The sequence below is a fragment of the Inquilinus sp. 2KB_23 genome, from assembly GCF_052115705.1.
Taxonomy (GTDB): Bacteria; Pseudomonadota; Alphaproteobacteria; order DSM-16000; family Inquilinaceae; genus Inquilinus; species Inquilinus ginsengisoli_A.
In genome coordinates, this window is the sequence record NZ_JBFRHF010000005.1 from 163,893 (window position 1) to 218,147 (window position 54,255).

General features: G+C 70.1%; 54 protein-coding genes (2 of these 54 running past the window's edge). 19 read left to right on the forward strand and 35 right to left on the reverse strand.

From position 1 onward, the window contains the following. From AB4112_RS08570 to rnd, 4 genes are all read right to left on the reverse strand, one after another. Positions 1-1,799 carry the 5' portion of a hypothetical protein gene (locus tag AB4112_RS08570; protein WP_441718552.1) on the reverse strand. The gene continues 2,047 nt to the left of window position 1, outside the view, so 1,799 of the gene's 3,846 nt are visible here — the first part of the coding sequence; it begins with the start codon at positions 1,797-1,799; its stop codon lies beyond the left edge, outside the window. Between the two features lie 188 nt (positions 1,800-1,987). Beyond that, positions 1,988-2,626, reverse strand: coding sequence for a glutathione S-transferase family protein (locus AB4112_RS08575; RefSeq protein ID WP_441718555.1), 639 nt, complete (start codon positions 2,624-2,626; stop codon positions 1,988-1,990). After that, the gene (locus AB4112_RS08580) at positions 2,623-3,597 is read right to left on the reverse strand and encodes a M23 family metallopeptidase (protein ID WP_441718557.1); all 975 of its coding nucleotides are present in this window, start codon (positions 3,595-3,597) and stop codon (positions 2,623-2,625) included. The genes AB4112_RS08575 and AB4112_RS08580 overlap by 4 nt, the downstream gene beginning before the upstream one ends. An 11-nt stretch (positions 3,598-3,608) precedes the next feature. Further along, positions 3,609-4,757, reverse strand: coding sequence for a ribonuclease D (rnd, locus tag AB4112_RS08585; RefSeq protein ID WP_309791579.1), 1,149 nt, complete (start codon positions 4,755-4,757; stop codon positions 3,609-3,611). Positions 4,758-4,937: 180 nt separating this feature from the next. Between rnd and AB4112_RS08590 the strand changes: the two genes are divergently transcribed. Further along, the gene (locus AB4112_RS08590) at positions 4,938-5,321 is read left to right on the forward strand and encodes a hypothetical protein (RefSeq protein ID WP_309791581.1); all 384 of its coding nucleotides are present in this window, start codon (positions 4,938-4,940) and stop codon (positions 5,319-5,321) included. A gap of 377 nt (positions 5,322-5,698) precedes the next feature. Here the strand turns inward: AB4112_RS08590 and AB4112_RS08595 are convergent, their stop codons facing one another. The 4 genes from AB4112_RS08595 to nadA all read right to left on the reverse strand — a co-directional run bounded on the left by AB4112_RS08595 (position 5,699) and on the right by nadA (position 10,467). After that, positions 5,699-6,868 carry an enolase C-terminal domain-like protein gene (locus tag AB4112_RS08595; RefSeq protein WP_441718562.1) on the reverse strand — a complete coding sequence of 390 codons (1,170 nt, stop codon included), beginning with the start codon at positions 6,866-6,868 and terminating at the stop codon, positions 5,699-5,701. Between the two features lie 67 nt (positions 6,869-6,935). After that, entirely contained in the window at positions 6,936-7,787 is an 852-nt protein-coding gene (nadC, locus tag AB4112_RS08600; RefSeq protein WP_441718564.1) for a carboxylating nicotinate-nucleotide diphosphorylase, read from the reverse strand. 11 nt (positions 7,788-7,798) lie between these two features. Then, entirely contained in the window at positions 7,799-9,463 is a 1,665-nt protein-coding gene (locus AB4112_RS08605; protein ID WP_441718567.1) for an L-aspartate oxidase, read from the reverse strand. Positions 9,464-9,468: 5 nt separating this feature from the next. Then, positions 9,469-10,467 carry a quinolinate synthase NadA gene (gene nadA, locus AB4112_RS08610; protein ID WP_441718569.1) on the reverse strand — a complete coding sequence of 333 codons (999 nt, stop codon included), beginning with the start codon at positions 10,465-10,467 and terminating at the stop codon, positions 9,469-9,471. Between the two features lie 224 nt (positions 10,468-10,691). Here nadA and AB4112_RS08615 point away from each other — a divergent pair, with 224 nt between their 5' ends. From AB4112_RS08615 to AB4112_RS08640, 6 genes are all read left to right on the forward strand, one after another. Then, the gene (locus AB4112_RS08615) at positions 10,692-11,642 is read left to right on the forward strand and encodes an aldo/keto reductase (RefSeq protein ID WP_441718572.1); all 951 of its coding nucleotides are present in this window, start codon (positions 10,692-10,694) and stop codon (positions 11,640-11,642) included. Between the two features lie 197 nt (positions 11,643-11,839). After that, positions 11,840-12,403: an amino acid ABC transporter substrate-binding protein gene (locus AB4112_RS08620; protein ID WP_441718575.1), complete on the forward strand. Its 564-nt coding sequence runs from the start codon at positions 11,840-11,842 to the stop codon at positions 12,401-12,403. Continuing rightward, a complete protein-coding gene (locus AB4112_RS08625) occupies positions 12,403-12,747 on the forward strand; it encodes a hypothetical protein (RefSeq protein ID WP_441718579.1) in 345 nt (114 codons plus the stop codon). The genes AB4112_RS08620 and AB4112_RS08625 overlap by 1 nt, the downstream gene beginning before the upstream one ends. Positions 12,748-12,772: 25 nt before the next feature. After that, positions 12,773-13,507, forward strand: a complete 735-nt coding sequence (locus tag AB4112_RS08630) for an amino acid ABC transporter permease (protein ID WP_441718582.1) — start codon at positions 12,773-12,775, stop codon at positions 13,505-13,507. A 10-nt stretch (positions 13,508-13,517) separates the two neighbouring features. Further along, positions 13,518-14,216, forward strand: a complete 699-nt coding sequence (locus tag AB4112_RS08635; RefSeq protein ID WP_441718585.1) for an amino acid ABC transporter permease — start codon at positions 13,518-13,520, stop codon at positions 14,214-14,216. A gap of 10 nt (positions 14,217-14,226) precedes the next feature. Further along, complete coding sequence (locus AB4112_RS08640; RefSeq protein ID WP_441718588.1) at positions 14,227-14,955, forward strand: amino acid ABC transporter ATP-binding protein; 729 nt, start codon at positions 14,227-14,229, stop codon at positions 14,953-14,955. 13 nt (positions 14,956-14,968) lie between these two features. Here AB4112_RS08640 and AB4112_RS08645 read toward each other — a convergent pair whose 3' ends face one another. From AB4112_RS08645 to AB4112_RS08655, 3 genes are read right to left on the reverse strand one after another with little or no spacing between them, the layout of a single operon-like run. Further along, positions 14,969-15,412, reverse strand: a complete 444-nt coding sequence (locus AB4112_RS08645; RefSeq protein ID WP_441718591.1) for a GNAT family N-acetyltransferase — start codon at positions 15,410-15,412, stop codon at positions 14,969-14,971. After that, the gene (locus tag AB4112_RS08650; RefSeq protein ID WP_441718594.1) at positions 15,409-16,365 is read right to left on the reverse strand and encodes an NUDIX hydrolase; all 957 of its coding nucleotides are present in this window, start codon (positions 16,363-16,365) and stop codon (positions 15,409-15,411) included. Before AB4112_RS08650 ends, AB4112_RS08645 begins: the two co-directional genes overlap by 4 nt. Before the next feature lie 45 nt (positions 16,366-16,410). Next, positions 16,411-17,934, reverse strand: coding sequence for an alpha/beta hydrolase (locus tag AB4112_RS08655; RefSeq protein WP_441718597.1), 1,524 nt, complete (start codon positions 17,932-17,934; stop codon positions 16,411-16,413). Positions 17,935-18,072: 138 nt separating this feature from the next. Between AB4112_RS08655 and aspS the strand changes: the two genes are divergently transcribed. From aspS to AB4112_RS08670, 3 genes are all read left to right on the forward strand, one after another. Beyond that, positions 18,073-19,872, forward strand: a complete 1,800-nt coding sequence (aspS, locus tag AB4112_RS08660; protein WP_441718600.1) for an aspartate--tRNA ligase — start codon at positions 18,073-18,075, stop codon at positions 19,870-19,872. Positions 19,873-20,144: 272 nt separating this feature from the next. Next, entirely contained in the window at positions 20,145-21,668 is a 1,524-nt protein-coding gene (locus AB4112_RS08665; RefSeq protein ID WP_441718603.1) for an ABC transporter substrate-binding protein, read from the forward strand. Positions 21,669-21,736: 68 nt separating this feature from the next. Continuing rightward, on the forward strand, positions 21,737-22,552 hold the full coding sequence (locus AB4112_RS08670) for an EipB family protein (protein WP_441718605.1): 816 nt from the start codon (positions 21,737-21,739) through the stop codon (positions 22,550-22,552). Positions 22,553-22,715: 163 nt separating this feature from the next. Here the strand turns inward: AB4112_RS08670 and AB4112_RS08675 are convergent, their stop codons facing one another. From AB4112_RS08675 to AB4112_RS08685, 3 genes are all read right to left on the reverse strand, one after another. Next, complete coding sequence (locus AB4112_RS08675) at positions 22,716-23,423, reverse strand: superoxide dismutase (protein ID WP_441718608.1); 708 nt, start codon at positions 23,421-23,423, stop codon at positions 22,716-22,718. Between the two features lie 143 nt (positions 23,424-23,566). Next, a complete protein-coding gene (locus AB4112_RS08680) occupies positions 23,567-24,643 on the reverse strand; it encodes a tartrate dehydrogenase (protein WP_441718611.1) in 1,077 nt (358 codons plus the stop codon). 42 nt (positions 24,644-24,685) lie between these two features. Beyond that, the gene (locus AB4112_RS08685) at positions 24,686-25,984 is read right to left on the reverse strand and encodes a DNA polymerase IV (protein WP_309791609.1); all 1,299 of its coding nucleotides are present in this window, start codon (positions 25,982-25,984) and stop codon (positions 24,686-24,688) included. A 214-nt stretch (positions 25,985-26,198) separates the two neighbouring features. Here AB4112_RS08685 and AB4112_RS08690 point away from each other — a divergent pair, with 214 nt between their 5' ends. Further along, positions 26,199-26,567, forward strand: a complete 369-nt coding sequence (locus AB4112_RS08690) for a response regulator (protein ID WP_309791610.1) — start codon at positions 26,199-26,201, stop codon at positions 26,565-26,567. A 74-nt stretch (positions 26,568-26,641) separates the two neighbouring features. Here AB4112_RS08690 and rpmG read toward each other — a convergent pair whose 3' ends face one another. From rpmG to AB4112_RS08725, 7 genes are all read right to left on the reverse strand, one after another. Next, positions 26,642-26,809 carry a 50S ribosomal protein L33 gene (gene rpmG, locus AB4112_RS08695; RefSeq protein ID WP_309791611.1) on the reverse strand — a complete coding sequence of 56 codons (168 nt, stop codon included), beginning with the start codon at positions 26,807-26,809 and terminating at the stop codon, positions 26,642-26,644. A gap of 123 nt (positions 26,810-26,932) precedes the next feature. Then, entirely contained in the window at positions 26,933-28,459 is a 1,527-nt protein-coding gene (locus AB4112_RS08700) for a S41 family peptidase (protein WP_441718614.1), read from the reverse strand. Positions 28,460-28,612: 153 nt separating this feature from the next. After that, positions 28,613-30,955 carry a ribonuclease R gene (rnr, locus tag AB4112_RS08705; RefSeq protein WP_441718617.1) on the reverse strand — a complete coding sequence of 781 codons (2,343 nt, stop codon included), beginning with the start codon at positions 30,953-30,955 and terminating at the stop codon, positions 28,613-28,615. Between the two features lie 274 nt (positions 30,956-31,229). Next, positions 31,230-33,923, reverse strand: coding sequence for a type I DNA topoisomerase (gene topA / locus AB4112_RS08710; RefSeq protein WP_441718620.1), 2,694 nt, complete (start codon positions 33,921-33,923; stop codon positions 31,230-31,232). Between the two features lie 81 nt (positions 33,924-34,004). Continuing rightward, positions 34,005-35,132 (reverse strand): DNA-processing protein DprA, encoded by a 1,128-nt coding sequence (dprA, locus tag AB4112_RS08715; protein WP_441718623.1) that lies wholly within the window; start codon positions 35,130-35,132, stop codon positions 34,005-34,007. A 530-nt stretch (positions 35,133-35,662) separates the two neighbouring features. Then, complete coding sequence (gene plsY / locus AB4112_RS08720) at positions 35,663-36,313, reverse strand: glycerol-3-phosphate 1-O-acyltransferase PlsY (protein ID WP_441718626.1); 651 nt, start codon at positions 36,311-36,313, stop codon at positions 35,663-35,665. Positions 36,314-36,420: 107 nt separating this feature from the next. Then, entirely contained in the window at positions 36,421-36,882 is a 462-nt protein-coding gene (locus AB4112_RS08725) for a cupin domain-containing protein (RefSeq protein WP_441718628.1), read from the reverse strand. 167 nt (positions 36,883-37,049) lie between these two features. Here AB4112_RS08725 and AB4112_RS08730 point away from each other — a divergent pair, with 167 nt between their 5' ends. Next, positions 37,050-37,817, forward strand: coding sequence for an alpha/beta fold hydrolase (locus tag AB4112_RS08730; RefSeq protein ID WP_441718631.1), 768 nt, complete (start codon positions 37,050-37,052; stop codon positions 37,815-37,817). A 15-nt stretch (positions 37,818-37,832) separates the two neighbouring features. Here the strand turns inward: AB4112_RS08730 and AB4112_RS08735 are convergent, their stop codons facing one another. Further along, positions 37,833-39,068, reverse strand: coding sequence for an MFS transporter (locus tag AB4112_RS08735; protein ID WP_441718634.1), 1,236 nt, complete (start codon positions 39,066-39,068; stop codon positions 37,833-37,835). 323 nt (positions 39,069-39,391) lie between these two features. Here AB4112_RS08735 and AB4112_RS08740 point away from each other — a divergent pair, with 323 nt between their 5' ends. Next, entirely contained in the window at positions 39,392-40,642 is a 1,251-nt protein-coding gene (locus AB4112_RS08740; RefSeq protein ID WP_441718637.1) for an MFS transporter, read from the forward strand. A 6-nt stretch (positions 40,643-40,648) separates the two neighbouring features. On the opposite strand, the gene AB4112_RS08745 is transcribed toward AB4112_RS08740, so the two are convergent. The 8 genes from AB4112_RS08745 to AB4112_RS08780 form a co-directional block, all read right to left on the reverse strand. After that, on the reverse strand, positions 40,649-40,840 hold the full coding sequence (locus AB4112_RS08745; protein ID WP_441718639.1) for a DUF6726 family protein: 192 nt from the start codon (positions 40,838-40,840) through the stop codon (positions 40,649-40,651). A gap of 160 nt (positions 40,841-41,000) precedes the next feature. After that, positions 41,001-41,174: a hypothetical protein gene (locus tag AB4112_RS08750; RefSeq protein WP_441718642.1), complete on the reverse strand. Its 174-nt coding sequence runs from the start codon at positions 41,172-41,174 to the stop codon at positions 41,001-41,003. Next, on the reverse strand, positions 41,168-41,320 hold the full coding sequence (locus tag AB4112_RS08755; RefSeq protein ID WP_441718645.1) for a hypothetical protein: 153 nt from the start codon (positions 41,318-41,320) through the stop codon (positions 41,168-41,170). Before AB4112_RS08755 ends, AB4112_RS08750 begins: the two co-directional genes overlap by 7 nt. Further along, positions 41,317-41,475 (reverse strand): hypothetical protein, encoded by a 159-nt coding sequence (locus AB4112_RS08760; RefSeq protein WP_441718648.1) that lies wholly within the window; start codon positions 41,473-41,475, stop codon positions 41,317-41,319. Before AB4112_RS08760 ends, AB4112_RS08755 begins: the two co-directional genes overlap by 4 nt. Positions 41,476-41,508: 33 nt before the next feature. Continuing rightward, positions 41,509-42,303 (reverse strand): MipA/OmpV family protein, encoded by a 795-nt coding sequence (locus AB4112_RS08765; RefSeq protein ID WP_441718651.1) that lies wholly within the window; start codon positions 42,301-42,303, stop codon positions 41,509-41,511. Between the two features lie 155 nt (positions 42,304-42,458). Further along, positions 42,459-42,695, reverse strand: a complete 237-nt coding sequence (locus AB4112_RS08770) for a helix-turn-helix domain-containing protein (RefSeq protein ID WP_309791630.1) — start codon at positions 42,693-42,695, stop codon at positions 42,459-42,461. Positions 42,696-42,701: 6 nt separating this feature from the next. Beyond that, entirely contained in the window at positions 42,702-43,229 is a 528-nt protein-coding gene (locus AB4112_RS08775) for a DUF2975 domain-containing protein (protein ID WP_441718654.1), read from the reverse strand. 149 nt (positions 43,230-43,378) lie between these two features. Beyond that, the gene (locus tag AB4112_RS08780) at positions 43,379-44,176 is read right to left on the reverse strand and encodes a dienelactone hydrolase family protein (RefSeq protein WP_441718657.1); all 798 of its coding nucleotides are present in this window, start codon (positions 44,174-44,176) and stop codon (positions 43,379-43,381) included. A gap of 361 nt (positions 44,177-44,537) precedes the next feature. Here AB4112_RS08780 and AB4112_RS08785 point away from each other — a divergent pair, with 361 nt between their 5' ends. Next, the gene (locus AB4112_RS08785) at positions 44,538-44,759 is read left to right on the forward strand and encodes a hypothetical protein (RefSeq protein WP_309791633.1); all 222 of its coding nucleotides are present in this window, start codon (positions 44,538-44,540) and stop codon (positions 44,757-44,759) included. An 86-nt stretch (positions 44,760-44,845) separates the two neighbouring features. Here AB4112_RS08785 and AB4112_RS08790 read toward each other — a convergent pair whose 3' ends face one another. After that, complete coding sequence (locus AB4112_RS08790; RefSeq protein ID WP_441718660.1) at positions 44,846-45,388, reverse strand: hypothetical protein; 543 nt, start codon at positions 45,386-45,388, stop codon at positions 44,846-44,848. Positions 45,389-45,517: 129 nt separating this feature from the next. Further along, positions 45,518-46,705 carry a CaiB/BaiF CoA transferase family protein gene (locus AB4112_RS08795; protein ID WP_441718663.1) on the reverse strand — a complete coding sequence of 396 codons (1,188 nt, stop codon included), beginning with the start codon at positions 46,703-46,705 and terminating at the stop codon, positions 45,518-45,520. A gap of 224 nt (positions 46,706-46,929) precedes the next feature. On the opposite strand from AB4112_RS08795, the gene AB4112_RS08800 reads away from it, so the two are divergent. Then, entirely contained in the window at positions 46,930-48,504 is a 1,575-nt protein-coding gene (locus AB4112_RS08800) for a peptide ABC transporter substrate-binding protein (RefSeq protein ID WP_441718666.1), read from the forward strand. 86 nt (positions 48,505-48,590) lie between these two features. Here AB4112_RS08800 and AB4112_RS08805 read toward each other — a convergent pair whose 3' ends face one another. Continuing rightward, a complete protein-coding gene (locus AB4112_RS08805) occupies positions 48,591-49,079 on the reverse strand; it encodes a RidA family protein (protein WP_309791637.1) in 489 nt (162 codons plus the stop codon). Positions 49,080-49,265: 186 nt separating this feature from the next. Here AB4112_RS08805 and AB4112_RS08810 point away from each other — a divergent pair, with 186 nt between their 5' ends. Beyond that, positions 49,266-49,994, forward strand: coding sequence for a TetR/AcrR family transcriptional regulator (locus AB4112_RS08810; protein ID WP_309791638.1), 729 nt, complete (start codon positions 49,266-49,268; stop codon positions 49,992-49,994). Here the strand turns inward: AB4112_RS08810 and AB4112_RS08815 are convergent. After that, on the reverse strand, positions 49,978-50,916 hold the full coding sequence (locus tag AB4112_RS08815; protein ID WP_309791640.1) for a GNAT family N-acetyltransferase: 939 nt from the start codon (positions 50,914-50,916) through the stop codon (positions 49,978-49,980). The two genes, AB4112_RS08810 and AB4112_RS08815, sit on opposite strands and share 17 nt — an antisense overlap. A gap of 255 nt (positions 50,917-51,171) precedes the next feature. Between AB4112_RS08815 and AB4112_RS08820 the strand changes: the two genes are divergently transcribed. Continuing rightward, positions 51,172-52,209 (forward strand): SPFH domain-containing protein, encoded by a 1,038-nt coding sequence (locus AB4112_RS08820; RefSeq protein ID WP_309791642.1) that lies wholly within the window; start codon positions 51,172-51,174, stop codon positions 52,207-52,209. 65 nt (positions 52,210-52,274) lie between these two features. On the opposite strand, the gene AB4112_RS08825 is transcribed toward AB4112_RS08820, so the two are convergent. Next, positions 52,275-52,487 carry a DUF1127 domain-containing protein gene (locus tag AB4112_RS08825; protein ID WP_309791643.1) on the reverse strand — a complete coding sequence of 71 codons (213 nt, stop codon included), beginning with the start codon at positions 52,485-52,487 and terminating at the stop codon, positions 52,275-52,277. Positions 52,488-52,620: 133 nt separating this feature from the next. Between AB4112_RS08825 and AB4112_RS08830 the strand changes: the two genes are divergently transcribed. Then, on the forward strand, positions 52,621-53,958 hold the full coding sequence (locus AB4112_RS08830; protein WP_309791644.1) for an aminotransferase-like domain-containing protein: 1,338 nt from the start codon (positions 52,621-52,623) through the stop codon (positions 53,956-53,958). Positions 53,959-54,015: 57 nt separating this feature from the next. Beyond that, positions 54,016-54,255, forward strand: partial view of a lysozyme inhibitor LprI family protein gene (locus AB4112_RS08835; RefSeq protein ID WP_441718673.1) — the 5' portion only. Its footprint extends 156 nt past the window's final position; only the first 240 of its 396 coding nucleotides appear in the window; it begins with the start codon at positions 54,016-54,018; its stop codon lies off the right edge, out of view.

The following is a 54,255-nucleotide window of genomic DNA, read 5'->3' on the forward strand; positions in this document are numbered from 1 at the left end:
AGGTAGTCGTTGCCGAGGCCGCCGCCGAGGCGGTCGTTGCCTTCGTTGCCGGAGAGGTCGTCGTCGCCGGCCCCGCCCGAGGCGATGTCGTTGCCGGTCCCGCCGCTGAGGCTGCTCCGTCCGTCGCCGCCGATGAGGGTGTCGTTGCCGTCCTCGCCATAGGCGCCCTCGGTGTAGCCGGACGGATTCGCCACGCCGGTGTCGAGCGTATCGTCGCCATCGCCGCCATAGAGGTAGTCGGTGCCGTCGCCGCCGTTCAGCTGGTCGCCGCCGGCCCCGCCCGACAGGGTGTCGTCGCCGGCGCCGCCATTCAGCCGGTCCGCGCCGGCATTGCCGCCGAGGCGATCGTTGCCGCTGCCGCCGGTGACCGTGTCGATGCCGGATCCGCCGGCGAATTCGAAGGTCTCGATGCCGGTGATCGTGGTGCCGTCGCTGGCGGTCGCCACCGCGCCGGGCGCGCCGAGCGCGAGGGTGAAGGCGGTCGTCAGGTTGGACCGGTCGAGCGACAGCCAATCGATGCCGCCGCCGCCGTCGATCGCCTCCGTCCCGGCACCGAGGACGGCGCCGAGGCCGGAGGAGATGGAGTCGTCCCCGAGCCCGCCCTTGATGTCGTCCGCGCCGGCGTCGCCATAGATCCGGTCGTTGCCGGTGCCACCGTCGATCCGGTCGATCCCATCGCCGCCATAGAGGTAGTCGCCGCCGGCGCCGCCGGAGAGGCTGTCATTGCCGGTGCCGCCATCCAGCGTGTCGTCGTCATCGCCGCCGGAAAGGGTGTCGTCGCCGGATCCGCCGTTGAGGCTGGCGGAGGCGATCCCGCCGATGAGTGTGTCGTTGCCGCCCTCGCCATAGGCATATTCGGCGTAGGTGCTGAACGTGTTGGCCCCGGTCGACAGGGTGTCATTGCCTTCACCGCCGTAGAGGGTGTCGACCCCGTCGCCACCATTCAGCACGTCGTTGCCGTTGTTGCCGCGGAGGGTGTCGCCCCCGGCGCCACCGGTGATCGTGTCCGTCCCGGCGCCGCCATAGACCGACAGGGTCTCGACGCCGCGGATGGTGGTGCCGTCGCTCGCCGTGCTGGTAGTGCCCGGCGAACCCAGCGTCAGGGTGAAGGCGACGGACAGGGCGCTGCGGTCGAGTTCGGCCCAGTCCTTCGCGCCGGCGCCGCCGTCGATCGCGTCGACGCCCGTGCCCGAATAGATCTCGTCGTCGCCGTCGCCGCCATTCAGCGTGTCGTTGCCGTCCTGGCCATTGAGCACGTCGTTGTCGCCGCCGGCGGAGAGGGTGTCGTTGCCGCTGCCGCCGTCGAGGGATTGCGGTCCGGCGCCGCCGGTGAGGATGTCGTTCCCGCCTTCGCCATAGGCATATTCCCGGTCATAGATCGAGCCGGACCCGTTCCCGGTGTCGAGCTGGTCGTTGCCGGTGCCGCCATACAGGGTGTCGCGGCCGTTGCCGCCGATCAGGATGTCGTCGTTGGACCCGCCGCGGATCGTGTCGTTGCCCGCGCCGCCGGTGATGCGGTCGGCACCCGAACCGCCATAGACGTCGATCTGCTCGACATTGAACAGCGTCGTGCCGTCGGATGCGGTGGTGGTCGTCGTCGGGGCGTCCAGCGTCAGGATCAGGGCGGTTCCCAGGTTGGAGCGGTCGAGATAGGCCGTGTCGACCCCGTCGCCGCCGTCGAAGCTGTCGACGCCCTGCTGCCCGTACAGGTAGTCGTCGCCGCCCAGTCCCTGAAAACTGTCGTTCGAATTGCTGCCGAACAGGGACTCACCGAACGCCGTACCGATCAAAACGGTCACAATAAAACTCCCCGGACATGTATTATTTGTAAAAATTCTAGCCTTTATGGTCTCGACGACGATCGTATGCAGATCTATTGAATCGCTTCTTAAGCAAAGATAGCGCAAATTTTATGCAAAGCGGAGTCGGATCGCCGATGAGACGCTATTGGGCACGGTGAGGCCCAATTGGGTGCAGCGGCTGCAGGCTACTCCGGGCCGAGCACCGTCGCCGACGGCCGGGCGGCGAGGCGGTCCCACCAGGCTTCGAGCCGGTTGCGGCCGGCCATCAGGGCGCGGCCTTCCGGCGCCATCTTGAAATAGTCGAGGATCGGCGCGGCATGCAGGTCGGCGAGGCTGATCGCGTCGCCCAGCAGCCAGGGACCGTCGCCGAGGAATCCGGCCAGCACGTCGAGGCACAGTTCGGCCCGGGGCAGGGCGTTGGCGATCAGCGATTCGTCGGCCGGCGATCCGGTCGCCGGCTTCGACACCCGCTCGACATAGATGTCCCAGACCAGCGGGCGATAGGCATAGGCGTCGAGGATGCCGATGATCTGGGTCAGCCGGGCGCGGCCGCGGGCATCGGCCGGCTGCAGCGCGGGCCCGTCGAAGGCCTCGTCGACATAGCGGGTGATCGCCGCGGTCTCGTACAGGGCGAAGCCGTCATGCTCGAAGGCCGGGATGCGGCCGAAGGGGTGGCGCGGCAGATGGTCGGGCGGCGGCCCGCCGGGCGCGAAGATGTCGACCTCGACCAGGTCGAAGGCGACACCCTTCTCCTGCAGCACCATCAGCGCGGTGCGGACATAGGCGCTGTAGCGGGCGCCATACAGGATCGGCCGCGGGCTCACGGCACCACCAGGGTGCGCTCGGCCTCCGCCACCACGGCGCCGTTGCGCTCCAGCCGGTAGCGGCCGGTGTAGGTCCCCGGCTTCCAGCCCTGCGTCGCCGGGGGGCGCTTGCCGCTGAAGGCGAACCAGATGATCTTCGAGGCCGGCAGCGCCTTCTGGTCCTGATACGCCAGGGCGCCGTCGGGGCCGGCGATGGTGATGATCTGCACGTCGCCGGCCTGGACGCCGAAGCTCTCGGCCCAGAACACCAGCGGCGCCAGCCGCGAGCCCGTGATGTCGGAGTAGCGGCCGAGCCGGGCGGAATTGGCGTCGGCCGGGCCGGTGGCGAAGCCGGCGATCAGCGTCCCGGTGGCGATGTAGGGCACGTCGGCCGTCCACAGCGAATGCCGGGTGACGTTGCAGCCAGCGCCGGTCGGCTCGTCGGTGAAGGGGTCGATGCGCTGCTCGCCCTTCAGGATGCCGAAATGCAGGTGCGGGAACTCGGTGTCGCCGGACAGGCCGACCTGGCCCAGCGGCTGGCCGGCCTTCACCACATCGCCGGCGCGCACCTTCAGGCTGCCGCGCTTCATGTGGCCGTACAGCGTCTGCCAGCCATTGCCATGGTCGATGATCACGCCGTTGCCGGCCTCGCGCCCCTCGATCGCGGCCTTGCCGCGGTCGTCGACCGACACGTCCGGCTCGCCGTCGCGCACCCGCAGCACGGTGCCGTCGGCCGCCGCCACCACGGCGACGCCCCGCTGCATGGTGGCCAGGTCGGGCAGGCGGATGTCGGTGCCGTCATGGCCGTCATAGGTCAGCGGGCCGCAATGGAAATCGGCCCGGCCGGGGCCCGGATCGGCATCGACGTAGTTCTGGACGAAGCAGTCCTTGCCGACGGTGCAGGCGACCGGCCAGGAAAAGCGCGGCTCGTCCTGCGCCTGGGCGGCAGCGGGCGCGGCGAGAAGGAGAAGCCCGAACAGAGCACGCCGCATCGTCGCCACCCCTAGAGCGTGACCACCCGGATGCGCCGGCCCTGCACCGCCAGCGCGATGGCGCCGCGCTTCAGCGCCAGCGCATGGTCGCCGAACATGGCGCGGCGCCAGCCGTGCAGCGCCGGCACGTCGGCGTCGTCATCCATGGCGATGGCCTCGAGGTCGTCGCTGCCGGCGACCAGCTTCTGGGCCACGCCCTCATCCTCGCACTTCATCTTCAGCAGCACGCGCATCAGCTCGACCAGCGGCGCGATGCCGGGCGGCGTCGGCGGGCGCTGGGCCAGCTTCGGCGCGTCCTCGGGCGGGGTGGCCAGGCCGCGCTCGACCGCCGCGATCAGCCCCTGGCCCTGCCAGCCCTCGGCCATGTTGCGGCTCATGCCGCGGACCCGGGCCATGCCCTCGATGTCGCGCGGGCTGTGCGCCGCGATCTCCAGCAGCGCCTCGTCCTTCAGGATGCGGCCGCGCGGGATGTCGCGCTTCTGCGCCTCGCGTTCGCGCCAGGCCGCGACCTCGTGCAGGATCGCCAGGAACTTGGCCGAGGCGTTGCGCGGCTTCAGCCGCAGCCAGGCTTGGTCCGGCTCGGTGTGGTAGGTCTCCGGCGCGCAGAGGATCGCCATCTCCTCGTCGAGCCAGGATTCGCGGCCCGACTTGCCCAGTTGCTGGCGCAGCGCCTCATAGGCCGGCCGCAGATGGATCACATCGGCCAGGGCGTATTCGATCTGGCGCTCGGTCAGCGGCCGGTGCGACCAGTCGGTGAAGCGCGAGGACTTGTCGATCCGGGCGTTGGCCAGCTTGCCGACCAGGTTCTCGTAGCTGACCGATTCGCCGAAGCCGCAGACCATCGCCGCGACCTGGGTGTCGAACAGCGGCTTCGGCACCTGGCCGGTCAGGTGCACGAAGATCTCCACATCCTGGCGGGCGGAGTGGAAGACCTTCAGCACCTTGGGGTTGTTCACGAGGGTGAACAGCGGCGCCAGGTCGATGCCGGGGGCCAGCGGGTCGATCGCCACGGCCTCGTCCAGCCCGGCGATCTGCACCAGGCACAGCTTCGGCCAGAAGGTGTGCTCGCGCATGAACTCGGTGTCGATGGCGATGTACTCGGCGGCCATCATCCGGTCGCAGAAGGCGGCGAGCTCGTCGGAGGAGGTGATCAGTGTCATCCCCAGCGTTGTAGCGGATGAACCCCCCTGTTGCCGAGAAGTTTGCGCCCGATGCGTCAAACGAAATGATCGCGGCCGGCGCGTTCGGCTACGCTGGTCCGGCAGTTGGGCGGTTCCGAACCAGGCCATGGTTTCGCTACGGCCATCCCGGACGGTGCGCGGAGGTGGAGGAGGACAGCCATGACACGACCCCTGGCCGCAGCCGCGTTCGCCGTGATGCTGACCCTGCTGCCGGCCGCCGCCGCGACCGCAGAGCAGGCGGCGCCGACCCTGCTGCGGGTCGGCGACACCGGCATCCGCTGCAAGCGGGCGCCATGCCCCTGGCGCGGCGTGGTGCCGGTGAATGACGCGGGTGGCGCCGGCGCGGCCGACCCGGCCTATGTCGGCGAGGCGCCGCCGGTGATCGCCGCCCCGCCGGAGCTGCTGGACCGGGCTCAGGCGGAGATCCGGCGCGCCTGGGCGACGGGCGGCTGCCTCATGGTGCTCGGCCGGTTCGAACGCCGGGGCGCTGCGGCGACGCCGATCTTGTCGGTCGAGCGAATCGAAGGGCCGTGCGATCAATAGTTGAAGTCTATTGAATTCTCATTATCGCTCGGTGACGAGCCCGCAGTGGGAAGGGATCTTGCTTTCAGCATTGCGGGTTATCGCAATTTTATCGCTTTTGATTGGTGTTGTCTTGGCTCTCAGGGCTTAGTCTTCGGGAACGGGAGACTTTTTCGCAGGTGCTGTCTTTCTTGTTTCGATGCTGAGCTCCGCCATCACGGCTGGGCGCTCGCCCGGATCCTGGAGGATTCAGAAAACCGGCGATCGACGCTGCACCGGATGCGGGAAGAATTGCTGCGGGAGTTCATGAAACCACACTAAAGGCGGCCTCACTGCGGACGGGAATACGTTGACGCCCTGATTCGAAAGGGAGCCCGACTCACGCTGACGGCCGGCCGCTAGCCTTCGGCGTCGAGCAGGGTGCCGAACAGGCGGTGCAGCCCGGCCCGCCCTTCGAAGCCGATGCCGGGCCGGTCGGGCAGGGCGACGGACCCGTCGGTCACCACGGCATCGTCGGTCAGCCCGCCGAAGGGCTGGAAGCACAGCGGGTTGACCTCGGCGCCGCCCAGCCCCAGCGCGGCGGCCACGTGCAGGGTGAACAGGTGCCCGCCATGCGGCCAGAACGCGTGCCGTGGCCATCCGTCCGCGACCATGTGCTCGGCGATCTGCAGATAGCCCGGCAGGCCGTAGCAATGCACCGGGTCGAACAGCAGGATGTCGCGGTCGCGCCGCAGCCCGCCATGCCGGGCCAGCAGCCGGGCCTCGGCCACCGAGAACAGGGCCTCCCCGGCGGCGATCGGGCCGGGATACGCCGCCGCCACCTCGGCCTGGACCGGGAAATCGAGCGGGTCGCAGACATCCTCGAACCACCACAGCCCGAGCGGGGCCAGGGCGGCCGCGGCGGCCAGGGCGGATGCGCGGTCGTAGGCATTCATCGCGTCGACCGCCAGATGGCTAGGTGCTGCCAGCTGCGCCGTCGCCGCCTCGATGCGTCTCAGGTCCTGCGCCAGCCCGGCGGCGCCGATCTTGATCTTGGCCCTGGTGTAGCCGAGATCGGCCAGCCGGCGCATCTCGTCCGACAGGTGGGCGATATCGTCACTGGGGTAGGGGTAGCCGCCGCCGGCATAGACCGGCACGCGGTCCGGCACGGCGTCGGCCCGGCCAAGGCGGTCCGCCAGGAAGCGGTGCAGCGGCAGCCCGGCGATCTTCGCGGCGGCGTCCCAGACCGCCATGTCGAGCGTGCCGACCGCGACGCAGCGCTCGCCATGGCCGCCGGGCTTCTCCCCGGCCATCATCGCCGCCCAGGCCCGGAACGGGTCGAGATTGGTGTTGGCCGCGTCGGCAAATTCGGTCGCGGCCAGCAGCCGGGGGGCGAAGCGCTCGCGGATCAGGCCGCCCTGGGCGTAGCGGCCGACCGAGGCGAAGCCGTACCCGACCACCGGCCGGTCGTCGCGCACCACGTCGGTGATCACCGCGACCATGCTGGTGGTTAGGCCGCCGGGGGGCACGGCCGGGTCGGCATAGCGCGAGATCGCGACCGAACGCTCCCGGATGTCGATGATCCGCATCGGCCCGCCTCTGTCCCAGCGTCGCCGCCAGCCTAGCAACCGGCGGCGACGCTGTCGCCAGGGCCTCTCAGCCTTCCCAATCCAACCCGAGGTCGAGAATGGGGGCGCTGTGGGTGATCCAACCGGTGGAGATCAGGTCGACGCCGCTGGCCGCGATCGCCGGCACGGTCTCGACCGTGATTCGGCCGGAGGCTTCGGTCACCGCGCGGCCGGCGACCCGGCACACCGCCTCGCGCAGCTGGTCCGGCGTCATGTTGTCCAGCAGCACCGCGTCGATGCCCTCGGCCAGCGCCTCGTCGAGCTGGGCCAGGGTATCGACCTCGACCTCGATCTTGACGAGATGCCCGACCGCGGCGCGGGCCCGGGCGATCGCCGGCTGCACCCCGCCGGCCACGGCGACGTGGTTGTCCTTGATCAGCACCGCGTCATCCAGGCCGAAGCGGTGGTTGGCGCCGCCGCCGGCCCGCACCGCATGCTTCTCCAGCGCCCGCAGGCCGGGGGTGGTCTTGCGGGTGCAGACGATCCGCGCCTTGTGCGGCCGGGCCGCCGCAGCCAGCGTCGCCGTGGCGGTGGCGACGCCGGACAGGCGGCACAGCAGGTTCAGCGCCACCCGCTCCGCCGCCAGGATCGGCCGGGCCGGACCGCCGATCCGGATCACCGCGTCGCCCGGCCTGACCGGGCTGCCATCCGGCGTGAGGATGGCGACTGATATGGCGGTGTCGAGCAGGCGGAAGGCCAGGGCGGCGGCATCGGTGCCGGCCACCACGCCCGGCTGGCGCGCGGCGATCACGCCGGCCATGCGGGCATCGGCCGGGATCACCGCGACGCTGGTGATGTCGCCGGCGCGGCCAAGGTCTTCCAGCAGCGCGGCCCGCACGATCGGTTCGATCAGCAGGGTGGGGAGGGGGGCGAGATCCATGATCGGGGGCCTTAAAGGCTGGCGGCGCCGGACTGGGGCACGCCGTCGACGCCCTCCAGCACATCGGCGAGGGTGAGGAAGGAGGGGGCGGAGGCGGGGTCGGCGTCCGGCCGGTCGCGGCGGTACTGGGCGCCGCGGCTTTCCTGCCGGCGCAGCGCGGCCGCCGCGATCAGCAGCCCGACCAGGGCACGGTCGGCGGCGGGCGAGGAGCGGGACAGGGCCAGAGGGCGGAAGGCAGCAATCGCTTGGGTCAGACCGGCGCCGTCGCGGATCACGCCGACGTGACGGTCCATCAGGGCCCGCAGGGCGGGGACGGTTCCATCTTCCTTGTCCCCCCTCCCCTCGCGGGAGGGGGGTAGGGGGAGGGGGCTGCCGATCGAAGGGAACGGAGTCGGGAGAGCCAGAGCCGATGGGCCGGGTTGACTCGGCCGCAGGTCTTGCTGCGGGAACCCCCTCCCCCTAGCCCCCTCCCGCGAGGGGAGGGGGGACTCAAAGAGGGCTGGCCGCGCCGCCTCGCCACGAATGTCCTCGGCGATCCAGCCGGCGAAGGCCAGCGCCTCCAGCAGCGAGTTGCTGGCCAGGCGGTTGGCGCCGTGCAGCCCGGTTCCGGCCACCTCGCCGGCGGCCCACAGGCCGGGCACCGAGGTCCGGCCGTGGCCATCCACCGCGACGCCGCCCATGTGGTAATGCGCCGCCGGGCGGATCGGGATCGGCTGCCGAATGGGGTCGAGGCCGGCGGCGCGGCACAGCTCCCCGACCCGGGCGAAGCGCGCCAGCCGGTCGCCCAGGCCGCGGGCGTCGAGGAACACCGGCTCATCCGCCGCGACATGGCGCCAGATGGCCCGGGCGATAACGTCGCGCGGCGCCAAATCGCCCAGCGGATGCCCGGCCATCACCCGGCTGCCATCGGCCGTCACCAGGGTGGCGCCTTCGCCGCGCAGCGCCTCTGTCGCCAGCGGCATCGGATCGCGGCCGACCGCTATCGCTGTGGGGTGGAACTGGACGAATTCGAGGTCGCGCAGCACCGCGCCGACCCGGGCCGCCAGCGCCAGCCCGGCGCCGGTGGCGCCGAGCGGGTTGGTGGTGTGGGCATAGAGGCCGCCGACCCCGCCGGTGGCCAGCACCACCGCCCGGACCGGGATCGCGGCCGGCGCCCCGTCCGCCTGCACCCTCGCGCCGGTGATACCGAACTCGTCGCGCAGCAGGGCGGTGGCGCGGGCGTGGCGGATGGTGATCCAGGGTGCTGTCTCCGCCGCCCGGATCAGGGTGCGCAGCACCGCAGCACCGGTGCCGTCGCCGCCGACATGGACGATGCGGCGGCGGCCATGCGCGGCCTCGAGACCCAGGGCGAAGCCGCCGGTCTCGGTCCTGTCGAACGGCGTGCCGAGCCCGTCGAGCCAGGCGATGCAGCCGGGCGCCGCTTCGGTGACGCGCTTCGCCACCTCGGGGTCGCCCAGCCCGGCGGCCGCCGCCAGGGTGTCGGCGGCGTGCAGCGCCGGGTCGTCGTCGGGGCCGAGCGCCGCGGCGATGCCGCCCTGGGCCCAGCCGGTGGCGGCTTCGGCCCCGATCGGGGCGGCGGAGAGGAGCAGCACCGGCAGCGGCGCCAGCTTCAGCGCCGTGGCCAGGCCGGCGATGCCGGCGCCGATGACGACGATGCGGTCCTGCGGATGGGGCATGTCCATCACCGTACCGCCAGCATGCGTTCGACCGCCAGGCGCGCCCGGTCGGTGACGCCGGGGTCCAGCACCACCGCCTCGGTCATGGTCTCCAGCGCGCGGCGGATCTTCGGCAGGGTGATCCGCTTCATGTGCGGGCACAGGTTGCAGGGCCGGATGAAGTCGATCTCGGGGAACTGCACGGCGACGTTGTCGCTCATCGAGCATTCGGTCACCAGCACCACCCGGCCGGGCCGCTCGGTGGCGACGTAGTCGCTCATGGCCGCGGTCGACCCGGCGAAATCCGCCTCGGCCACCACCTCGGGCGGGCATTCCGGATGGACCAGCACGACCACGCCGGGGTGGGCGTCGCGCAACTGGCGGATGTCGCCCGGGGTGAACCGCTCATGCACTTCGCAGGCGCCCTGCCAGGCGATGATCCCGACCTTGGTCTGGGCCGCGACATTGGCGGCGAGATAGCCGTCCGGAATGAAGATGACGCGCGGCACGCCCAGGCTCTCCACCACCTTCACGGCGTTGCCCGAGGTGCAACAGATGTCGCTCTCGGCCTTCACCGCGGCCGAGGTGTTGACGTAGGTCACGACCGGCACCCCGGGATAGCGCTGCCGCAGCAGCCGCACATCCGAGGGCGTGATCGAGTCGGCCAGCGAGCAGCCGGCGGCGGAATCCGGGATCAGCACGGTCTTGGCCGGGTTCAGCAGCTTCGCGGTCTCGGCCATGAAGTGCACGCCGCACAACAGGATCACCGGGGCCTCGACCCGGGTCGCCTCGCGGGCCAGGGCCAGGCTGTCGCCGGTGATGTCGGCGACGCCGTGGAAGATCTCCGACGTCTGGTAGTTGTGGGCCAGGATCACGGCGTCGCGCTCGCGCTTCAGCCGCAGGATGGCGTCGATGTCGGGGGCGAAGCCCGGCCAGTCGAAGGCCGGGATGACGCCGGACAGCCGGCCATACAGCGGGGCCAGGCGCGCGGCGATGGCGGGGGTGTAGGCGAGGGAAGCGGTCATCGGTTCTACTCACTTGGAGAATTACGAAGACGGGCGCGGCCCCGAATCGGTGTCGCTTTAGTTACTCTAATTCTCAGAATAAGAAAATCAAGTGGCGACGAGACTCCTGTTGGCGAGAGCGGCCAGGGGTCTACATAGGACAGGGGCCGTCGCAGGCGTCCCCATGGAGTTTGGTGCGGGCGTCGAGCGGCGCCGCGCGGGCAAGCGATCGAAGGAGAGATCCCGTGGAATTGCGCAATCTCGGCCGGTCCGGCATCCGGGTCGGGCCGCTGGCCTTCGGCGGCAACGTGTTCGGCTGGACCGCGGACGAGGCGACCTCGTTCCGGCTGCTCGATGCCTTCGTCGATGCTGGGCTGAACCTGATCGACACCGCCGATTGCTATTCGTCCTGGGCGCCGGGCAACAAGGGCGGCGAATCCGAAACCATCATCGGCAACTGGCTGAAGCGCAGCGGCAAGCGCGACAAGGTGGTGGTCACCACCAAGGTCGGCTGGGAGATGCCGGGCCGGGTGCAGCGCAAGGACCTGTCGGGCGCCTGGATCCGCGAGGAGGTCGAGCATTCGCTGCGCCGGCTGCAGATCGACGTGATCGACCTGTACCAGTCGCATCACGACGACCTGGAGACGCCGCAGGAAGAGACGCTGGCGGCCCATGCCGAGCTGATCAAGGCCGGCAAGGTGCGGGCGATCGGCGCCTCGAACTTCTCGGCCGAGCGCTTCGCCTCCGCCTTGAAGCTGAGCGAGCAGGGCCTGCCGCGCTACGAGACGATGCAGCCGCGCTATAGCCTGATCGATCGTTCAGGCTATGAGGGCGCGTTGGAGGATCTGTGCCGGCGCGAGGAGATCGGCGTGATCACCTACTCCTCGCTCGGCTCCGGCTTCCTCAGCGGCAAATACCGCAGCGAGGCCGATCTGGCGAAGAGCGTCCGCGGCGGCGGCATGAAGGACCGCTTCAACGCCCGCAACCTCGGCGTCCTCGGCGCGCTGGACAAGGTGGCGGAGGCGCATGGCGTGCGCCCGGCCACGGTGGCGCTGGCCTGGCTGATCGCCCGGCCCGGCATCACCGCCCCGATCGCCAGCGCGACGACGCTGGAGCAGCTGGACGACCTTCTGGCGGCGACCCGGCTGACCCTGGCCGCCGACGAGATCCGGCTGCTGGACGAGGCCGGAAAGTAGAGACAGCCTCCCAAGTCGTCATTCCCCGCGAAAGCGGGAATCTCTTTCCGGTCGGTCCGCAGGAGATCCCCGCTTTCGCGGGGATGACGAAAAGGGAGCCTGGTGGGGATCTCTCCAACGGAACGCAACATTCGGTCGGCTCGCGGCCCGAACGATGCCATGCTTCCCCCAACGACCACGGTCAACCGGAGGAAGATATGCTCATCGGCAGGCTTGTCATCGCGCTCGGCGCCGCCGCGCTGCTGGCGCTTCCGGCCGGGGCGCAGGCGCTGGACGGCACCCTGAAGAAGATCCAGGAGACCGGCGAGATCACGCTCGGCGTCCGCGAATCATCGGTGCCCTTCTCCTACAACGACGAGAACCAGCAGCCGGTCGGCTATGCCATCGACATCTGCCTGAAGGTGGTCGATGCCATCAAGGCGGAGCTGAAGAGCGACCAGATCGCGGTCAAGATGCTCGCGGTGACCTCGGCGACGCGGATCCCGCTGATCGCCAACGGCACCATCGACCTTGAATGCGGCTCGACCACCAACAACCTCGACCGACAGAAGCAGGTCGCCTTCACCAACAGCCATTTCCTGACCGCCAGCCGCTTCGTCTCCAAGAAGGAGAACCACATCGCCACCATCGACGACCTCAAGGGCCGGACCGTGGTGTCGACCTCCGGCACCACCAACATCAAGCAGCTGACCGAGGTGAACGCCCAGCGCAGCCTCGGCGTCACCATCGTCCGGCCAAGGACCATGCCGAGGCCTTCCTGATGGTCGAGACCGACCGCGCCGCCGCCTTCGTCATGGACGACATCCTGCTGTCCAGCCTGGTCGCCAGCTCGAAGGACCCGGCCGCCTATGTGATTTCGGACGATGCGTTCTCGAAGCCGGAGCCCTACGGCATCATGCTGCGGCGCGACGATCCGGCCTTCAAGGCGGTGGTCGACAAGGCGACGGCCGCCCTCTACCAGAGCCCGGAGATCCTGGCGATCTACGACAAGTGGTTCGCCAAGCCGATCCCGCCCAAGGGGCTGACCCTGGCGGTGCCGCTCAATCCGGTGCTGAAGAAGGCGTTCGAGCACCCGAACGACAGCGGCGACCCGGCTGCCTACTGAACCGGCGCCGCGGGGGCCGGGCCGCATGGCCTACCACTGGAACTGGGGCATCCTGTGGGAGCTCTCGCCCGACGGGCAGGGCACCTATTTCGACATGCTGCTGGCCGGGCTGGCCTGGACCGTGATCACCGCGATCGGCGCCTGGGCCATCGCGGTGATCCTCGGCTCGGTGGTCGGGGCGCTGCGCAGCCTGCCGTCGAGATGGTTGCCGCGCCTGGGCACCGCCTATGTCGAGATCTTCCGCAACGTGCCGCTGCTGGTGCAGCTGTTCCTGTGGTTCTTCGTGCTGCCGGAGCTGCTGCCGAGGTCCTGGGGGCTGTGGCTGAAGCAGTTGCCGGACGCGCCGCTGTGGACCGCGATCTTCGGCATCGGCTTCTACATGTCGGCGCGGGTGGCAGAGCAGGTGCGCGCCGGCATCGCCGCCCTGCCGCCGGGCCAGCGCATGGCGGGCACCGCGCTGGGCCTGACCCTGCCGCAGACCTACCGCTACGTGCTGCTGCCGATGGCCTACCGCATCATCCTGCCGCCGCTGACCTCGGAGTTCCTGAACACGATCAAGAACACTTCGGTGGCGCTGACCATCGGGCTGATCGAGCTGACCGCCCAGGCTCGCGCCATGCAGGAATTCTCGTTCCAGGTGTTCGAGGCGTTCTCGGTGGCGACGCTACTGTACCTCCTGGTCAACGCCGTGGTGGTCTTCGCCATGCGCTGGCTGGAAGGGCGCGTCGCCGTGCCCGGCTACATCGTCTCGGGCCGGTAGGGGCGGGCCGATGTTCGAGAGCTTCGACTTCGGGGTGATCTGGCGGTCGCTGCCCTATCTGTTCCGCGAGGGCATGGTCTTCACCCTGACCCTGACCGGCCTCGCCACCGCCAGCGGCGTCGTGCTCGGCACCCTGCTGGCGATGTTGCGCCTGTCCGGCTTCACGCCCCTGGCCAGGATCGCCGCCGGCTACGTCAACCTGATGCGGTCGCTGCCGCTGGTGCTGGTGCTGTTCTGGTTCTACTTCCTGATGCCCTATGTCGGACAGTGGGTCACCGGCTCCGCGCGCCCGATGGCGGTCGGCGCGTCGCTGTCGGCGATCGTCACCTTCACCCTGTTCGAGGCGGCCTATTTCGCCGAGATCATGCGCGCCGGCATCCAGTCGATCCCGAAAGGCCAGGTCGCGGCCGCGCAGGCGCTGGGCATGACCTATTGGCAGGTGATGGGCTACATCGTCCTGCCGCAGGCCTTCCGCAACATGCTGCCGGTGCTGCTGACCCAGACCATCATCCTGTTCCAGGACACCTCGCTGGTCTATGTGCTGTCGATCACCGACTTCCTCGGCGCCGCCTCCAAGATCGCGCAGCGCGACGGCCGGCTGGTCGAGATGTACCTGTTCGCCGCCGCAATCTACTTCCTGGTCTCGTACCTGGCGTCGCGGCTGGTGAAGACTTTGCAGGCGCGTGTCGCCATCAATCGCGCGCCGTGAGGAGGGGCCGATGATCGAGATCAGCAAGCTCGGCAAATGGTATGGCGCCTTCCATGTGCTGAAGGACTGCACGACCAGCGTCGCCAAGGGCGAGGTGGTGGTGGTGTGCGGCCCCTCCGGCTCCGGCAAGTCGACCCTGATCAAATGCGTCAACGCGCTGGAGCCGTTCCAGCAGGGCGAGATCCGGGTCGATGGCGTGTCGCTGGGCGACAAGGCCACCAACCTGCCGCGGCTGCGCGCCCGGGTCGGCATGGTGTTCCAGCATTTCGAGCTGTTCCCGCATCTGCGCATCATCGAGAACCTGTGCCTGGCGCAGCAGAAGGTGCTGGGCCGCGGCCGCGACGAGGCGATGGCGCGCAGCGCCAGGCTGCTCGACCGGGTCGGGCTGACCGAACAGGCGGGCAAGTTCCCCGGCCAGCTCTCGGGCGGGCAGCAGCAGCGCGTGGCCATCGCCCGGGCGCTGGCGATGGACCCGATCGCCATGCTGTTCGACGAGCCGACCTCGGCGCTCGATCCGGAGATGATCAACGAGGTGCTGGACGTCATGGTGGCGCTGGCGCAGGAGGGCATGACGATGATGGTGGTGACCCATGAAATGGGCTTCGCCCGCCGGGTCGCCGATCGGGTGATCTTCATGGACAAGGGCGAGATCGTCGAGGACGCGGCCACCGAGGCGTTCTTCGGCAGCTCGCGCAGCGATCGGGCGCAGCTGTTCCTGTCGAAGATCCTGTCGCACTGAGCCTGGGTCGGCCTCAGAACCGGCGCGACAGGATGGTGCGGTCGGTGCCGGCGAAGCCGTGGCGCCGGTACAGGCGGGCGGCGCCGGGATTGCCGGCCTCGACCTCGAGATGCACCGCGTGCACGGCCTCCGCTCGCAGCAGCTCGGCCAGGATCTCGAGCACCGCGCCGCCATGGCCGCGGCCGCGATGGGCCGGCTCGATGTAGAGGTCGTCGATGAAGGCGTCGCGGCCGCCGAACTCGATGCTCCAGGACCAGGTGACCACGAGATAGCCGATCGGATCGCCGCCGGCCTCGATCATCCAGCCGGTGGCGAAGCGGGTGCCGGCGGCGATTTCGGCGATCGCCCGGCCTCCTCCCGGGCTCAGGGGATGGTTGTCCTCGTCGTGGAATGCGACGGCCATGGCCAGCAGCCGGTCATGGTCGGCCGGCACCAGCGGGCGCAGGGCGAGGGTCATGCCTGGCGCCGCGACAGGGGCAGCTTCACCCCCGGCTCGGGCTGCTCCTGCAGCACCTCGCGGCGGAAGCGGACCAGCCGGGCGGGGCGGCCGCCGGTGCCGCCGGCGACTTCGCCGGTCTCCTCGACCAGCCCTTGGCTGTCGACCAGGCGGCGGAAGTTCGGTGCGTGCAGGCGCAGGCCCGCCAACGCCTCGACCGTGCGCTGCAACTGCGACAGGGTGAAGGTCGGCGGCATCAGCTCGAACACCACCGGCCGGTACTTGATCTTGCCGCGCAGCCGGCCGATCGCGGTCGCCAGGATGCGGCGGTGGTCGGCCGCCATCGCCGCGCCGTCGGCCGCGGCCGGCACCGCCGCGCCGTGGCGTTGCGCCTCGGCGGCCAGGCCGGCCTCATACAGCAGCTCATAGCGCTCCAGCACCCGCTCCTCGCCCCAGGGCATGCCGCCCAGGCCGAAGGCGGTGCGCAGCCTGGCGTTGCGGCTGCGGCGCTCGGCCTCGGTCGTGGCCGCTGCCGCCCAGGCCGCCAGCCCGGGTTCGATCCGGTCCAGCAGGGCGGGGCGGCCGTCGCGCCGGTCCTCCCAGGGGAAGTGGCGGTACCAGTCGCTCCACAGGCTGTCGCCCCAGGCGGCCGACGCGGCCTCGCGCACCAGGGCGAGATAGCCGACCGACAGCATCCGGTCCGGTCCGGCCAGCTGCCGGTCGCGGTCGCCGAAGGTGTAGAGCTGCTCGACATAGCCCAGGCGCTGCCCGGTCTGCGTCTCGACCCAGGCGCGCAGCCCCAGCTCCAGCGTCCGGTGCTGCGGCTCCAGCGGGCCGGCCGGCAGGGCGTCGACCCCGTCCGCCCCCCGCAGCGCCAGCACCCGCGGCGTGTCCCCGGCGACGGCGACGACCACGGCCGAAAGATCGACCGTGACCCGGTCCTGGGCCGGCCTGGGCTGGGCCTTCGCGCTCATCGCTGGCGTCCGTGCGGGGTGTCGATTCTCATGCCGCCGAGATTATCACGGGCGCCGTGACGGCGGCTCGAAGATCGGCGGCGCGAGGCTGGTGAAGCACGCGTCGTCCGGGCGGCTGCCGGGGTCGTCGAGGAAGCGGTTCGCGATCCTGCGGGCGCAGGGCTGGCCGCGGATCAGAACGCCGTGGCCCTGTCCCGGAAAGACGTAGCTGTGGCCATTGGCCAGCCGTTTCGCAGCCGCCTCGGCCCGACCGGGCGGCGTGATCGGGTCGAACGCGCCGGAGATCAGCAGCGTCGGGATCGCGCTCGTGACAGGGGCGGCATCGCCGGCCGGGCTGCGCGCCACCGGCCAGGCAGCGCAGGCGCCGTCGCTTTGAGGATTCCAGACCTGATCGGCGAAGCGCGGATCCTGCGACCGGGCCCGATCGGCCCAATCGCTTTCCGTCGGCAGCAGGTCGGCGCAGATCACCGAGGCATAGACGTCGCTGGCGAGATCCTCCTGCTCGATTTCGGCGACGAGAACCTGCCAGGTCTTCATCGAGTCCAGCAGGCGCATGTTCCCGGCCTCGGCCTCGGCGACGAGCAGCGGCAGGAAGCGGGATCTCTCGGGGCTTCCCAGCATCTGGAAGGTGAGGTCGCGAAGGGCCCAGCCATCGATCCGCGCCATGACCGTCGGCTCATCGGGCACGGTGACCGGGGCGATCCGGGGGTGTGCGTCCAGTGCCGCCGCCAGCGCGAAGTAGCGCCGCTCCAGATCGGGAAAGGCCGCGTCGCAATCGGCATCGTCGCGGCAGGTGCCGACCAGGGCATCGAAGGCACTGCCCAGATCGGCCAAGTGGTCCCGGACGAGATTCGCTTCCGGCGGGGCCACGCCTTCGACGATGACCGACCGAATCCCCTCCGGATGATCCCGCATCACGGCGAGGGCAACGCGGGAGCCGAAGGACATGCCCCAGAGATTCCAGGCGGGATAGCCGAGGGCAAGGCGCAGATCCGCGACATCCGCGGCGATGGTCGCCGTGGTGATGTTGCCTGGGCCGTGTCCGCTGTCCCGGTAGCGGGCCCAGCATTCCTTGGCGCTGCGCCGCAGGTCCGCCAGCCACGCCGCCCGCGGCGGCTGCAGGTGGTCGACCGTGCGGTTGACGGCGTTGGGGTCGAGGGGAGAACAACCGCTCGGTAGGATCGGCGACGCGCCGACGCCGCGCTGGTCGAACAAGACCAGCCGCTGTCGGCCGAGCCATTCGCGGGATTTCACCATGCCTGCCCAGACCTTGAGATCCCCGGGGCCGAGATGGGTCGGCAGGCCGGGCCCGCCCTGGATGAACAGCAGCGGATCGGGCGCGAGGTCCTGCCCCGTCCGCCACAGCGTCGCCACCGCCAGGGCGATGCGCGGCCCGTCCGGGCGGGTGCGGTCCTCCAGCACCGTGACGGTGCCGCATTGCACCGCGATCCCCTCCGGCAGCGCCGTGCCGGCAGGGCAGTCCCGGGCGGTGAAGAATGGCGGCTGCGGCTCCTCCGCGACGGCGCCGGAGGCGGCGAGGACGAGCAGGAGGGAGAGGATCCGGCGCATGCCGCTCACGGGCCGTTGTCGAGGCGAAGCGGCAGCCATTCTGTCGAAGGAGGTCTGGGTTATCCAGCCGCGGCTTGACAGGCCGGCGCGTGGAGTGTCACTGACCGGCGTTTCATGCCCTGGTCCGAGAGCGCTCCCATGCACCCCTACCGCACCCACACCTGCGGCCAGCTCCGTCCCGAACAGGCTGGCCAGACCGTCCGCCTGTCCGGCTGGGTCCATCGCAAGCGCGACCATGGCAATCTGCTGTTCCTCGACCTGCGCGACCATTACGGCCTGACCCAGTGCGTGGTCGACACCGACAGCCCGCATTTCGCGGCGGCCGAGGCGGTGCGCGTCGAAAGCGTCGTCACCATCACCGGCACCGTGGTCAAGCGCAACACCGAGACCTCGAACGACAAGCTGCCGACCGGTGGCATCGAGGTGCGGATCGACGACTTCGTGCTGCAGTCGGCCGCCCAGGTGATCCCGCTGCAGGTCGCGTCCGACGAGGAGGCCGGCGAGGACACCCGTCTGCGCCACCGCTTCCTCGACCTGCGCCGCCAGAAGATGCAGCGCAACATCGTGCTGCGCAGCGAGGTCATCTCCTCGATCCGCCGCCGCATGATCGACCAGGGCTTCCGCGAATTCCAGACGCCGATCCTGACGGCGTCGAGCCCCGAGGGCGCGCGCGACTTCCTGGTGCCGGCGCGCCAGCATCCCGGCAAGTTCTACGCCCTGCCGCAGGCGCCGCAGCAGTTCAAGCAGCTGCTGATGGTGGCCGGCTTCGACCGCTACTTCCAGATCGCGCCCTGCTTCCGCGACGAGGACAGCCGCGCCGACCGTTCCCCGGGTGAGTTCTACCAGCTCGATTTCGAGATGAGCTACGTCACCCAGGAGGACGTGTTCCAGGCGATCGAGCCGGTGCTGCGCGGCGTGTTCGAGGAGTTCGCCGACTTCACCGGCACCAAGAAGGCCGTCACCGCCGGGCCGTTCCCGCGCATCCCCTATGCCGAGTCGATGCTGAAATACGGCAACGACAAGCCGGACCTGCGCAACCCGCTGGTGATCTGCGACGTCACCTCGGTCTTCGCCCGTGAGGACGTGACCTTCCGCGCCTTCAAGGGCGTGATCGAGAAGGGCGGCGTGGTACGCGCCATCCGGGCGCCTGCGGTGGGCGACCGCCCGCGCAGCTTCTTCGACAAGCTGAACGGCTGGGCGCAGGAGCAGGGGGCGCCGGGCCTCGGCTATGTGCTGTTCGAGGCCGGGGCCGGCAAGGGCCCGATCGCCAAGTTCCTGCCGGAGGAGGCCCAGGCCGCCCTGCGCGCGGCGGCCGGCGCCGCCGACGGCGACGCGGTGTTCTTCATCGCCGACCTGCCGGCCGCGGCCGCCAAGATGGCCGGCTTCGCCCGCACCCGGATCGGCCAGGACATGGAGCTGATCGACGGCAACCGCTTCGAGTTCTGCTGGATCGTCGACTTCCCGATGTACGAGCTGAACGAGGAGACCGGGCAGATCGACTTCAGCCACAACCCGTTCTCGATGCCGCAGGGCGGGCTGGAGGCGCTGGAGACGCAGGACCCGCTGACCATCAACGCGTTCCAGTACGACATCGTCTGCAACGGCGTCGAGCTGTCCTCGGGCGCCATCCGGAACCACAAGCCGGAGATCATGATCAAGGCGTTCGAGATCGCCGGCTACGGCCGCAACGAGCTCGAGGCCAAGTTCGGCGGCATGCTGTCGGCCTTCCGTTTCGGCGCCCCGCCGCATGGCGGATCGGCCCCCGGCATCGACCGCATCGTCATGATGCTGGCGGACGAGCCGAACATCCGCGAGGTCATCGCCTTCCCGATGAACCAGCGCGCCGAGGACCTGCTGATGGGCGCCCCGGCCGAGGTCGATGCGGCCCGGCTGAAGGAGCTCTCGATCAAGCTCGATCTGCCGAAGAAGGCCGGCTGAGCCGCAGATCGGGGCTCGAGTCTCAGCATTTATTGTCATGCCACGGCTTGACCGTGGCATCCAGGGGCGGCCGGAGCAGTTCTTGGTGGCCCCTGGACTGCCCGGTCAAGCCGGGCAGTGACAATTGGGGGTGAGGCGGAAGCCGATAGGCGATCGCCGGTCGCCGCATCGGGTCGACTCGTCAGACAAGTGTGTTAGCCTGCATCCCTGGCCCGGCGCCGGGCGGTTCGTTCCGCCCTGCCGGCAGACCAAACAAGCAGGGAAGCACTCGAATGCTGGGATTTCGTGGGGGAGCCGTCATTGCGGCGCTCGTCGCCATGCATGTCATGGCATCGCCGGCCACCGCCGCCGGCATCCGGATCGGGATCGACGCCGACCCTGACATCCTGGACCCGGCGCAGGGCGGGTCCGTCTCCGGGCGCGAGATCTTCGCGGCCCTGTGCGACAAGCTGGTCACCGCCACCCCGGAGGGCGGGTTCGCCCCCCAGCTCGCCACCGGCTGGACCTGGTCTCCCGACAACAAGGTCCTCACCCTGGCATTGCGCGACGGCGTGGTGTTCCATGACGGCGAGCCGCTGGACGCGGCGGCGGTGAAGGCCAATCTCGAACGCTACCGTTCGGCCCCGGTCTCGCGCCGGAAGTCCGAGCTGAAGCCGATCGACAGCATCGCCGTCGTCGACCGCCTGACGTTGCAGATCACGCTGTCGCGGCCCTATGCGCCGCTGATCGCGGTGCTGTCCGACCGTGCCGGCATGATGCTGTCGCCGAAGGCCGTCGCCGCGGCGGGAGACGCCATCGGCCTGCACCCGGTCTGCGCCGGCCCGTTCCAGTTCGTCGAGCGGCGCCAGGGCGACCACATCCTGCTGAAGCGCTTCGACCGGTACTGGAACAAGGACGCGATCTTCCTCGACTCGGTCGAATACCTGCCGATCCCCGACGGCACCGTGCGGCTGCTCAACCTGCGCTCCGGCGACCTCGACATCGTCGAGCATGTGGCGCCGACCGACATCCCGTCGGTGCGCGACGACCCGGATGTGGCGCTGGTCCAGGCGCCGTCGCTGGCCTACGATCTGATCACCTTCAACATCCATCACGGCGACCAGGCCAACAGCCCGATCGGGCAGAACGCCAAGGTGCGGCAGGCGCTGGAGCTGTCGCTGGACCGCGAGGCGATCAACGCCGTCGCCTATGACGGGCTGTTCACCCCGAGCAACCAGCCGGAAGGGCCGGGGACGCGGTTCTACGATCCCGGCCACCCGCTGCCGGCCCGCGACCTCGACAAGGCCAAGGCCCTGCTGGCCGAGGCGGGTGTGCCGAGCCCGTCCTTCACCCTGCTGGTGACCAACAACCCGGTCACCCAGCAGGTCGGGCAGATGATCCAGGCGATGGCGGGCGAGGCCGGCTTCGACATCAAGGTCCAGGCGCTGGAGGCGGCGGCCCTGGCCGCCAGCGCCAATGACGGCAACTACCAGGCGGCGATCGCGATCTGGAGCGGCCGGCCCGACCCGGACGCCAACATCGCGGCCTGGGCCGGCTGCGAGGCATTCCAGAACTGGGGCCGCTACTGCAACCCGGATTTCGACGGCATCCTGGCCCAGGCCCGCGAGACCACCGACGACGAGCGCCGGGCGACCCTGTACCGGCAGGCGGCCGGGGTCTTCCTGACCGATCTGCCGCAGATCGTGCTCTACCACTACACCTCGGTGTGGGGGATGCGCCGGGCGGTCACCGGCTTCACCGCCTATCCCGACGGGCTGATCCGCCTGCAGGGCGTGAAGATCGAAGCGGCCAAGTGAGGGGCGGCCCAGTGAGGGGCGACGCCGTGGGCCTTGCGTCCGCCCGCGGCTCGGGCTCAGATGCTGCGATGCAATGCAGGCTCTCCTCCCTCGCCCTTCTCGCCCTCCTGCTGCCGGTCGGCGCCGCCCAGGCGGCCCCGACCGTGGTGCTGCAGCCGCACCGGGCGATCTATTCGCTGAAGCTCGACATGACGCGCGGCCAGCGCAGCGTGATCGCGATCGACGGCCAGATGGAGTATCGCTGGGCCACGGCCTGCGATGGCTCCAGCTTCGAGCAGAACTACCAGGTGGCGATGGTCTACGCCTCGGGCGACACGCTGACGCGCAAGACCCGCTACGCCGGCTGGGAATCCGCCGATGGGCATGAGCTGACCTACAATCTCAGCTCCTCCACCAACGGCAAGGACAACGAGGACATCCGCGGCACGGCCCAGCTCGACGAGGCCGGGCAGGGCGATGCGGTGTTCAAGACGCCGGCCGATCTCAAGCAGGACATCCCGGCCGCCAGCCTGTTCCCGACCATGCATATGGAGCGGCTGATCGGCGCGATGCAGGCGGGCCGGCCGATCTTCACCGCCGGCTTCTTCGACGGCAGCTCCACCGACGGGCCGCAATATGTCAGCGTCGCCATCGGCCGCGCCAAGTCGGGCGAGCCGTCGGCCGACCCGCTGCTGCGCGGCCCGTCGCACGCCGTCAGCATGGCGTTCTTCACTCTCGGGACGGCCAAGGACAAGGACGAGAGCGTGGAACTGCCCGGCTACGAGCTGCGGCAACGCCTGTTCGAGAACGGCATCGCCGATCAGATCGTGATCGACTACGGCGATTTCGCCATGGCCGCGAAGCTCGACAAGATCGAGCCGATCGAGGCGCCGCACTGCGATTGAGTCTAGGCCCTTCGGTTTCAGAGTCCGTTCGAGAATGCGCTGGTGCGAGTCGGCTGGTGGTGGTTTCGAGAACCGGCGCGCAGCGGACATGGTCGTCCGTGAGCACCGGAAGCGCAGAAACCGCCATCAGACGGCCGCACCAGTAGCATTGTCGAATGGGCTCTCAGGCCCCCAGCCGGTCCGAGACGATCGACCAGTTGACGATGGTCTCGAGCACGGCCTTGACGTGGTCGGGGCGGCGGTTCTGGTAGTCCAGATAGTAGGCGTGCTCCCAGACATCGATGCCGAACAGCGGCTGGCCGCCATGGGCGAAGGGTGAATCGGCGTTCGAGCTGCCGACCAGGCTGAGCTTGCCGGCATCGGCCACCAGCCAGACCCAGCCGCTGCCGAACACCTTGCCGGCGGCCTCGGTGGTGGCCTTGACCAGGCCGGCCTGGTCGCCGAAGGCATCGGCGATGGCGGCGGCCARCTGGCCCTGCGGCGCCTTCGGCCCGCCGGGGGTGAACTGCTCCCAGTACAGATCGTGGTTCCAGGCCTGGCCGGCCTGGTTGAAGATCGCGGTGTCTTTGTTGGTGGCGGATTTCACCACCACCTCGGCCARGGTCATCGACTCATAGGGCGTGCCGGGCACCAGCTTGTTCAGCGTGTCGAAATAGGCCTTGTGGTGCTTGCCGTAGTGCAGGCCGACGGTCTCGGCGCTGATGGTCGGGGCCAGCGCGCTTTCGGCGAAGGGCAGCTTCGGCTGCTTGAACGGACCGGTCGTCGCGGCCGCGGTCTGGGCTGCCGCCAGGCGGGGGGCGGCGGTGGCGGCGAGGGCGGCGGCACCGCCGAGCATCAGGGCTTCACGCCGATTCAGGGGCATGGGGTTCATGGGGCTCTTCCTCGGGTTGGCGCCGGCCGGCGGCCAGCGGATCGCGTCGAGACCAGGGAGAAGGACGGACGCAGTCTTCCCCTCATATGAGGCTGCGCCCATAGCGGATCACACGCCGCGACCGAACGACGCGCGGCCTCTCCTCAGGCGTTGTCGCCCTGGATGGCGGCGATCACGGCGTCGGTCACGGCGCGGGTGGTCGCCCGGCCGCCGAGGTCGGGCGTGTGCAGCGTGGGGTCGGCGGTGACCCGCTCGACCGCCCGCATCAGCCGCTGCCCGGCCGCGGCCTCGCCGAGATGGTCCAGCATCATCGTCGCGGTCCAGAAGGTGCCGATCGGGTTGGCGATGCCCTGGCCGGTGATGTCGAAGGCGGAGCCGTGGATGGGCTCGAACATCGAGGGGAAGCGCCGCTCCGGGTTCAGGTTTGCGGTCGGGGCGATGCCCAGCGACCCGGCCAGCGCCGCCGCCAGGTCGGACAGGATGTCGGCATGCAGGTTGGTGGCGACGACGGTGTCCAGGGTGCGCGGCTTCAGGGTCATGCGCATGGTCATGGCGTCGACCAGCATCTTGTCCCAGGTGACCTCCGGGAACTCGGCCGCGACCTCGGCCGCGATCTCGTCCCACAGCACCATGCCGTGGCGCTGGGCGTTCGACTTGGTGACCACGGTCAGGTGCCGGCGCGGGCGCGACCGGGCCAGGGCGAAGGCGAAGCGCATGATCCGGGTGACGCCGGCGCGGGTGAAGATCGCGACCTCGGTCGCCACCTCCTCCGGCAGGCCGCGATGGCTGCGGCCGCCCTGGCCGGCATATTCGCCCTCGGAATTCTCGCGCACGATCACCCAGTCCAGATCCGCCGGCCCGACATCGCGCAGCGGCCCGGCGATGCCGGGCAGCAGCCGGGTGGGGCGGACATTGGCGTATTGGTCGAAGGATTGGCAGATCGCCAGGCGCAGGCCCCACAGGGTGACGTGGTCCGGCACGTCGGGGGCGCCGACCGCGCCGAAATAGATCGCGTCGAACGGCTTCAGCCGCGCCAGCCCGTCCGCCGGCATCATCACGCCATGCGTCTTGTAGTAATCCGAGCCCCAGTCGAAGCTCTCGAAGTCCAGCCCGAAGCTGCCGTCGCGGGCGGCCAGGGCCTGCAGTACCTCGATCCCGGCGGCGATGACCTCGCCGCCGATGCCGTCGCCCGGTATCGCCGCGATCCTGTGATGGCGCATGTCGCTGTCGTCCCTGAGGTCAAAGCAAGGCCGCGGCGCGACTCACCCGGTTCGCCGCGGCGGGCCGGACCGGCCCTTGGCGATGATATCCGGGCCCAGCTTGCGGCGCACGGCGTCGATTGTCGCTTCCACCGCGCGGCGCTGGGCCGGGGCGGGGTCCAGCAGGTCCGGCGGGTCGGCCAGGCGGCCCTCGACCAGGTCGCTGCAGCCGATGCCGATCAGCCGGAAGGCCTCTCCGGTGGCGACCTGCTCGATCATCGGCGCGGCGGTGCGCCAGATCGTCTCGGCCAGCTGGGTGGGGTCGGCCAGGCGATGGCTGCGAGTCAGCTGCCGGAAGCCCGCGGTCTTCAGCTTCAGCACCACGGTGCCGCCGGCCAGCTCCTGCTTCTTCAGCCGTGCCGCCACCGTCTCGCATAGCGGCCACAGCTCGCGCTGCAGCGCCTGCGGGTTCTGGATGTCGGTGTTGAAGGTGGTCTCGGCCGAGATGCTCTTGGTCTCGCCGTCGGGGTCGACCGGCCGCTGGTCCTCGCCGCGGGCGTAGCGGTACAGCCGGCGGCCGAACACGCCGAAGCGGCGCACCAGCCGGCTCTCGTCCAGCCGGCGCAGGTCGCCGACGCTGCGGATGCCGTCGCTGAACAGCTTCTCGCGCATCACCTGGCCGACGCCGGGGATGATGCCGACCGGCTTGTCGGCCAGGAAGGCCATGGCCTCGGCCCGGCCGATCACGGCGAAGCCGCGCGGCTTGTCCAGGTCGGACGCGATCTTGGCCAGCATCTTGTTCGGCGCCAGGCCGATCGACAGGGTCACGCCGATCTCGCGCTCGACCTGCCGGGCGATGGCGGCGCAGGTCTCGGCCGGGCTGCGGCCGTGCAGCGCCTGGGTTCCGGACAGGTCGAGGAAGGCCTCGTCCAGCGACAGCGGCTCGACCTTCGGCGTGGCGGCCAGGAACACCGCCCGGATCTGGCGGCTGACCGCGGCGTATTTGGCCATGTCGGGGCGCAGCACCACGGCGTCGGGGCAGGCCTCCAGCGCCTTGAACATCGGCATGGCCGAGCGCACGCCGTACAGCCGGGCGACATAGCAGGCGGCGGAGACCACGCCGCGGGTGCCGCCGCCGACCACCACCGGCAGGGCCGCCAGCTCCGGCCGGTCGCGCTTCTCCACCGTGGCGTAGAAGGCGTCGCAGTCGAGATGGGCGATGGTCAGGCTGTGCAGCTCGGCATGGCGGATCAGGCGCGGCGACCCGCATTTGGCGCAGCGCCGCGCGCCCGGCGGCGGATGCGCGCCGCAGTCCCGGCACAGGCCGGGCAGCAGGTCAGCCTGCTGTGGCCGCGGAGACATGGAAGGGAACGCCGCGGCGCCCGGACGGTTCGGTCATGGCGCGCATCGTACTCCTTTTGTACCCGGCCGTCAGCGGTGCAGGGAGGGCGACGGCGCCGCCGATCGAAGGCTCATCTGCGGTTGTGATCCGCGCGGCCTTTACAACGCATGATGCGGGGGCCGATCCTTGCCATCGGGGGCGCCGCCGGAAGCGGCGCGAGGGGGGAATCGAGCCATGGCGAAGACGGTGCTGATCGTCGAGGACAACGAGCTGAACCGGAAGCTGTTCGTCGATGTGCTCGAGGCGAATGGCTACGCCACGATCGGCACCGACAACGCCGCCGAGGCGATGCGGCTGGCGCGGGCGCACCGGCCCGACCTGATCCTGCTCGACATCCAGCTGCCGGAGATCTCGGGGCTGGAGGTGACGAAATGGCTGAAGGCGGATGAGGCGCTGGCGCCGATCCCGGTGATCGCGGTGACCGCCCTGGCGATGAAGGGCGACGAGGCGATGGTGCGGGCCGGCGGCTGCGACGACTACATCTCCAAGCCGATCAGCGTGGCCGGCTTCATCGCCACGGTGCGGCGGCATCTCGACGGATAGGCCAACGCGAAAAGCCCCGCCGAGGGCGGGGCTTCGTCGACGTGAAGATCGAAGCTAAGCGGCGCGAGGCCTGCTTACTTGATCTTGCCTTCCTTGAAATCGACATGCTTGCGCACGACCGGGTCGTACTTGCGCAGCGTCAGCTTCTCGGTCTTGGTCTTCGGGTTCTTGTTGGTCACGTAGAAGAACCCGGTGTCCGCGGTGCTGTTCAGGCGGATCTTGATGGTGCTCGGCTTCGCCATGATGCTGGCTCCAATATCAATGATGCTCGGCGCCGCATCACGGGCCGGGGAGCGCGCACCATACCGTCCGGCGCGCGCGAGTCAAGCCCGGCGATGGGCATCGCAGCCTCCAGCCGCGGGCTTCTACGGCTCGTGGGTGGCGGCGACAGCGTGGATGTCCTGGGCGCCCATCGCCTGGGCGTAGAGCGCCGGGTCGGTCAGCAGGTCGACGGCGACGTCGATGTCGAGATCGGCGTCATGCACCTGCCAGGGGCAGACGCTGCGCAGCCGCCGCAGGGCCTTGTCGTCCTCCGGCGCAGCGAAGCGGTCCGCGATCATGTCGGCCGGGCGCGGCAGCTGGCCGGCGCGGAAGGCCTGGATCACCGTCTTGGCGTCGGTCTCGGTGCTGCTGCTGGTGCACACCGTCGGCACGATGCCCTGGCGGTGCCAGGTGTAGCCCGAGGGCGCGTAGATCCGGCTCCAGGTCAGGAACAGTTCGCCGTCATTGGGCAGCCGGGTCACGGTCTGGACGCTGCCCTTGCCGAAGGAGGTCGAGCCGACCAGGATCGCGCGGTCAGAATCCTGCAGCGCCGCCGCCGTGACCTCCGCCGCCGAGGCGGAGTGGCCGTCGACCAGGACGGCCAGAGGCAGGTGGCCGGTGATGTCCTCGCCATGGGCGTTGAAGTTCTGGACGCTGTCCGGGTTGCGGCCGCGGGTCGAGATGATCGGGCCGCGCTCCATGAACAGGTCGGCCAGCGCGACCGACTGGTCGAGCAGCCCGCCCGGATTGCCGCGCAGGTCGAGGATGATGCCGCGGGCCCGGCCGTTGAGGCCGTGCAACTGGCCGGTCACGGCGTTGCGTACGGCGGCGGCGCTGGTGGTGTTGAAGCGCAGCAGCTTGACGATGACCACATTGTTGCGCACCTGGGCGCGGACCATGTTCTCGATCACCTTCTCGCGAATCATGGTCGCGGTGCGGCTGCCGCCCCTGGGCTCGCGCACCGTGAGGTCGACCTTGGTGCCGACCGGGCCGCGCATCAGGTCGGCGATCTCGTCGACCTTCGCATCCTCCACCGACACGCCGTTGATGGCGATGATCAGCGAACCCTTCAGCAGATTGGCGCGGGCGGCCGGGGTGTCCGGGAAGACGTCGCCGATCACGGCGCGCCCCTTCTCGTCCTGGCTCAGGACGATGCCGACGCCGGTGTAGCCGTCGCGTGTGGCGCGGTCGTCGCGGGCGCGGTCCGGGTTGGCGTAGCGGGAATAGGGGTCGAGATCGGCCAGCAGCCCGTCATAGACCGCCTGGTAGCCGGCCTCGACCCCGGCGGTGGCGATCTTCGGCGAGGCCAGCGAGGCGGCGTCGAGCGACGAGGCGGCCAGGGTGCCCCAGTCATAGGCGGCGTCGGGGGCGGGGGCGTCGAAATCGGCGAAGACATGGCCGGCCCGGATCAGCTGCACCTGGGTGCCGTCACGGCGGGCGCTGAGGGTGTCGTCGAGCTTGCTCAGCCCATTCAGCCCGTCCAGGGCCAGCTTCCCGAAATCTTCCTTGACCAGATAGACTTCCTGGATCCGGCCGAAGCCGACGGTGAACACCGAAGGGTCGGAGAAATGGCCGGCTTCACGGGGTTCGGACTCGGCCTGGGGCAGGGAGGGGTCGGGGGCGGAAGCCATACAGCCCGGGAGCACGAGCAGCGCCGCAACAACAGCCGCGAAACGCTTCTGACGAAACACTTAATGCAACTCCGGCCCCAGCACTGGTCCCACCCATCCTAGGCTACGGATCTGTCAGGAAAAAGGCGATATTGCAGCGCAGCAGGCCTGCGTTCAGCGCCGGGGCTTCCACGGCGACCTGGGGCCGCGGTCGCTGACCCGGCGGCGCTGGGTCGGCAGCGGCGCCATCCCCTCCAGATCGGCGCCGTGGCCGGCATCGACCAGGGCGAAGACCGTGCTGCCGGTCAGCGGGTCGGCCTCGGTGACCCGGATCCGGACCTTGGCGCCGAGCCGGAACACGCGGTTCCAGCGCCGGCCGATCAAGGCCTGGGCCGCTTCGTCATAGTCGTAGAAATCGTCGGGCAGGGTCGAGACCGGCACCAGCCCGTCGGCGCCCGATTCGTCCAGCTTCACGAACAGGCCGAACTTGGCGACGCCGCCGATGCGGCCGGGCAGGATCGCGCCGATCCGGTCCGACAGCCAGCTGGCGAGGTAACGGTCGATCGCGTCGCGCTCGGCCTGGGCGGCGCGGCGCTCGGTCACCGAGATGTGGGTGCCGATCTCCTCCAGCCGCGACAGCTCCTCCTCGGTCGCGCCGTCGGCGCCGAGATGCAGCAGCCGGATCAGGCCGCGATGCACCGTCAGGTCGGCATAGCGCCGGATCGGCGAGGTGAAATGGGCGTAGCGCGGCAGGGCCAGGCCGAAATGGCCGAGATTGTCCGGGCTGTACACCGCCTGGGCCTGGGCCCGCAGCACCATCTCGTTGACCATCGACTCTTCCGGCCGGCCCTCGGCCCGCTCCAGGATCTGGCCGAAGACGCGCGGCCGGATCACCTGGCCCAGCGACAGGGTGTAGCCCAGCGGCCCCAGGAACTCCTTCAGCGATTCCAGCCGGGCCCGGTCGGGCTGGTCGTGCACGCGGTACAGCGCCGGCAGGGACTTGTCGCTCAGCGTCTCCGCCGCCGCGACATTGGCCGCGATCATGAACTCCTCGATCAGCTTGTGGCTGTCGAGCCGCGGCCGGATGCCGATCGAGGCGACGCGGCCGTCCTCGCCAAGCTGGACCTTGCGCTCGGGCAGGTCGAGCTCCAGCGTGCCGCGCTTCGCCCGGGCCGCCAGCAGCGCCTGATAGGCGCCGTACAGCGGGGTGATCACCGGCTCCACCAGCGGGCCGGTGGTCTCGTCCGGCTGGCCGTCGCGGGCGGCCTGCACCTGCTCGTAGGTCAGCCGGGCGGAGGACCGCATCAGCCCGCGGCGGAAGCGGTGCCGCTTCAGCTGGCCGTGCTCGTCGATCCACAGGTCGGCGGCCAGGCAGGCGCGGTCCTCGTTGGGCCGCAGCGAGCACAGCCCGTTCGACAGCGCCTCGGGCAGCATCGGCACGACGCGGTCGGGGAAGTAGCAGGAATTGCCGCGTTCGAAGGCGTCGCGGTCCAGCGGCGACCCCGGCGGCACGTAATGCGCGACATCGGCGATAGCGACGATCAGGTGCCAGCCGCCGGGGTGGTCGGGGTCGGGCTCGGCCCACACCGCGTCGTCGAAATCGCGGGCGTCGGCGCCGTCGATGGTGACCAGCGGGATCTGACGCAGGTCGACCCGCTTGCCGAGCGCGGCTGGCTCGGCGGCCTCGGCCTGGGTCAGCGCCTTGGGCCGGAACTCGGTGGGGATGCCGGCGGCGTGGATCGCGATCAGGCTGATCGAGCGCGGATCCTCGGCATCGCCGAAGCGGCCGGTGATCACGGTGCGGCGGGGCCCCAGCCGGTCCGACGCCTCGACCAGGCCTTCGACCAGGTCGCCGTCCTGGGCGCCGGCGGTGTCGCCCTCGCGCACCGGCCAGGTGTCGCGGGCGCGCTTGTCGACCGGCACGATGCGGCCCTGGCCGTCGCGGCCGCGGCGGAACACGCCGACCACGCGGACATCGGCCTGGTTCTCCAGCCGGCGCATGGTCCGGCCGGTCCAGCTGCCGTCCTCGTTCTCCTCCAGCCGGGCCAGCACCCGGTCGCCGACCGCCAGCGCGCCCTGGCCGCGGCCTTCCGCCGCCATGGCGATGCGGGGCGGCGGCTCCGCCTCCTCCCAGCGCATCGGCTGGGCCACGGCCTCGCCCTCGCTGTCGATGGCGACGACGCGCAGCACCGCCACGCCGGGCAGGGCGGCGCCGGGCACCCGCATGCGGCGGCCGCGGCGCTTCTCCAGCTGGCCGGCCTCGGCCATCTCCTGCAGCAGCTCCTTCAGCCGCACCCGGTCGTCGCCGGTGACATGGAAGGCGCGGGCGATCTCGCGCTTGCCCACCGTGTCGTCGCGCGACTGCAGGAACTCCAGGATCTGCTCGCGGGTCGGGAACGGCTTGGCCGCCTTCTTGCCCTTGCCCAGCGGCGTCTTTTCCGGGATGACGACGTTACGGACCTTCCTCCGCTTGATCGGCCTGCGGACCGGCGGCTTCCGGGTCGGGGGCTCGTTCATGATATGGCCGACAGGGATTGGCCTGCCGCTCCTGGGTCGGCGCAGCCGTCGTCACCGGCAGAGAAAACAAGTCCCCCCTCCCCTCGCGGGAGGGGGTAGGGGGAGGGGGCTGTCGATCGAAGCGAGCCGCTAATGCGGAATCGGGATCTGGCAGCCACCGGGCCTGTCGGTGTCGAACAACTCCCCCGGCGCAAACCCCCTCCCCCTAACCCCCTCCCGCGAGGGGAGGGGGGACTCGCAAAAGTGCGGGTCGATAGAAGGGAAGGGGTGAGCTTCACTCCGCGGCCTTGGTCTTGCGTGCCGGTGCGGCGGCTTTCTTCGGGGCGGCTTTCGCCTTGGCCGGGACCTTCTTGGCGGCAGCGGCCTTGGGTGCCGCCGCCTTGGGTGCCGACCGGCTTCGGCCGCCCTTGACCGGGCCCTTCGCCGCCTTGGCGGCCAGCCAGACCAGCGCCTGCTCCACCGTCACCGCCTCGGGCTCGACACCCCGGGGCAGCGAGGCCATGACCTTGCCGTGGCGGACATAGGGGCCGTAGCGGCCGGCGAAGACCTTGATCGGATCGCCGCCCTCGGGATGTGGCCCGACCTCGCGCAGCGGCTCGGCGCTGGCCCGGCCCTTGGCGGCATCGGCCGCCAGCAGGTCGACCGCGCGGTTCATGCCGATCTTCAGCACGTCCTCTTCCGGCGGCAGGTTCTTGTACTTGTCGCCATGCTTCAGATAGGGGCCGTAGCGGCCGATGCCAGCCAGGATCGGCTCACCCGATTCGGGGTGGCGGCCGATCTCGCGGGGCAGCGACAGCAGTGCCAGGGCCTCCTCCAGCGTCATCGCCATCGGGTCCTGGGCCTTGGTCAGCGAGGCGCGCTTCGGCTTCTCGGCCTTGGCCGCCTCGTCCTTCGCGGCCTCGTCCTTGGGCCCCAGCTGGGCGTAGATGCCGTAGGGGCCCTTGCGGATCGACACTGGCAGGCCGGTCGCGGGGTCCTCGCCCAGCAGGCGCGGCAGGGCCGATTCCTCGGCGCTGCCCTCCTCGCCGGGCACGCCCAGCGGCCGGGTGAAGCGGCATTCCGGATAGTTCGAGCAGCCGATGAAGGCGCCGGTGCGGCCCAGCTTCAGCCCGAGGCGCCCCTTGGCGCAGGACGGGCACAGCCGCGGGTCGGTGCCGTCGCTCTTCGGCGGGAACAGATGGCTCGACAGCGCCTCGTCCAGCGCCGAGATCACGTCGCCGATCTTGAGGTCCTTGGTCTCGTCGATCGCGGCGTGGAACGCGGCCCAGAAGTCGCGCAGCACCTGCTTCCAGTCGAGCTTGCCGCCCGAGATGTCGTCGAGCTGCTCCTCCAGCTTCGCCGTGAAATCATATTCGACGTAGCGCTTGAAGAAGTTTTCCAGGAAGGCGGTGACGATGCGGCCGCGATCCTCGGGGAAGAAGCGCTTCTTCTCCAGCCGGACATATTCGCGGTCCTGCAGCACCTGCAGGATGGAGGCGTAGGTGGAGGGGCGGCCGATGCCCAGCTCCTCCATCCGCTTGACCAGGCTGGCCTCGGTGAAGCGCGGCGGCGGCTGGGTGAAATGCTGCTCCGGCAGGGTCTTGCGGCGCTCGACCGCGTCGCCCTTGGCCACCGCGGGCAGGCGGCGCTGGCCCTCATCCGTCTCCTCGCCTGGGGCGACCGGGTCGTCGCGGTCCTCCTGGTAGACCTTCAGGAAGCCGTCGAAGCGGATGACGGTGCCGACCGCGCGGAACACCGCGGTCTGCCTTTCGTCGGCGACGTCGACGATGACCTGGTCCAGCACCGCCGATTCCATCTGGCAGGCCATGGTGCGCTTCCAGATCAGCTCGTACAGCCGCAGCTCCTCCCGCGACAGGAAGCGGGTGACGTCTTCGGGCCGGCGGGCCAGGTCGGTTGGGCGGATCGCCTCATGCGCTTCCTGGGCGTTCTTGGCGGTCGATTTGTAGACCCGCGGCTGGGCCGGCACATAGGGCTGGCCGTACAGGTTGCCGATCGCCTGGCGGGCCTGGGCGATGGCCTCGCCGGCCAGGGTCAGGCCGTCGGTCCGCATATAGGTGATCAGGCCGACGGTCTCGCCGCCGATGTCGACGCCCTCATACAGCCGCTGGGCGGTGCGCATGGTCTGGGTCGCGCTCATCCCCAGCTTGCGCGACGCCTCCTGCTGCAGGGTCGAGGTGGTGAAGGGTGGCGACGGGTGGCGCCGCACCTGCTTGGCCTCGACCGCGGCGATGGCGAAGGCCAGCGGGTCGATGGTCGCCACCGCGGCCTTGGCCGAGGCCTCGTCCGGCAGGTCGAACTTGTCGAGCTTGCGGCCGTTGATATGGGTCAGCCGGGCGGTGAACTCCTCGCCCTTCGGCGTGCGGAACACCGCCTCGATGCTCCAGAACTCGCACGCCTTGAAGCGCTCGATCTCCAGCTCGCGCTCGCAGATCAGCCGCAGCGCCACCGACTGGACCCGGCCGGCGGAGCGCGACCCCGGCAGCTTGCGCCACAGGACGGGCGACAGGGTGAAGCCGACCAGGTAGTCCAGCGCCCGGCGCGCCAGATAGGCCTCGATCAGCTCCTGGTCCAGGTCGCGCGGATGGGCGATGGCCTCGAGGATGGCGGCCTTGGTGATCTCGTGGAAGGTGACCCGCCGGATCTCGACATCCTTCAGGCCGCGCCGGTCGCGCAGCAGCTCGCGGACATGCCAGGAGATCGCCTCGCCCTCGCGGTCCGGATCGGTGGCCAGCAGCACGCGGGTGACGTCCTTGGCGGCGCGGGCGATCTCGTCCATCCGGGACTTGCCGCGGTCGGCCAGCTCCCAGTCCATCGCGAAATCCTCGTCCGGCCGCACCGAGCCGTCCTTGGCCGGGAGATCCCGGACATGGCCGAAGCTCGCCAGCACCGTGTAGTCGCTGCCGAGGTATTTGTTGATCGTCTTAGCCTTCGCGGGCGACTCGACGATGACGAGGGTCTGGTCTGCCAAAGCGCCACACTCGATCTTATAACGACAGCACCGCCGGGGGGGCGATGCCTGGAAACGCACGCATCGCTTGAGGGCGGCGCGTCAGAGCAGGCTGATCCGGTTGCCGGGCTGGCGCTCGATCCGACCGGCGAGTTCGAGCTCCAGCAGCACGGTCAGCACCACCGGCGGTGACAATTGGCAATCGCGCAACAGTTCGTCAACCGCCGTCGGCGTCGGCGACAGCCGTTCGAGCACCTGGGCGCGGGCCGCTTCGGCCTCCTGCGGCCCCGCCACCGGGCCGCTAAACGTCGGCTGCGGCGCCGCTGCCGGCGGCTCACGCAGCAGGGGCCGGGACATCTGCGGCGCCAGCGCCTCGATCACATGCTCGGCCGATTCGACCAGGGTGGCGCCGCCGCGGATCAGCCGGTTGCAGCCCTGCGCCCGGGGGTCGAGCGGCGATCCCGGCACCGCCAGCACCTGCCGGCCCTGCTCGGCGGCGAGGCGGGCGGTGATCAGCGAGCCGGAGCGCAAGGCCGCCTCGATCACCACGATGCCGAGCGACAGGCCGGAGATCAGGCGGTTGCGGCGGGGGAAGTGCCGGGCGGTCGGCTGGGTGCCGGGCGCGCATTCGGCCACCAGCAGGCCGGATTCGGCGATGCGGTCGTAGAGGCCGGCATTCTCCGGGGGATAGATGACGTTGAGGCCGCCGGCCATCACCGCCAGGGTGCCGGCGGCCAGCGACCCCTCATGCGCCGCGGTGTCGATGCCGCGGGCGAAGCCGGAGACCACGGTCAGGCCGGCGGCGCCCAGCTGCTGCCCCATGTCGCGGGCGAAGCGGCGGCCGTTCAGCGAGGCGTTGCGCGCCCCGACGATGCCGACCATGGGGTGGGCCGCAAGCGCGCCGCGGCCGCGCAGCGACAGCACCGGCGGCGCATCCTCGATCAGGGCCAGGGGCAGGGGATAGTCGGGCTCGCAGCGGGCGACCAGCCGGCCGCCGATCCGCGCCAGCGCCTCCAGCTCGCGCTCCGCCTGGGCCACCGGGGGCGGCTTCAGCTCCGACCGCCGGCCGCCGCGGCGCGACAGCTCCGGCAGGGCCTCGATCGCGGCGCGGGCCGAACCGCATCGGGCGACCAGCATGTGGAAGGTGATGGGGCCGACGGCGTCCGTCCGGGCCAGGCGAAGCCAGTCGATCCGTTCGGCCTCGCTCAGGGGGCGCCGTGGCGTCGTCATGCCCGCAGCTTCGCGGTCCGGCGGCGGCGCGGTCAACCGGCAACTTGCCGGGCGGTCGTCCGGGGAGAGAGGGCCAGACGGGCAGATCCTCTGCCCGGAAGCCTGTTTCCCGATCGTCATTGCCATCCTTGGGCGGTGGTAAACACTATGTGCACTATCCTCAATCAGCGATCTTAGTTCATGATATGTTCCATGGACAAGACGCGGACCGTTCAGACAGCAGAGGCCGAGGCCGCTCCCCGGGAGGAGCGGTCGGCGCGGCATCTGCGCGTGCTCGAGCGGCTGGCCGAGATCTTGATGGCGGTGGCCCGCGCGACGCAGGTCGAGGTGGTCAAACAGGCGATGGCCGGAATCGACTATTGCGCCCGGATCGCCGGGCTTTCCCGCCCCCTAAACCGTCATTGCGAGGAGGCGAAGCCGACGAAGCAATCCATGGCGCCGCATGAACGGCCCGATGGATTGCTTCGCTACGCTCGCAATGACGGGGAAGGGAGGCGGGAGAGGCAATTCGAGCGGGTGTCCGACGCGCCTCAGCCCTGTGCGGTTTTCTTCTGGCCGATCTTCGGCTCCTCGCCGCGCAGCAGGCGGCGGATGTTGCCGTCATGGCGGATGAACACCAGCACGGCGATGAACAGCGCCAGGGCCGCGCAGGCCAGGTCGGTCCGGACCATGCCGAAGACCGGCACGCCCGACAGGGCCCAGCCCAGCACCGGCGCCGCGGCGATCGAGGTCAGCGAGGCCAGCGAGGACATGCGGAACAAGAGGGCCATCACCAGCCAGATCAGGCAGCACAGCACGCCGACTGGCCACATCACCGCCAGCAGGGTGCCCAGCGCCGTGGCCACGCCCTTGCCGCCCTTGAAGCCCAGCCAGACCGGGAAGATGTGGCCCAGCATGGCGCCGCCGCCGGCCAGCACCGCCAGGGTCGGGTCGAAGAGCCCGGCGATCAGCACCGCGGCCGCGCCCTTGCCGCCATCCAGCAGCAGGGTGGCCAGGGCCAGGCCCTTATGGCCGGTGCGCAGCACGTTGGTGGCGCCGATGTTGCCCGACCCGATGCTGCGGATGTCGCCCAGGCCGGCGGCCTTGGTCAGCACCAGCCCGAACGGGATCGAGCCGAGGAGGTAGCCGAGCAGCGCCGCGGCGCCAAGCGCCCAGATCGAGGTGGGGTCGAATGAGGACATGAGCGAATCCGTTCCTGCGCCGGCACCATCATCGCGATTTCGCGGGCTAGGGGAACGGGATTGTGCGGCGGGATCCGGTTGGCCGGATCCCGCCCTGTCGGAAGGCCTCAGTCGGTCGGCGTCGGCCCGAGCTGCCGGACGGCGACCCGCGCCGCCAGGGCCGGGAGGTCGATCTCGCCGCCCCGGGCGATGATGCGGAACACCTCCTCGACGCCGCCGGGCGTGCAGGTCACCGCCATGCGCAGCGGGACGTCGGAGGCGTTGCGCCAGGCATGGGGGATGCCCCGCAGCAGGGTCGCGGTGTCGCCCACCTTGGCGTTGAAGGTCCGGTCGCCGTAGTTGATGCGGGCCGTGCCCTCCAGGATCAGGAAATGCTCGTCCTCGTTCTGGTGGACGTGCAAGGACGTGCCGTCGCCGGGGTCGGAGACGATCTCCACCACCGAATAGACGCCGCCGGTGTCCTCGGCCGAGACGCGGATCAGGCAGTGCTCGCCCGGCCTCGTCCCGATCCATCCATCCTGGTCGCCGCGACCGGTGGTGCGGGCGGGTGCGCTGAGGGATGACGTCATGGTCGCTTGCCTGTTGTCCGTGGAGGGTCGGCCGGGACGGACCCGAGACCCCCGCCACACTGGCCGGCCCGTGCTACAGGCCGATTGCGCCTTTGCCGGATCGCGCTACATCGGCAACATGGCGCGGCCGACCGCCCGCAATCGCCCGCAATCAGTGGACCAGACCCGTGGCAAGCTCTCCGACCGACCTTCCCGTGCACCGCTTCCAGGGCCGTGACGGCACCGAACTCGCCTATCGCGAGATCGGGGATGGGCGGCCGGTGGTGCTGATCCACGGCTATTTCTCGACCGCCACCGTCAACTGGCTGCGCTACGGCCATGCCGCGGCGATCGCGGCGCAGGGCCACCGCGTCATCATGCCGGACCTGCGGGCTCATGGCGACAGCGCCAGGCCGCATGAGGCGGCCGCCTATCCGCCCGACGTGCTGGCCGATGACGGCTTCGCCCTGGTCGACCATCTCGGCCTCGACGACTACGACCTCGGCGGCTATTCGCTGGGCGGGCGGACGGTGATGCGCATGCTGGCGCGTGGCGCCGCCCCGGGGCGCGCGATCGTGGCCGGGATGGGGCTGGAAGGGATCGTCGACGCCGCCGGGCGCGGCAGCCATTTCCGCCACATCCTGACCCATCTCGGCACATTCGAGCGCGGCACGCCGGAATGGATGGCGGAAGCCTTTCTCAAGACCGTGGGCGGCGACCCGGTGGCGCTGCTGCGCATCCTCGACACCTTCGTCGACACGCCGCGCGCGGCGCTGGCCCGGATCGGCCTGCCGGTCCTGGTGCTAGCGGGGACCGAGGATGACGACAATGGTTCGGCCGAGGCGCTGGCCGCTGCCCTGCCGGACGGCCGCCACGCCGCGATTCCCGGCAACCATATGAGCGCCGTGGCCAAGCCGGAGCTCGGCACGGCGATTGCCGATTTCCTCGGGGGCTGATCCGGCGGGGCGCGCCTAGGCGTGGTCCAGCCGCCGGATCCGCCGCAGCTGCGGGAACCAGCTGGACCACAGCCCGGCGACCAGCATGGTGCCGACGCCGCCGATCACCACGGCGGGAATCACGCCGAGCAGTGACGCCGAGATCCCGGCGCGGAACTCGCCCAGCTCGTTCGAGGCGCCGACGAAGACCATGTTCACGGCGTTGACCCGGCCGCGCAGCGCATCCGGCGTCCACAGCTGGATCAGGCTTTCGCGGACATAGACGCTGACCATGTCGAAGGCGCCCATGAAGGCCAGGGCCACGATCGACAGCCAGGGCAGGGTCGAGGCGCCGAACACGCTGGTGAACAGGCCGAAACCGGCGACGCAGACGAACATGATCACGCCGGCGGCGTCGGTGATCGGCCGGCGGGCCAGCCAGATCGCCGTGACCAGGGCCCCGACGCCGGGGGCGGCCCGCAGCAGTCCCAGGCCCCAGGGCCCGACGTCGAGGATGTCGCGGGCATAGGCCGGCATCAGCGCGGTCGCCCCGCCCAGCAGCACGGCGAAGAGGTCGAGCGAGATCGCGCCGAGCACGATCTTCTCGCCCCAGATGTAGCGGAAGCCGGCGCCCAGGGTCTCCCAGCTCGCCGGCTCCGGCACCGTCTTCTGCGCCGGCTTCGGGATCAGGGCGACCAGGGCGATCGACACCGCCATCAGCACCGCCGCGATGGCATAGGGCGCCTCGGGCGCCACGCCGTAGAGCAGGCCGCCGACCACCGGGCCGGTGATGGTGGCGATCTGCCAGGAGGAGGAGTTCCAGGCGATCGCGGTCGACAGCTCGGCGTTGGGCACGAGGTTGGGCAGCAGCGACTGCACCGCCGGGCCCAGGAAGGCGCGGGCGATGCCGAAGCCGGCCAGGACGGCGAAGATCGGCCACACCCGGTGGTCGCCGGCCAGCGTCAGCGCCAGCAGCGCCAGGGCGCACAGGATCTCCGCCGCGATGCAGATCCCCATGATCTTGCGCCGGTTGTAGCGGTCGGCGGCGGCGCCGGTGACCAGCACCAGGAGCAGCGAGGGCAGGAACTGCACCAGCCCGACCAGGCCGAGGTCGAACGGGTCGCGGGTCAGGTCGTAGACCTGCCAGCCGACCGCGACGCTGACGAACTGCACCGCGAAGGTCGCGATCAGGCGCGAGGTCCAGTAATAGGCGAAGCCGCGGTGGCGGAAGATGCTTCCGGACGCGGCGGGCGAAGGGTCGTCGTCGGTCATGGGGGCGGCGCTGCTGCTGAGGCCGCCGACCATAGCGGGTGATCGCCCCCGGTGAAACCGGGTCGCCGCGATGGCTGCCCTGATGTGGGAGATGGTGGGCTTTCGGGTTGTCCCAGGTCCCCCTTACTTGTCATGCCACGGCTTGACCGTGGCATCCAGGGGCGGCCAGAGCGGCTCTTGGTGGCCCCTGGATTGCCCGGTCAAGCCGGGCAATGACAGCAAGAACTTAGACAGGCAGGCGCCGTCTCGAACCGTGGTTAAATCCGTCCAAGACGGGGTGGGTGCATCCGGGAGAAGACTGCGCGGCCTTTCGGGAGTGAGAGATGCCCAGCCAGCCATCGCGCCAGCCCGGCCGCGCCGCGGTCGCCTTCGTCTTCGTCACCGTCATGCTCGACATGCTGGCGCTCGGCGTCATGGCGCCGGTGCTGCCCAAGCTGATCGTCGGCTTCGAGGGCGGCGACATGGGGCGGGCGGCCGCGATCACCGGGCTGTTCGGCTTCGCCTGGGCGGCGATGCAGTTCCTGGCCTCGCCGGTGCTGGGCGCGCTGTCCGACCGCTTCGGGCGGCGGCCGGTGATCCTGTTGTCCAATCTCGGCCTCGGCCTCGACTACGTGCTGATGGCGCTGGCGCCGAACCTGGCCTGGCTGTTCGTCGGGCGGCTGGTCTCCGGCATCACCGCGTCCAGCTTCCCGACCGCCAGCGCCTATATCGCCGACGTCACGCCGCCGGAGCAGCGGGCCGCCAAGTTCGGCCTGCTCGGCGCCGCCTTCGGCATCGGCTTCATCGGCGGCCCGGCCCTGGGCGGGCTGCTGGGCGGCATCGACCTGCGGCTGCCGTTCTGGATCGCGGCGGCGCTCAGCCTCGCCAACGCCGCCTACGGCCTCCTGATCCTGCCGGAATCGCTGCCGCCGGAGCGGCGGGCGCGCTTCACCTGGAAGGGCGCCAACGCCTTCGGGTCCATGGCCCTGCTGCGCTCGCACCCGGCGCTGCTCGGCCTCGCCGCCGCCTCGGTGCTGATGTACCTGGCCCATGAATCGCTGCCCAGCATGTATGTGCTCTACGTCATGCAGCGCTACGGCTGGGACGCGGCGGCGGTCGGGCTGTCGCTGGCGGTGATCGGTGTCGGGTCGATGGTGGTGTCGGTGGCGCTGGTCGGCCCCGCCGTGGCCCGGCTGGGCGAGCGCCGGGCGATGGCCGCCGGGCTGGCCTGCGGCGCCGCCGGCTTCGCCCTGTTCGCCCTGGCGCCGGTGGGCTGGGCCTTCCTGGCCGCGATCCCGCTGATCTCGCTGTGGGGCCTGACCGGCCCGGCGCTGCAGGCGCTGATGAGCCGCCGGGTCGGGGCGGATGAGCAGGGCCGGCTGCAAGGCGCCCTGGGCGGGCTGCGCGGCATCACCGGCATGGTCGGGCCGGTGCTGTTCACCCAGGCCTTCGCGCTCGGCATCGCGCCTACGATCGGCCTGGGCGCCCCCGGCCTGCCCTATGCCCTGGCGGCGGTGTTCCTGGCGCTGGCCATGGTCCTGGGCTGGCGGGCGACACGGTCGGGGCAGCCCGAGGCATCACCGGTGCCGGGCTGAGGGGCCTTAGTCGATGGCGTCGCCGGTCGCGTCCAGCGGGGCGGCGACGGGGTGGCCCACGATCGGCACGGCCTTGACCACGGCGCCGGTGACGCGGAACGGCGCGGCCACGACGCCGCAGCCGGACAGGCCGAGGGCCGCAGTCAGAAGCAGCAGCGCGCCGAGCGGGCGGCCGCGGCGGAAACGATGGGTCAGCATATCTCGTCCTTGCTTGCTGGCGGCGTCGGCGCCGCCGCGGATCGCCCGGCCGTGACGGCGCGGGGGTCCTGGTTTCGCGATCGTCCAGCAGGTCCGGCCTACCCCATAAATGGCGATCATGCCACCCGAGGTCCACCCCGTTGCCGGTTTTCGACGATCGTCACAGCGGCTGGGGCGCCTCCACGACGCGAAGCTTGGCCGGCCGCCGGGCCGGTTTGGCCAGGCCGGGGGCGGGCGGTCGCTTGGGCTCCGCGCCGGGCCGCACTGGCAGCGCCGGGACCTGGATCTCGCGGTCGGCGATTCGGTGCAGCGCGAGGTGCAGGAAGGTCAGCATCGCAGGCCTCCGGTGCGGTGGGGTGATTCGGGGGGCCGGGACATCGGCCGGGCGCCGTCGCGGGCGACCCGGCACAGCGCATAGCCCCAGAGATACGGCACGGCGCAGAGCAGGATGCCGCCGAGCCACAGCATGGCGAAGGTCATGGCGCGTCCCTCCACGGCCGCGGCGGCGCCGCGGGCCGCAGCCGGGCACCGCCATGCGGCAGCAGGCGGACGACCCGGACCTGGCGCCGCGGGCGCCACGCCAGGCGGGTGAAGGCACGAACCATGCGGCGCAGGATGGACAGGCAAGCGATCATCGCTTCCGACCCCCTAGGGTTGCGCTCCGGCGGCTACAGGCCGAAGCGGTAGGTGACGCTGACGAAGCCGTAATACTGGTCCGGCGAACCGCCCTGCTTGACGATCGGGCTGTCGGCCGCGTCGCCCAGCAGGCGCTGGTAGCCGGTGGTGGCGCCCAGCGCCCAGCGCTCGGTCAGGGCATAGGATCCGCCGAGGGACACGCCGACGTTCTTGAAGCCGGCCCCCGCCTTGAACTCGTCGTAGTCGCTGCGCTGGGCCTGGCGCCGGCTGACGCCGAAATTGGCGGCCATGTAGTCGTCGCTGGCCCAGGTCGCGTCGGCGCCGAGCGAGAGGGTGAAGCTGTCGGACAGCGGCAGGGCGTAGCCGGTGGTCAGGTCGACCAGGGCGCCGCCGTCGTTCACCGCATCCTGCCGGGCGGCGACCCCGGCCGACCAGCCGCCGAACTCGACCCGGGCGAAGGCGCCAAGGTCGAAGGAATCGTCGATGTCGCCCAGGCCTCGCAACCGCCGGCGGCTGTCGTCCTCCTGCCGCCCCGGGCGCCAGGCGGCGAGGGGGCCGGCCTGCAGCCAGGGAGTCTTGATCACCGCCACCCGGATGGTGCCGTTCTCGACCACCAGCGTGTCGCCCCAGGACAGGCTGATCACCGGGGCCGGCTGGAATTTGTAGACATCGGCACCCTCATAAGCCGGGGCGAAGCCGCCGGCGACGCCGAGCCCGACGATGACGTCGGAACCGGCCAGGCCCTGGTCGGTCTGGGCCATGGCGAGCGGGGCGAGGGTCGCCAGGGCGGTGGCGGCGGACAAGGCAAGGGCGTTGCGGGCGATCATCAGATCCTCGCTGGGGGCAGAGAACGGTGGACGGGCGGGGTCGGGCCCTAGCGGACAGGCATGGGGCGGCTGTCGCGGGCGATCATGACGATCCTCGCTGGTGTCTCGGCATCCGGTTCGGGCGGGGTCCGGTCGGTCGGGCCCTCGGGCGGTCTCTAGTCGGGCGGGACCGGCGCGTCGTCCTCCGGTCCCGGGAGATATTCGAGCAGGTCGCCGGGCTGGCACTCCAGCTGGCGGCACAGGGCGATCAGGGTCGAGAACCGCACCGCGCGCGCCTTGCCGGTCTTCAGGATCGAGAGGTTGGGGATGCTGACCCCGACCGCATTGGACAGATCCGTCAAACTCATCTTCCGCTGTGCGAGGAGGACATCGAGGCGCACGATGATCGGCATCCGGGGCTACACCGTCAGGGCTGCGTCTTCCGCCAGATCGGCGGCCTGTCCGAGGACATGGGCCATGATCAGGGCGAACAGGCCTCCCACCAACGGCATGAAGGGAAGATCGGTCAACAAAATCCAGACGTCGGTCGGGTCGAAGCGCGGTTCGGTCACCGCCAGGGCGGCGTAGGTGATGACCGGCGTGAGCACGTCGATCGCCGCCAGCGCCACCAGCTGGACCCCGATGCGGCGGAACGCGACGACGCATTCCCGGGTGAAGAACTGCTCACGCCCGAAATGGTTGAGGATCCGGCGCAGGGACAGCAGCGCCACCACCATCACCAGCGAGCGCAGGGTGTACAGCGCGAGGAACAGCACCACCGGCAGCAGCGGCAGGTCGGACACCGGGACATTGACGCCCTGCGCCAGATCGGCGTTGCCGTAGACGGCGACCCAGACCAGGAACGGGATCGTCGCCAGCAGGATGAGCCAGGCCAGGACCGTAACGGTAAGACGGAGCACGCTGCTGAGGCGCGCGACGCGGTTCATGAAGGGGACTCATCACTGTCGAATCATGAGGATGACTATGAGTCGTTCCTTATCGATCGTCAATAAGGTTTTATCGAATTTCGATATCATATTGGATTATGCCGCCGGAACTGGCCGGGCCCAGCCCGTCCCGGCGGTTCGCGATCTGATCAGAGCCCGTGGGTGTGGAACCAGGCCTGCATGCGCTTCCAGCCATCCTGCGCCGGCCCCTCGCGGTAGCTCGGCCGGTAGTCGGCGTTGAAGGCGTGCGGCGTGTCGGGATAGATCACCATCTCGACGGTCTTGCCGGCCGCCTTGGCCGCCGCCTCCATCTGCTTGACGGTGTCGACCGGGATGCCGGTATCGGCGCCGCCGTAGAGGCCCAGCACCGGGGCGTGCAGATCGGCGACCAGGTCGATCGGGTTCTTCGGCTGCAGTTCGGTCGGCTGGCCCACCAGCTTGCCGTACCACACGACGCCGGCCTTCAGCGCCGGGTTGTGCTCGGCATACAGCCAGACGATCCGGCCGCCCCAGCAGAAGCCGGTGATGCCCAGCCGGGCCGCGTCGCCGCCGTCGGTGGCGGCGAAGGCGGCGGTGGCGTCGAGGTCGGACAGCACCTGGGCGTCCGGCACCTTGGAGACGATGGTCGAAATCAGCTGGTTGATGTCGCTGACCTTGCTGGCGTCGCCCTGCCGGGCATAGAGCTCGGTGGCTACGGCGTAGTAGCCCAGCTTGGCCAGGCGGCGGCAGATGTCCTTGATGTGCTCATGGACGCCGAACACCTCCTGCACCACCAGGATCACCGGCGCCGGGGCGCCGCCCTTCGGCTTGGCGCGGTAGGCCGGAATCTGCCCGTCCTTGACCGGGATCTGGACCTCGCCGGCGTCGAGACCCTCGGCATCGGTGGTGATGGTGGCGGCCGAGACCGGCTGGGTCGCGAGCGCGAAGCCCGCGATCAACGATGTCATGGTGAAAGCCCGCCGCGACAGGTCGGCGGATTGCACGAGACTTTGAATATCGGAAGCGAAGCTGGTCATGGGCTGCCCTCTTCGTGATCGCAGGACGAGCTGCCGGGCGGTGGGCGCGGCGGCCTCACGGCGGACGATATAGAAGCGGGCGGAGCCTTGTCGATCACCGCGGCGCCGTGGTCGACGGGAAAAGCAATCCAAGGGATTCAGCAGGTCTTCACCGTCCGAATCGAAACCTTACGAAGAGTTTAGGAGGATTAACGGGAATTAACATGCTCTCGAGGGGCGATTCATGGCGTTCTCTTGTTGGCGCGGTGCTGACCTGCACCGCTTCGATACGGCCTCCGGGAGCGTCAAAACCATGCGTAAACTCATCCTTGCCGGCATCATGACGCTGGCCCTGCCTGTCGCCGCTTTCGCCCAGACCGCGGGCACGGACACGTCGGCCGCGCCGACGACCAAGCATTCGGCCACCCACCACCGGGCGGCCCATCATACGGCCAAGCACACCAAGCATGCTCGGACGACGCACCACAAGACCAGTTCGACGGCGCCGGCGGCGTCGTCCACGCCCGTGAACTGATCGCTTCTCTCCCCCTTCCAGCGATCGTTCATGTAGACCCCGGCGTCGGGCCTCGGCGCCGGGGTTTTTTTTATCTGGAATCCGCCTCAGCGGCCGGCCATGACGCTCTGGGCCAGCAACTGGTTGCGGACCTCGACATGCGGATAGCCGGTCACGGTGGCCGTGCGACGGCCGAAGGCGACGGGCTCGCCCGTCGGCACCACGACGGTCCAGGCCTCGGTCGGGGTCTGCAGGCGGAACGAGGTCACGCCGCCCCAGCTCGTGACGCCGTCGATACGGCCGGTCACGGTGATCGGCGTGTCCGTGGCGTATTCGCGCGGATCGGCCGGCGACGGCCCGCTCGGCATCGCCGTGACCGGCGGATTGTAGGGCTGCACGCCGCCATGCACCAGATAGGGCTGCGGCATCCGCGTGTAGGGATCGATCGGATAGGACGTCACCGGCTCCGTGACGATCGGCGCCGGGGCGATGACCGTCTGCGTCGGGGTGACGACCATCGGTGCGGGGGCGGGCGCAATGACCGTGGTCGGCGGGCCCGCCGGGACAAGGACGGTCTGAGCCAGGGCCGGCGATGCGATCAGCAGCGCGGCCGCGGTGGCGGCGGATGCCGCCCAGATTGTCTTGGCCATTCTCTGTTCTCCCATCTTCTCGGCGCCAGGGTGTGACGGCGCCTCGGCGCGACGCGGCCCGATGATGGGCCTGCGCGCCTCGCCGGCTCATGAAGCGAGCCTCAATTCCGATTAACGGGAGAAACCGGCTTAAGGTTCACCGAGCCAGTCGCGCAGCACCGCGTCGCCATCGGCGCCGCAGGCCGGCGGGGCATGGCGATAGGTGACCGGCGTCTCCGACAGCTTGATCGGGCTGCCGATCAGGGCGACCGGTTCCGGCGCCAGCGGATGCTGCATCTCGATCCGCATCTCGCGGGCCGCGACCTGCGGGTCGGCGAAGACCTGGTCGATGGTGTTGATCGGGCCGCACGGCACCTGCCGCCGCTCCAGCGTCTCCAGCCAATGGCCGCGCGACTTCTCGGCGATCAGACCGGCCACGATCGGCACCAGCACGTCGCGGTTGCGCACCCGCGACTGGTTGGTGGCGAAGCGCGGATCGGCGGCCAGGTCCGGCCGGCCGGCGGCGTCGCAGAACTTGGCGAACTGGGAATCGTTGCCGACCGCCAGGATCAGGTATTCGTCCGAGGCCCGGAACGCCTGGTAGGGCACGATGGTGGGATGGCCGTTGCCATAGCGCGGCGTCGGCACGCCCGAGGTCAGGTAGTACTGGCCGGCATTGGACAGCCACGCCACCTGGGTGTCGAGCAGCGCCAGGTCGACCAGCTGGCCCCGCCCGGTGCGACGGCGGTGGTCGAGGGCGGCGAGGATGCCGATGGTGGCGTAGGTGCCGGTCATCAGGTCGGCCACGGCGACGCCGACCTTCATCGGCTCGCCGTCGACCGGGCCGGTCAGGCTCATGATCCCGCCCATGGCCTGGATCAAATAGTCGTAGCCGGCGCGCGGGGCGTAGGGCCCGGTCTGGCCGAAGCCGGTGATCGAGCAGTAGATCAGCCCAGGGAATTCGTCCTTGAGGTCGTCATAGCCGAGGCCGTGGCGGGCGAGGTCGCCCAGCTTGTAGTTCTCGACCAGCACGTCGGCCTCGGCCACCAGCCGGCGCAGCAGGGCGCGGCCCTCGGGCTGGGTGAAGTCGATGGCGATCGAGCGCTTGTTGCGGTTGGCGCTGAGGTAATAGGCGCTCTCGGTCGTGTCGGCGCCGTCGGCATCCCTGAGGAAGGGCGGGCCCCATTTGCGGGTGTCGTCGCCGACGCCCGGCCGCTCGACCTTGACCACGTCGGCGCCGAGGTCGCCCAGGATCTGGGTCGCGCTCGGGCCTGCCAGCACGCGGGTCAGGTCGAGCACCTTGAGGCCGGCCAAGGCGCCGGCGGGGCTGTCCGTCATTCCTGGGAACTCCCTTGATTCAGACACCTTGGTTAGCCCAGGCGGGCAGGGGCCGCAATGCGCGGGCCTGCGGGAGCGGATCGGCGGGCCATGACCTGGGGTTAAGACCATCCTCCTTTTTGGCAGGGACGGGGCGGTGGTCTAGGCCATAGCCTTGGCGCCCGAAAGAACGGCCCAGCCACAAACGGGGGGACAATCCAATGCAAGGCTTCTCCAGGATTCTGATGCGCGGGCTGCTCGCCGGCGCCCTGCTCGCGGGGGTGTCGCAGGCGGCGACAGCGGAGATGGTGCTGAACGCCGGCAACAGCCAGGAGCCGGAGTCGCTGGACATCCACCGCTCCTCGGGCGTCTCGGAAGCGAACATCCAGAACGACCTGTTCGAGGGCCTGCTGACCCAGGACGCCAAGGCGCAGCCGATCCCGGGCGCGGCCGAGAGCTGGACCGTCTCCGACGACGGCAAGACCTATGTCTTCAAGCTGCGCGCCGACGGCAAATGGTCGGACGGCACGCCGGTGACGGCGGGCGACTTCGTGTTCGCCTGGCAGCGGCTCTTGGACCCGAAGACCGCCAGCCCCTATGCCTATTTCATCGATCAGGTGGTCAACGCCAAGGAGATCCGCCTCGGCACCAAGCCGGCGGACACGCTGGGCGCCCGGGCGGTCGACGACCACACGCTCGAGGTCAAGCTGCTGGGGCCGACGCCTTACTTCCTGGCGACGCTGACCCACCACGCTACCTTCCCGCTCAGCAAGGCCAACGTCGACAAGTTCGGCAACGACTACGTCAAGCCCGGCGACATGGCGTCGAACGGCGCCTACATGCTGGCCGAGGCGGTGCCGCAGTCGCATGTCAAGCTGGTCAAGAACCCCGAGTTCCACGACGCGGCCAACGTCAAGATCGACACCGTCCGCTACTTCGTCACCGAGGATGTCGACTCCGAGCTGCAGCGCTTCAAGGCCGGCGAGCTGGACTACACCTACACCCTGCCGAACCAGCAGATCCCCGACCTGAAGCAGACCATGGCCGACCAGGTGCGGATCGTGCCCTACATCGGCACCTACTACTATACGGTCAACACCACCCATGAGCCCTGGAAGAGCCATCCGGAACTGCGCCGCGCCCTGTCGCTGGCGATCGACCGCGACGTGATGGTGGCCAAGATCACCCAGGGCGGGGAACTGCCGGCCTACACCTTCGTGCCGCCGGGGATGAGCAACTTCGCCCCCTGGGAGTCGAAGGACGCCAAGGAGACCCAAAGCCAGCGCGACGCCGAGGCCAAGGAACTGTTCGCCAAGGCCGGCTACGGCCCCGACCATCCGCTGACGGTCGAGATCTCCTACAACACCTCGGAGAACCACAAGAAGATCGCCGTCGCCATCGGCGCGATGTGGAAGCAGAAGCTCGGCGTCGACACCACCCTGACCAATCTGGAATGGGGCACGATGCAGAGCGCGCTGCGCAAGAAGGAGTACAAGGATTTCGGCCGGACCTCCTGGATCGGCGATTTCGACGACCCCAGCAACTTCCTCGACCTGTTCCGCAGCACTGCCGGCGAGCAGAACTACCCGGCCTACGCCAACCCGGACTACGACAAGCTGATGGATGCGGCGGTGGTCGAGGCCGACCCGGCCAAGCGCGGCCAGCTTCTGGCCCAGGCGGAGCAGCTGTTCTTCACCGACCAGCCGATCATCCCGATCTACTACTACACCAGCAAGCGGATGCTCTCGCCGGCGGTGAAGGGCTGGCAGGACAACGTGCTCGACAATCACCTCAGCCGCTGGCTGTCGGTGGAGCGGTAGGCCATCGGCCTGTCGGTTGGGTTCGCCGGAGCGAACCCAACCGACCTGTCTCATCATGCGATTGCGGATCGGTCGGCGCCGCCCCGCTAGTCTAGTACCGCCACGGCCTCCACTTCGAACAGCATGCCGTCGACCGCCAGCTTGGGCACCGGGATCAAGGTCTGTGCCGGTAGCGCCTCGCCGAAGACCTGCCTGACGGTCTTGGTCAGCACCCCGAGCTTGGACATGTCGTGGTCGACCACGAAGACCGTGAGCTTGGCGACCTGATCCGGCCTGGCGCCGACCGCATCGAGGGCGGCGCGCAGATTGGCGTAGGCCTGCCCGACCTGGACGGCGAAGTCGGGTGACAACGCTCCTCTGCTGTCCTGGCCGCCCTGTCCGGAGATGTAGGCCACCCGGCCTTCGCCGGGGGTGATCACCGCCGCGCTGTAGCCGTTCGGCGACGGGTCGTAGAGGGTCTGCGGATTGACGATGGTCAGCTTGGGACTGCTCTCATTCGCCATCGCCACAGCGGACATTCCCACGGTCATGATAATCAACCCTCCGGTCAGCAGCTGCTTGATTGTGCGTGACATGATTGTTCTCTCGGCTCTGCGGACCGCGGGCAACGAACCCTCGCGGCCGACATGATTGAACCTTGGCCCTTCCATTCCGTACGATGTACGAGTCATCCTACGGTACAGCGTACGAGATGCCCGTTCAAGATCGACATTCCTGGCATTGCCGGTCAGGATCGACGGTCTGGACACTAGGGAAGATGGATGGCAGTCAAACGCAGCGGCGCCCCGGGCAAGCGGTCTCAACGGACAAGCGGGCGGATCCCGCCCGCGAAGGAACCGCACGGTGAATCGCCTCTCTCCCGCGACCGCATCGTGGCGACCGCGGTGGAGCTGCTGGACGCCCAGGGGCTCGACGGGTTGACGATGCGCCGGCTGGCCGATCGGCTCGGCTCGGGCGTGATGAGCCTGTATTGGCACGTCGACAGCAAAGAGGATGTCTTCGATCTGGCGCTGGACTCGGTGCTCGAGTATCGCGGGCCGCCGCAGGGAGTGGAGTCTCAAGACTGGCGTGGAGACGTGGTTCATGTGCTCGAAGACTGGCGCGCCGGCATGCTGCGCCATCCTTGGTCGGCATCGCTGTTGCCGCGCCGGGCGCTCGGCCCGAACATCCTCAGCCGCCTGGAACTGCTGGGCACGACCTTGTCCAGGGCCGGCGTGGCGGATTCGGATCTGAACGCCGCGATCTGGTCGCTGTGGAACTATGTGATGGGCGCCACCATCACCCGGGCGAGCTTCGACGTCTCGGACGACGACCGGGCCGCCGGGCAGCAACGCCTGACACGCCTCAGCGAACGCTACCCGACAATCGAACGCTCCCGCCTGCTGCTGGATGACGACTGGGACGGCGCCTTCCGCAAAGGCCTCGGCTTCCTGCTCGATGGCCTCGCTCCGGCCCGAAGGCCCGCTCCAGACGCTACCGCGCGGGCTTGATCTGCGGCAGGTCGTGGGTCAGCTCGCGAAAGCCGACGCCGTGGTACAGGGTCCGGGCGGCCGGGTGCGCCGGCGCGCCGAGGCAGGCGACCAGCATGCGGTTCGCGCCGGCGGCCCTGGCCAGATGCATGCCGTGCAGCTGCAACGCGGTGCCCAAGCCCCGCCGCCGGAAGTCCGGGTGCGTGCCGACCGGCTCGAATTCGGCGGTTTGCGTCGCCTCGTCCAGCCAGATGATCGCGGTCGCGGCCAGCGTGCCGTCCGGCGCCGCGATCAGCACATGCAGGTCGGCCCGATACGGCCAGGTCCGCTGGACCCGCGCGAATGCCGCCTCGGTCAGGCTGGCCGACTGCCACGCGTCGCGATGTGCCTTGACCGCGTCCGCCGCCGGGACGTCCACGGCCGTCCGGAACCGGAACCCCTCGGGCAGCACCGGATCCGGCACGTCGGTCAGCGCCCGCGCATTGAACTGCACCCAGGACCCGTCATCCCCACCGGCTTCGGCATCGAACGCGTAGCCACGCGCGGCGACGGCGGCCTGCGCCGGCCCATCCGCGGACTGCACTGTCAGCAGCCGGTCGGCACCGCCCGCCACCTCGTCGTACCAGTCCAGGATTCCGGTCAGCAGCTTCGGCTGGTCCGGATGCGCCTGCCAGATCAGGTTGGCCGCCTCGGCCTCACGGAACGTCCCGTCGCCGCGCGGGACCCGGTACGGCAGATGCACCCAACCCCAGGCGGCCAGCCGGCCGTCGACGAACCACAACCGGTGCCGCCAGAACCGGCCGAGCGCGTCGAAATCCTTGGCCCAGACCCAGGCCAGCTCACCAACGGTCGCGTCGGCGTTCAGCAGCTCCGGCCGCGATGCGGTCACCCGCTGGGCCAGGCCCTGCATCAGGCGGAGTTCGGTCGGGCCAAGATCGTCCATGCGGGCACCTTGGCCGGGCCGAACCGTCCTGTCGAGAGGATGCGGCCAGGACTGCGCAGGCCGGCAAGCCGGGGGCAAGTCGCGGCATGACAAAGGGGTGCAGCGTCGCGCTGAATTTCTTCCGTCGTCTGTGTTTGGTCCATCAGACGCCATGATTTTGTCCCAGTGCCGCGATTAGGCTGCCGGCCTCGGATGCGGCCGTCGCATCCTCCTGCCACCCGCCGGAGCGGCCGCGCCTTGGACACTGGAGCCACCATGAATCCCCTGCTCACGAGACTCAGGTCGAACGTCGTGCTCGTCGTCCTGCTGGTGCTCGTGTTCATCTTCGCGATGTCGTCCTACTTCACCGTCAACCAGAACGAGGTCGGCGCGGTGCTGCGCTTCGGCCGGCTGGTCAGCGACGAACCGGTGCAGCCGGGCCTGCATTTCAAGCTTCCGGTGGTGGACAGCGTCCACACCATCCGCACCTCGATCGAGAAGATCCCGATCCCGGAAATCCATGTGAAGACGATCGACAACCAGTTCGTGTCGATCGACATGAGCCTGACCTACCATTTCTCCGACCCGCTCAAGGCGCTGTTCCAGGTCGGCGACATGGGCGGTGGCACGGTCAGCGAGAAGGTCATCCCCTTCGTGCAGAGCCGCACGCTCGACGTGTTCGGCCAGGTCAACGCGCTGGAGATCGCCGACAAGAAGAAGGGCCTGGAGAACTCGATCCTGACGGCGATCCAGGCGCAGGCCGCCGACATGTTCGGCGTCAAGGTCGAGGATATCCAGATCACCCAGATCAAGTACGACGAGAATTTCGAGAAGAACATCCAGATCACGGTCCAGACCCGCAACCAGCAGCTGGCCGCCGTCAACATCCTGAAGGTCAGGCAGACGGAGGCCGAGCAGGCCGTCGCCGTCGCCAAGGGCGAGGCCGACGCCGCGGCTGCGACCGCGGACGGCCAGAAGCGCGTGGCGATCGCCCAGGCCGAGGCCCAGGCGCAGTCGGTGCGCCTGGCTGCCGACGCCGCGGCCTATGACGTCACCAAGCGCGCCGAGGCCGAGGCGACCGCCAAGAAGGAAGTGGGCGCGTCCGAGGCCGCGGTGATTTCGACCAAGGTGCAGTCGGCCGGCTCTGCCGAGGCCTATGCCGGGATCCTGCGGGCGGAGGCGGCGAAGAACTGGAACGGGACGGTCCCGAATGTCCAGCTCGGCTCCGGCACGGGCCAGGGGGGCGCGGCGCCCGTCCTGGTGCTGCCGCCGGACGCGCTCAAGCCGGCATCGGACCGGACGCGGTCGGAGTAGGCGGGCCGGGGTTGGGTTCGCCGCGGCGAACCCAACCWGCCGCCGACACAGGCGCGCTTGCCCCGTCAGCCCTTCCAGAACGGCTTGACCGCCTCTCGGGCAGCGGTGCCGCGGTCGAGGCCGAGGTCGCGCAGCTCATGGTCGCTCAGCGCATCGAGCTGGCGTCGGGTTCGCGCACGCTGCAGCCACAGTCCAAAGGTCTGCCGCAGGCCGCGCAGGGCGGTGGGGCGGGGCAGGGCAGCGTGGGAAACGCGGCGCTCGACAACGCGCGTCGACATCGGAGTTCTCCTGTTGGCCCCGCAGCCGTTGGGCCTCATGCCCGGATGAATCCGATCTGCGGGGGTTGCAATCCGAGATTGATCCGATCATGATATCGGTGCAATTGGAGTATTGCACTCGGAGCAATATCGTATGCTGGATGATTTCCGCCGCATTGCCGACGACGTGGCCAGCGAAATTGTCTCGGGGCAATTGCGGCCGGGCGACCGGTTGCCGCCGCAGCGCGACTTCGCGTACCGCCGCGGCATCGCCGCCTCCACCGCCTCCCGGGTCTATGCCGAGCTGACGCGGCGCGGGCTGGTGTCGGGGGAGGTCGGGCGCGGCACCTTCGTCCGGGCCGCGGTGGCGGTGCCGGCATCGGTGCTGGCCGAACCCTGGCAGGCGCCGGTCAACCTCGAATCCAGCTTCCCGATCCTGCCCGGCCAGCCCGCCCTGCTGGCGCAGGGACTGCAAAGCCTGCTGCGCCCGGATGTGCTGGGCGCGGCGCTGCGGCCGGTGCCGGCCGCCGGCACCCAGGCGGCGCGGGCCGTGGCTGCGGCCTTCCTGGCCCAGGCCGGCTGGGTGCCCGAGCCGGCGCGGGTGCTGTTCACCGGCAACGGCCGCCAGGCGATCGCAGCGGCGCTGTCGGCACTGGCGCCGGTCGGCGGCCGGGTCGGGGTCGAGGCCCTGACCTATCCGGTGATCCGGGGCATCGCCGCCCGGCTCGGCATCGCCCTGGTGCCGATCGCGATGGACGGGGACGGGCTGCGGCCGGATGCGCTGGAAGCGGCGCACCACCCGGCGCCGCTGCGCGCGGTCTACCTGCAACCGACCCTGCACAACCCGCTCGGCATCTCGATGCCGCCGGCCCGGCGGGCGGATCTGGCGGCGATGCTGCAGCGGCTGGACCTGGTCGCGATCGAGGACCGGGTGTTCAGCTTCCTGGCCGACGACGCGCCGCTGGCGGCCCTGGCGCCGGATCACGTGATCGTGGCCGACAGCCTGTCCAAGCGGCTGGCCCCGGGGCTGACCGTGGGCTTCGCCGTGGCGCCGCGCGGCCTGGTCGAGCGCATGGTGGCGGCCATCCGCTCCGGCCCGTGGAGCCCGGGCGGCCTGGCGCTGGAGGCGGCGACGCGCTGGATGGCCGACGGCACCGTGGCGGCGCTGGTGCTGGACAAGCGGCAGGACGCCCTGGACCGCCAGGCCATCGCCCGCGAGGCCTTGGCCGGGCTGGACCTTCAGGGCGACGCGCGCTGCTATCACCTGTGGCTCGACCTGCCGGAAGGCTGGCGGGCGGAGGCCTTCGCCGCGGCGGCGGCCCGCTTCGGCATCGCGCTCACGCCCGGCCCGGCCTATGCCATCGGGCCCGGCCATGCGCCGGCCGGGGTGCGACTGGCGCTGGCCTCGCCGCCGCCCGACGTGCTGCGCGAGGCGCTGTCGGCCCTGGCCCGGCTGGCGCGGACCGAGCCGGACCAGACTGCGGTGGATTAGCCTATGCCCGGCGCCGGCAAAGTCGCGCATGCTGGCGGTGACACAGGAGATCCACCGATGCTCAGGACCCTCATTATCACCGTCGGGCTGCTGGCCGCCCTGCCCGCCGCCGCCCAGGATTGCCCGGACGAGACCCAGTCTGGAATGAACAAGTGTGCCGCCGACGCCTACAAGCAGGCGGACGCGGCGCTGAACGCGACCTACAAGCAGATCATCGAACGCCTGAAGGACGACGCGGACACGACCAAGTCCCTGGTCGCAGCCCAGCGCGCCTGGATCGCCTATCGCGACGCCGAA

What these genes read in the sequence shown, in the direction of transcription:
- AB4112_RS08775 (WP_441718654.1), bottom strand. Translation starts at nt 43,229, where the DNA reads ATGAACCGCGTCGCGCGCCTCAGCAGCGTGCTCCGTCTTACCGTTACG.
- AB4112_RS08760 (WP_441718648.1), bottom strand. Translation starts at nt 41,475, where the DNA reads ATGATCGCTTGCCTGTCCATCCTGCGCCGCATGGTTCGTGCCTTCACC.
- AB4112_RS08830 (WP_309791644.1), top strand. Translation starts at nt 52,621, where the DNA reads ATGCTGGATGATTTCCGCCGCATTGCCGACGACGTGGCCAGCGAAATT.
- rnd (WP_309791579.1), bottom strand. Translation starts at nt 4,757, where the DNA reads ATGACACTGATCACCTCCTCCGACGAGCTCGCCGCCTTCTGCGACCGG.
- AB4112_RS08605 (WP_441718567.1), bottom strand. Translation starts at nt 9,463, where the DNA reads ATGCCCCATCCGCAGGACCGCATCGTCGTCATCGGCGCCGGCATCGCC.
- AB4112_RS08590 (WP_309791581.1), top strand. Translation starts at nt 4,938, where the DNA reads ATGACACGACCCCTGGCCGCAGCCGCGTTCGCCGTGATGCTGACCCTG.
- AB4112_RS08825 (WP_309791643.1), bottom strand. Translation starts at nt 52,487, where the DNA reads ATGTCGACGCGCGTTGTCGAGCGCCGCGTTTCCCACGCTGCCCTGCCC.
- AB4112_RS08685 (WP_309791609.1), bottom strand. Translation starts at nt 25,984, where the DNA reads ATGTCTCCGCGGCCACAGCAGGCTGACCTGCTGCCCGGCCTGTGCCGG.
- nadC (WP_441718564.1), bottom strand. Translation starts at nt 7,787, where the DNA reads ATGGATCTCGCCCCCCTCCCCACCCTGCTGATCGAACCGATCGTGCGG.
- plsY (WP_441718626.1), bottom strand. Translation starts at nt 36,313, where the DNA reads ATGTCCTCATTCGACCCCACCTCGATCTGGGCGCTTGGCGCCGCGGCG.
- AB4112_RS08620 (WP_441718575.1), top strand. Translation starts at nt 11,840, where the DNA reads ATGCTCATCGGCAGGCTTGTCATCGCGCTCGGCGCCGCCGCGCTGCTG.
- AB4112_RS08725 (WP_441718628.1), bottom strand. Translation starts at nt 36,882, where the DNA reads ATGACGTCATCCCTCAGCGCACCCGCCCGCACCACCGGTCGCGGCGAC.
- AB4112_RS08735 (WP_441718634.1), bottom strand. Translation starts at nt 39,068, where the DNA reads ATGACCGACGACGACCCTTCGCCCGCCGCGTCCGGAAGCATCTTCCGC.
- aspS (WP_441718600.1), top strand. Translation starts at nt 18,073, where the DNA reads ATGCACCCCTACCGCACCCACACCTGCGGCCAGCTCCGTCCCGAACAG.
- AB4112_RS08665 (WP_441718603.1), top strand. Translation starts at nt 20,145, where the DNA reads ATGCTGGGATTTCGTGGGGGAGCCGTCATTGCGGCGCTCGTCGCCATG.
- AB4112_RS08780 (WP_441718657.1), bottom strand. Translation starts at nt 44,176, where the DNA reads ATGACATCGTTGATCGCGGGCTTCGCGCTCGCGACCCAGCCGGTCTCG.
- AB4112_RS08740 (WP_441718637.1), top strand. Translation starts at nt 39,392, where the DNA reads ATGCCCAGCCAGCCATCGCGCCAGCCCGGCCGCGCCGCGGTCGCCTTC.
- AB4112_RS08800 (WP_441718666.1), top strand. Translation starts at nt 46,930, where the DNA reads ATGCGCGGGCTGCTCGCCGGCGCCCTGCTCGCGGGGGTGTCGCAGGCG.
- rpmG (WP_309791611.1), bottom strand. Translation starts at nt 26,809, where the DNA reads ATGGCGAAGCCGAGCACCATCAAGATCCGCCTGAACAGCACCGCGGAC.
- AB4112_RS08645 (WP_441718591.1), bottom strand. Translation starts at nt 15,412, where the DNA reads ATGACCCTCGCCCTGCGCCCGCTGGTGCCGGCCGACCATGACCGGCTG.
- AB4112_RS08700 (WP_441718614.1), bottom strand. Translation starts at nt 28,459, where the DNA reads ATGGCTTCCGCCCCCGACCCCTCCCTGCCCCAGGCCGAGTCCGAACCC.
- AB4112_RS08680 (WP_441718611.1), bottom strand. Translation starts at nt 24,643, where the DNA reads ATGCGCCATCACAGGATCGCGGCGATACCGGGCGACGGCATCGGCGGC.
- AB4112_RS08750 (WP_441718642.1), bottom strand. Translation starts at nt 41,174, where the DNA reads ATGCTGACCTTCCTGCACCTCGCGCTGCACCGAATCGCCGACCGCGAG.
- AB4112_RS08790 (WP_441718660.1), bottom strand. Translation starts at nt 45,388, where the DNA reads ATGGCCAAGACAATCTGGGCGGCATCCGCCGCCACCGCGGCCGCGCTG.
- AB4112_RS08580 (WP_441718557.1), bottom strand. Translation starts at nt 3,597, where the DNA reads ATGCGGCGTGCTCTGTTCGGGCTTCTCCTTCTCGCCGCGCCCGCTGCC.
- AB4112_RS08635 (WP_441718585.1), top strand. Translation starts at nt 13,518, where the DNA reads ATGTTCGAGAGCTTCGACTTCGGGGTGATCTGGCGGTCGCTGCCCTAT.
- AB4112_RS08765 (WP_441718651.1), bottom strand. Translation starts at nt 42,303, where the DNA reads ATGATCGCCCGCAACGCCCTTGCCTTGTCCGCCGCCACCGCCCTGGCG.
- AB4112_RS08690 (WP_309791610.1), top strand. Translation starts at nt 26,199, where the DNA reads ATGGCGAAGACGGTGCTGATCGTCGAGGACAACGAGCTGAACCGGAAG.
- AB4112_RS08805 (WP_309791637.1), bottom strand. Translation starts at nt 49,079, where the DNA reads ATGTCACGCACAATCAAGCAGCTGCTGACCGGAGGGTTGATTATCATG.
- AB4112_RS08640 (WP_441718588.1), top strand. Translation starts at nt 14,227, where the DNA reads ATGATCGAGATCAGCAAGCTCGGCAAATGGTATGGCGCCTTCCATGTG.
- AB4112_RS08785 (WP_309791633.1), top strand. Translation starts at nt 44,538, where the DNA reads ATGCGTAAACTCATCCTTGCCGGCATCATGACGCTGGCCCTGCCTGTC.
- nadA (WP_441718569.1), bottom strand. Translation starts at nt 10,467, where the DNA reads ATGACCGCTTCCCTCGCCTACACCCCCGCCATCGCCGCGCGCCTGGCC.
- AB4112_RS08630 (WP_441718582.1), top strand. Translation starts at nt 12,773, where the DNA reads ATGGCCTACCACTGGAACTGGGGCATCCTGTGGGAGCTCTCGCCCGAC.
- AB4112_RS08650 (WP_441718594.1), bottom strand. Translation starts at nt 16,365, where the DNA reads ATGAGCGCGAAGGCCCAGCCCAGGCCGGCCCAGGACCGGGTCACGGTC.
- AB4112_RS08625 (WP_441718579.1), top strand. Translation starts at nt 12,403, where the DNA reads ATGGTCGAGACCGACCGCGCCGCCGCCTTCGTCATGGACGACATCCTG.
- AB4112_RS08795 (WP_441718663.1), bottom strand. Translation starts at nt 46,705, where the DNA reads ATGACGGACAGCCCCGCCGGCGCCTTGGCCGGCCTCAAGGTGCTCGAC.
- AB4112_RS08815 (WP_309791640.1), bottom strand. Translation starts at nt 50,916, where the DNA reads ATGGACGATCTTGGCCCGACCGAACTCCGCCTGATGCAGGGCCTGGCC.
- AB4112_RS08745 (WP_441718639.1), bottom strand. Translation starts at nt 40,840, where the DNA reads ATGCTGACCCATCGTTTCCGCCGCGGCCGCCCGCTCGGCGCGCTGCTG.
- AB4112_RS08595 (WP_441718562.1), bottom strand. Translation starts at nt 6,868, where the DNA reads ATGCGGATCATCGACATCCGGGAGCGTTCGGTCGCGATCTCGCGCTAT.
- AB4112_RS08770 (WP_309791630.1), bottom strand. Translation starts at nt 42,695, where the DNA reads ATGCCGATCATCGTGCGCCTCGATGTCCTCCTCGCACAGCGGAAGATG.
- AB4112_RS08820 (WP_309791642.1), top strand. Translation starts at nt 51,172, where the DNA reads ATGAATCCCCTGCTCACGAGACTCAGGTCGAACGTCGTGCTCGTCGTC.
- AB4112_RS08755 (WP_441718645.1), bottom strand. Translation starts at nt 41,320, where the DNA reads ATGACCTTCGCCATGCTGTGGCTCGGCGGCATCCTGCTCTGCGCCGTG.
- AB4112_RS08655 (WP_441718597.1), bottom strand. Translation starts at nt 17,934, where the DNA reads ATGCGCCGGATCCTCTCCCTCCTGCTCGTCCTCGCCGCCTCCGGCGCC.
- AB4112_RS08670 (WP_441718605.1), top strand. Translation starts at nt 21,737, where the DNA reads ATGCAATGCAGGCTCTCCTCCCTCGCCCTTCTCGCCCTCCTGCTGCCG.
- rnr (WP_441718617.1), bottom strand. Translation starts at nt 30,955, where the DNA reads ATGAACGAGCCCCCGACCCGGAAGCCGCCGGTCCGCAGGCCGATCAAG.
- dprA (WP_441718623.1), bottom strand. Translation starts at nt 35,132, where the DNA reads ATGACGACGCCACGGCGCCCCCTGAGCGAGGCCGAACGGATCGACTGG.
- AB4112_RS08810 (WP_309791638.1), top strand. Translation starts at nt 49,266, where the DNA reads ATGGCAGTCAAACGCAGCGGCGCCCCGGGCAAGCGGTCTCAACGGACA.